The sequence below is a fragment of the Dyella sp. 2YAF14 genome (assembly GCF_052114725.1).
Lineage (GTDB): Bacteria > Pseudomonadota > Gammaproteobacteria > Xanthomonadales > Rhodanobacteraceae > Dyella.
This window is the reverse complement of record NZ_JBFRFH010000005.1, coordinates 1-56,255: the sequence shown is the minus strand read 5'-3', so window position 1 is coordinate 56,255 and position 56,255 is coordinate 1. Positions and strand designations below refer to the sequence as shown.

The 56,255-nt window shown below is 65.4% G+C and carries 55 protein-coding genes (1 of these 55 running past the window's edge); 32 read left to right on the top strand and 23 right to left on the bottom strand.

Annotation, left to right across the window (positions count from 1 at the left end; all coding sequences use genetic code 11):
- From flhA to AB4Y82_RS10060, 12 genes are all read left to right on the top strand, one after another.
- Positions 1-118, top strand: the final stretch of a protein-coding gene (gene flhA, locus AB4Y82_RS10115) for a flagellar biosynthesis protein FlhA (protein WP_441602969.1). 1,973 nt of this gene lie to the left of the window's left edge; the window shows 118 of its 2,091 coding nt (coding positions 1,974-2,091); its start codon lies beyond the left edge, outside the window; the stop codon is at positions 116-118.
- Positions 119-261: 143 nt separating this feature from the next.
- On the top strand, positions 262-1,686 hold the full coding sequence (gene flhF, locus AB4Y82_RS10110; protein WP_441611260.1) for a flagellar biosynthesis protein FlhF: 1,425 nt from the start codon (positions 262-264) through the stop codon (positions 1,684-1,686).
- Positions 1,683-2,624: a nucleotide-binding protein gene (locus AB4Y82_RS10105; RefSeq protein ID WP_441602967.1), complete on the top strand. Its 942-nt coding sequence runs from the start codon at positions 1,683-1,685 to the stop codon at positions 2,622-2,624. The genes flhF and AB4Y82_RS10105 overlap by 4 nt, the downstream gene beginning before the upstream one ends.
- 1 nt (position 2,625) lies before the next feature.
- Positions 2,626-3,399, top strand: coding sequence for an RNA polymerase sigma factor FliA (locus AB4Y82_RS10100; RefSeq protein WP_441602966.1), 774 nt, complete (start codon positions 2,626-2,628; stop codon positions 3,397-3,399).
- A 128-nt stretch (positions 3,400-3,527) separates the two neighbouring features.
- Positions 3,528-3,935 carry a chemotaxis response regulator CheY gene (gene cheY, locus AB4Y82_RS10095; RefSeq protein ID WP_121882234.1) on the top strand — a complete coding sequence of 136 codons (408 nt, stop codon included), beginning with the start codon at positions 3,528-3,530 and terminating at the stop codon, positions 3,933-3,935.
- The gene (locus AB4Y82_RS10090; RefSeq protein WP_441602965.1) at positions 3,932-4,573 is read left to right on the top strand and encodes a protein phosphatase CheZ; all 642 of its coding nucleotides are present in this window, start codon (positions 3,932-3,934) and stop codon (positions 4,571-4,573) included. Before cheY ends, AB4Y82_RS10090 begins: the two co-directional genes overlap by 4 nt.
- Before the next feature lie 3 nt (positions 4,574-4,576).
- Positions 4,577-6,532, top strand: coding sequence for a chemotaxis protein CheA (locus AB4Y82_RS10085; RefSeq protein WP_441602964.1), 1,956 nt, complete (start codon positions 4,577-4,579; stop codon positions 6,530-6,532).
- 1 nt (position 6,533) lies between these two features.
- Positions 6,534-7,274 carry a flagellar motor protein gene (locus tag AB4Y82_RS10080; protein WP_441602963.1) on the top strand — a complete coding sequence of 247 codons (741 nt, stop codon included), beginning with the start codon at positions 6,534-6,536 and terminating at the stop codon, positions 7,272-7,274.
- A gap of 15 nt (positions 7,275-7,289) precedes the next feature.
- Entirely contained in the window at positions 7,290-8,441 is a 1,152-nt protein-coding gene (gene motD / locus AB4Y82_RS10075) for a flagellar motor protein MotD (protein WP_441602962.1), read from the top strand.
- A gap of 52 nt (positions 8,442-8,493) precedes the next feature.
- Entirely contained in the window at positions 8,494-8,955 is a 462-nt protein-coding gene (locus AB4Y82_RS10070) for a chemotaxis protein CheW (RefSeq protein ID WP_441602961.1), read from the top strand.
- A gap of 86 nt (positions 8,956-9,041) precedes the next feature.
- Positions 9,042-10,979, top strand: a complete 1,938-nt coding sequence (locus AB4Y82_RS10065) for an AI-2E family transporter (RefSeq protein WP_441602960.1) — start codon at positions 9,042-9,044, stop codon at positions 10,977-10,979.
- A gap of 204 nt (positions 10,980-11,183) precedes the next feature.
- Positions 11,184-12,128, top strand: coding sequence for a SphA family protein (locus AB4Y82_RS10060; protein ID WP_441602959.1), 945 nt, complete (start codon positions 11,184-11,186; stop codon positions 12,126-12,128).
- Positions 12,129-12,146: 18 nt separating this feature from the next.
- On the opposite strand, the gene AB4Y82_RS10055 is transcribed toward AB4Y82_RS10060, so the two are convergent.
- From AB4Y82_RS10055 to fliK, 3 genes are all read right to left on the bottom strand, one after another.
- Complete coding sequence (locus AB4Y82_RS10055; RefSeq protein ID WP_441602958.1) at positions 12,147-13,355, bottom strand: DUF2252 family protein; 1,209 nt, start codon at positions 13,353-13,355, stop codon at positions 12,147-12,149.
- A gap of 95 nt (positions 13,356-13,450) precedes the next feature.
- Positions 13,451-13,726 (bottom strand): EscU/YscU/HrcU family type III secretion system export apparatus switch protein, encoded by a 276-nt coding sequence (locus AB4Y82_RS10050; protein ID WP_441602957.1) that lies wholly within the window; start codon positions 13,724-13,726, stop codon positions 13,451-13,453.
- Entirely contained in the window at positions 13,723-14,865 is a 1,143-nt protein-coding gene (fliK, locus tag AB4Y82_RS10045; RefSeq protein WP_441602956.1) for a flagellar hook-length control protein FliK, read from the bottom strand. The genes AB4Y82_RS10050 and fliK overlap by 4 nt, the downstream gene beginning before the upstream one ends.
- 193 nt (positions 14,866-15,058) lie before the next feature.
- On the opposite strand from fliK, the gene AB4Y82_RS10040 reads away from it, so the two are divergent.
- The 12 genes from AB4Y82_RS10040 to AB4Y82_RS09985 all read left to right on the top strand — a co-directional run bounded on the left by AB4Y82_RS10040 (position 15,059) and on the right by AB4Y82_RS09985 (position 28,226).
- On the top strand, positions 15,059-15,370 hold the full coding sequence (locus AB4Y82_RS10040) for an STAS domain-containing protein (RefSeq protein WP_441602955.1): 312 nt from the start codon (positions 15,059-15,061) through the stop codon (positions 15,368-15,370).
- A gap of 14 nt (positions 15,371-15,384) precedes the next feature.
- Positions 15,385-15,747: a response regulator gene (locus AB4Y82_RS10035; RefSeq protein WP_046973083.1), complete on the top strand. Its 363-nt coding sequence runs from the start codon at positions 15,385-15,387 to the stop codon at positions 15,745-15,747.
- 78 nt (positions 15,748-15,825) lie between these two features.
- A complete protein-coding gene (locus AB4Y82_RS10030; protein ID WP_441611259.1) occupies positions 15,826-17,811 on the top strand; it encodes a chemotaxis protein CheA in 1,986 nt (661 codons plus the stop codon).
- Between the two features lie 183 nt (positions 17,812-17,994).
- Entirely contained in the window at positions 17,995-19,668 is a 1,674-nt protein-coding gene (locus AB4Y82_RS10025) for a methyl-accepting chemotaxis protein (RefSeq protein WP_441602953.1), read from the top strand.
- 205 nt (positions 19,669-19,873) lie between these two features.
- A complete protein-coding gene (locus AB4Y82_RS10020) occupies positions 19,874-21,511 on the top strand; it encodes a methyl-accepting chemotaxis protein (RefSeq protein WP_441602952.1) in 1,638 nt (545 codons plus the stop codon).
- 206 nt (positions 21,512-21,717) lie between these two features.
- Positions 21,718-22,224 carry a chemotaxis protein CheW gene (locus tag AB4Y82_RS10015; protein WP_441602951.1) on the top strand — a complete coding sequence of 169 codons (507 nt, stop codon included), beginning with the start codon at positions 21,718-21,720 and terminating at the stop codon, positions 22,222-22,224.
- A gap of 26 nt (positions 22,225-22,250) precedes the next feature.
- Positions 22,251-23,966, top strand: a complete 1,716-nt coding sequence (locus AB4Y82_RS10010) for a methyl-accepting chemotaxis protein (protein WP_441602950.1) — start codon at positions 22,251-22,253, stop codon at positions 23,964-23,966.
- Positions 23,967-23,968: 2 nt separating this feature from the next.
- Positions 23,969-24,850: a CheR family methyltransferase gene (locus AB4Y82_RS10005; protein WP_441602949.1), complete on the top strand. Its 882-nt coding sequence runs from the start codon at positions 23,969-23,971 to the stop codon at positions 24,848-24,850.
- Positions 24,847-25,506 (top strand): chemoreceptor glutamine deamidase CheD, encoded by a 660-nt coding sequence (gene cheD, locus AB4Y82_RS10000; protein ID WP_441602948.1) that lies wholly within the window; start codon positions 24,847-24,849, stop codon positions 25,504-25,506. The genes AB4Y82_RS10005 and cheD overlap by 4 nt, the downstream gene beginning before the upstream one ends.
- 109 nt (positions 25,507-25,615) lie before the next feature.
- Positions 25,616-26,713, top strand: coding sequence for a protein-glutamate methylesterase/protein-glutamine glutaminase (locus AB4Y82_RS09995; protein ID WP_441602947.1), 1,098 nt, complete (start codon positions 25,616-25,618; stop codon positions 26,711-26,713).
- Between the two features lie 14 nt (positions 26,714-26,727).
- Complete coding sequence (locus AB4Y82_RS09990; RefSeq protein ID WP_441602946.1) at positions 26,728-27,912, top strand: methyl-accepting chemotaxis protein; 1,185 nt, start codon at positions 26,728-26,730, stop codon at positions 27,910-27,912.
- A gap of 11 nt (positions 27,913-27,923) precedes the next feature.
- Positions 27,924-28,226, top strand: a complete 303-nt coding sequence (locus tag AB4Y82_RS09985) for an STAS domain-containing protein (RefSeq protein WP_199728084.1) — start codon at positions 27,924-27,926, stop codon at positions 28,224-28,226.
- Between the two features lie 7 nt (positions 28,227-28,233).
- On the opposite strand, the gene AB4Y82_RS09980 is transcribed toward AB4Y82_RS09985, so the two are convergent.
- Complete coding sequence (locus tag AB4Y82_RS09980) at positions 28,234-29,301, bottom strand: M48 family metallopeptidase (protein ID WP_441602945.1); 1,068 nt, start codon at positions 29,299-29,301, stop codon at positions 28,234-28,236.
- A gap of 5 nt (positions 29,302-29,306) precedes the next feature.
- Entirely contained in the window at positions 29,307-30,485 is a 1,179-nt protein-coding gene (locus tag AB4Y82_RS09975) for a YjgN family protein (protein ID WP_441611258.1), read from the bottom strand.
- Positions 30,486-30,953: 468 nt separating this feature from the next.
- On the opposite strand from AB4Y82_RS09975, the gene AB4Y82_RS09970 reads away from it, so the two are divergent.
- A complete protein-coding gene (locus tag AB4Y82_RS09970) occupies positions 30,954-31,331 on the top strand; it encodes a cupin domain-containing protein (RefSeq protein WP_441602943.1) in 378 nt (125 codons plus the stop codon).
- A gap of 87 nt (positions 31,332-31,418) precedes the next feature.
- Here AB4Y82_RS09970 and AB4Y82_RS09965 read toward each other — a convergent pair whose 3' ends face one another.
- The 8 genes from AB4Y82_RS09965 to cdd all read right to left on the bottom strand — a co-directional run bounded on the left by AB4Y82_RS09965 (position 31,419) and on the right by cdd (position 37,985).
- Positions 31,419-32,615: a GGDEF domain-containing protein gene (locus AB4Y82_RS09965; RefSeq protein WP_441602942.1), complete on the bottom strand. Its 1,197-nt coding sequence runs from the start codon at positions 32,613-32,615 to the stop codon at positions 31,419-31,421.
- 207 nt (positions 32,616-32,822) lie between these two features.
- On the bottom strand, positions 32,823-33,188 hold the full coding sequence (locus AB4Y82_RS09960) for a hypothetical protein (RefSeq protein ID WP_121882187.1): 366 nt from the start codon (positions 33,186-33,188) through the stop codon (positions 32,823-32,825).
- Positions 33,189-33,287: 99 nt separating this feature from the next.
- The gene (locus AB4Y82_RS09955) at positions 33,288-33,857 is read right to left on the bottom strand and encodes an NUDIX hydrolase (protein WP_441602941.1); all 570 of its coding nucleotides are present in this window, start codon (positions 33,855-33,857) and stop codon (positions 33,288-33,290) included.
- A gap of 70 nt (positions 33,858-33,927) precedes the next feature.
- Positions 33,928-34,890, bottom strand: coding sequence for a DMT family transporter (locus tag AB4Y82_RS09950; RefSeq protein ID WP_441611257.1), 963 nt, complete (start codon positions 34,888-34,890; stop codon positions 33,928-33,930).
- 177 nt (positions 34,891-35,067) lie between these two features.
- Positions 35,068-35,892 carry an AraC family ligand binding domain-containing protein gene (locus tag AB4Y82_RS09945; protein WP_441602939.1) on the bottom strand — a complete coding sequence of 275 codons (825 nt, stop codon included), beginning with the start codon at positions 35,890-35,892 and terminating at the stop codon, positions 35,068-35,070.
- 127 nt (positions 35,893-36,019) lie between these two features.
- Positions 36,020-36,919: a 5'-3' exonuclease gene (locus AB4Y82_RS09940; protein ID WP_441611256.1), complete on the bottom strand. Its 900-nt coding sequence runs from the start codon at positions 36,917-36,919 to the stop codon at positions 36,020-36,022.
- Positions 36,907-37,476 (bottom strand): nitroreductase family protein, encoded by a 570-nt coding sequence (locus tag AB4Y82_RS09935; protein WP_441602937.1) that lies wholly within the window; start codon positions 37,474-37,476, stop codon positions 36,907-36,909. The genes AB4Y82_RS09940 and AB4Y82_RS09935 overlap by 13 nt, the downstream gene beginning before the upstream one ends.
- A 101-nt stretch (positions 37,477-37,577) precedes the next feature.
- The gene (cdd, locus tag AB4Y82_RS09930) at positions 37,578-37,985 is read right to left on the bottom strand and encodes a cytidine deaminase (protein WP_441602936.1); all 408 of its coding nucleotides are present in this window, start codon (positions 37,983-37,985) and stop codon (positions 37,578-37,580) included.
- Positions 37,986-38,155: 170 nt separating this feature from the next.
- On the opposite strand from cdd, the gene AB4Y82_RS09925 reads away from it, so the two are divergent.
- Positions 38,156-39,256, top strand: coding sequence for an NAD(P) transhydrogenase subunit alpha (locus AB4Y82_RS09925; protein ID WP_441602935.1), 1,101 nt, complete (start codon positions 38,156-38,158; stop codon positions 39,254-39,256).
- A 43-nt stretch (positions 39,257-39,299) separates the two neighbouring features.
- Here AB4Y82_RS09925 and AB4Y82_RS09920 read toward each other — a convergent pair whose 3' ends face one another.
- Genes AB4Y82_RS09920 through AB4Y82_RS09910 form a run of 3 tightly spaced genes read right to left on the bottom strand, consistent with a single transcriptional unit; the run spans position 39,300 to position 40,881 of the window.
- Positions 39,300-39,914 carry a DUF3106 domain-containing protein gene (locus AB4Y82_RS09920; RefSeq protein WP_441602934.1) on the bottom strand — a complete coding sequence of 205 codons (615 nt, stop codon included), beginning with the start codon at positions 39,912-39,914 and terminating at the stop codon, positions 39,300-39,302.
- Between the two features lie 2 nt (positions 39,915-39,916).
- Entirely contained in the window at positions 39,917-40,300 is a 384-nt protein-coding gene (locus tag AB4Y82_RS09915) for a hypothetical protein (RefSeq protein WP_441602933.1), read from the bottom strand.
- Entirely contained in the window at positions 40,297-40,881 is a 585-nt protein-coding gene (locus tag AB4Y82_RS09910) for an RNA polymerase sigma factor (RefSeq protein ID WP_441603153.1), read from the bottom strand. Before AB4Y82_RS09910 ends, AB4Y82_RS09915 begins: the two co-directional genes overlap by 4 nt.
- Before the next feature lie 138 nt (positions 40,882-41,019).
- On the opposite strand from AB4Y82_RS09910, the gene AB4Y82_RS09905 reads away from it, so the two are divergent.
- Together AB4Y82_RS09905 and AB4Y82_RS09900 are read left to right on the top strand one after the other, a co-directional pair.
- Positions 41,020-41,325: an NAD(P) transhydrogenase subunit alpha gene (locus tag AB4Y82_RS09905; protein WP_441602932.1), complete on the top strand. Its 306-nt coding sequence runs from the start codon at positions 41,020-41,022 to the stop codon at positions 41,323-41,325.
- Positions 41,325-42,755, top strand: coding sequence for an NAD(P)(+) transhydrogenase (Re/Si-specific) subunit beta (locus AB4Y82_RS09900; RefSeq protein WP_441602931.1), 1,431 nt, complete (start codon positions 41,325-41,327; stop codon positions 42,753-42,755). The genes AB4Y82_RS09905 and AB4Y82_RS09900 overlap by 1 nt, the downstream gene beginning before the upstream one ends.
- Positions 42,756-42,762: 7 nt before the next feature.
- On the opposite strand, the gene AB4Y82_RS09895 is transcribed toward AB4Y82_RS09900, so the two are convergent.
- Positions 42,763-43,203, bottom strand: a complete 441-nt coding sequence (locus AB4Y82_RS09895; RefSeq protein ID WP_441602930.1) for a hypothetical protein — start codon at positions 43,201-43,203, stop codon at positions 42,763-42,765.
- 234 nt (positions 43,204-43,437) lie between these two features.
- On the opposite strand from AB4Y82_RS09895, the gene sufT reads away from it, so the two are divergent.
- Positions 43,438-43,995, top strand: a complete 558-nt coding sequence (gene sufT, locus AB4Y82_RS09890; protein ID WP_046973058.1) for a putative Fe-S cluster assembly protein SufT — start codon at positions 43,438-43,440, stop codon at positions 43,993-43,995.
- A gap of 178 nt (positions 43,996-44,173) precedes the next feature.
- Here sufT and AB4Y82_RS09885 read toward each other — a convergent pair whose 3' ends face one another.
- Positions 44,174-44,332 (bottom strand): hypothetical protein, encoded by a 159-nt coding sequence (locus AB4Y82_RS09885; RefSeq protein WP_441602929.1) that lies wholly within the window; start codon positions 44,330-44,332, stop codon positions 44,174-44,176.
- Between the two features lie 462 nt (positions 44,333-44,794).
- Here AB4Y82_RS09885 and AB4Y82_RS09880 point away from each other — a divergent pair, with 462 nt between their 5' ends.
- On the top strand, positions 44,795-47,449 hold the full coding sequence (locus AB4Y82_RS09880; RefSeq protein WP_441602928.1) for a protease pro-enzyme activation domain-containing protein: 2,655 nt from the start codon (positions 44,795-44,797) through the stop codon (positions 47,447-47,449).
- A 73-nt stretch (positions 47,450-47,522) separates the two neighbouring features.
- Here AB4Y82_RS09880 and AB4Y82_RS09875 read toward each other — a convergent pair whose 3' ends face one another.
- The 3 genes from AB4Y82_RS09875 to AB4Y82_RS09865 form a co-directional block, all read right to left on the bottom strand.
- On the bottom strand, positions 47,523-48,014 hold the full coding sequence (locus AB4Y82_RS09875; RefSeq protein WP_441602926.1) for an asparaginase domain-containing protein: 492 nt from the start codon (positions 48,012-48,014) through the stop codon (positions 47,523-47,525).
- 181 nt (positions 48,015-48,195) lie between these two features.
- On the bottom strand, positions 48,196-49,842 hold the full coding sequence (locus AB4Y82_RS09870; RefSeq protein ID WP_441602925.1) for an acyl-CoA dehydrogenase family protein: 1,647 nt from the start codon (positions 49,840-49,842) through the stop codon (positions 48,196-48,198).
- A 391-nt stretch (positions 49,843-50,233) separates the two neighbouring features.
- Entirely contained in the window at positions 50,234-51,232 is a 999-nt protein-coding gene (locus tag AB4Y82_RS09865) for an aldo/keto reductase (protein ID WP_441602924.1), read from the bottom strand.
- 144 nt (positions 51,233-51,376) lie between these two features.
- Between AB4Y82_RS09865 and AB4Y82_RS09860 the strand changes: the two genes are divergently transcribed.
- Positions 51,377-52,282, top strand: a complete 906-nt coding sequence (locus AB4Y82_RS09860; protein WP_441603152.1) for a LysR family transcriptional regulator — start codon at positions 51,377-51,379, stop codon at positions 52,280-52,282.
- Here AB4Y82_RS09860 and AB4Y82_RS09855 read toward each other — a convergent pair whose 3' ends face one another.
- On the bottom strand, positions 52,283-53,044 hold the full coding sequence (locus AB4Y82_RS09855; RefSeq protein ID WP_441602923.1) for a class I SAM-dependent methyltransferase: 762 nt from the start codon (positions 53,042-53,044) through the stop codon (positions 52,283-52,285). It lies immediately after the preceding gene.
- A gap of 11 nt (positions 53,045-53,055) precedes the next feature.
- Positions 53,056-54,054 carry a transporter gene (locus AB4Y82_RS09850; protein WP_441602922.1) on the bottom strand — a complete coding sequence of 333 codons (999 nt, stop codon included), beginning with the start codon at positions 54,052-54,054 and terminating at the stop codon, positions 53,056-53,058.
- Positions 54,055-54,155: 101 nt separating this feature from the next.
- On the opposite strand from AB4Y82_RS09850, the gene pdxR reads away from it, so the two are divergent.
- A complete protein-coding gene (gene pdxR / locus AB4Y82_RS09845) occupies positions 54,156-55,631 on the top strand; it encodes a MocR-like pyridoxine biosynthesis transcription factor PdxR (protein WP_441602921.1) in 1,476 nt (491 codons plus the stop codon).
- Positions 55,632-56,255: the final 624 nt, after the last annotated feature.

The following is a 56,255-nucleotide window of genomic DNA, read 5'->3' as shown; positions in this document are numbered from 1 at the left end:
GCTGCGTCCGTGGCTCGCACGCTTCACTCGCCATGTGGCACAGAACCTGCACGTACTGGCTTACAACGAGGTGCCGGACAACCGCCGAGTGCGTTTGGTGCAGGCATTGGGTCGCTGAATCAAGCAGACGAGAGAGGGAATAGGGATGAGTAGCGAGGGCGCAAACATCGAGTCGTTGGCGAATGGGCAGTACGTGCCACGAGGCACGGCCGCGCAGGTTCGCCGCTCGTCCCTCGTCCCTGTTTCGCGGAGCAGCAAGGCATGAAGATCAAGCGTTTCGTGGCCCCGGATATGCGCCAGGCCATGCGTGAAGTGCGCGAAGACCAGGGACCGGATGCGGTGATCCTGTCCACGCGCCGGATGGACGACGGCATCGAGATCATCGCTGCCGTGGATTTCGACGAAGCCCTGGTGCGCGAAGCCGCGCGCCACGGTGCGCCGCTGGAAGTGGAAAACCGCGCACCGGCTGCCGCCGCGTCGCACCGCGATGTGGAAGCCTCCGTTGCACGCCGTGCCGACGTCATGCCGCCGCCGCTGCCGACGGCGAACCGTCACGAGGACGATGGCGTGACCGTGTCGCTCTCGCGTCGCGCCACCGCCTCGCCGCGCATGGAGCCGACGATCGAAACGCTGGGGGCCCGCAAGCCGGCCGCATCGCAGGCCAAGGCGCTGGAAGAAAAATCCGCATCGGTGGAATCTGCGCAGGCCAATGTGGCTGGCGAGGTCACCGCCTCGATTCACCCCTTGCTCGAACGCGCCATGCAGGACACCGCACGCGTACGCGCCGAACTGGGCAGCCTGCGCGACCTGCTGGAAACGCAGCTGTCCAGCCTGATCTGGAACGACCTGGAACGCCGTCAGCCGATGCGCGCCCGCGTGCTGCGCGAAATGACGCGGCTCGGCATCGAACCGGATGTGGCCCGTCAGCTGGTCGGCGAGTTGCCGGTCGAGATCAACGCCGAGCAGGCGCGCTATCTGCCGCTGGGCGTGCTCAGCCGCAGCCTGTCGATCAGCCCGCGCGACCATTCGGAGCGTCGTGGCGTGACTGCGCTGGTCGGTCCCACCGGCGTGGGCAAGACCACCACCATCGCGAAACTCGCCGCGCGTGCGGTGATGCGCAACGGCGCATCGCAGGTCGCGCTGGTCAGCACCGATCACTACCGCATTGGCGCCGCGGCGCAGCTGGAACATTACGGCCGCCTGCTCGGCGTGCGCGTGTATCCCGCCTACGACGCCGACAGCCTGCGCCATGTACTGGAATTGCTGCGCGGCCACCACACCGTGCTGGTGGATACCGCCGGCCTGGCCGGCGGCGATCCGCGCCTGGCCGAACAGCTGGAAGTGCTGGGCAACGGCGGCGATCTGCGCGCCTGCCTGGTGATGGCGGCGAATGCACATGCCTCGTCGCTGGACGAAGCGGTGCGCGCCTACCTGCCGGTCAAGCCGCACGCCTGCATTCTCACCAAACTCGACGAGGCTCCCAGCCTCGGCGGCGCGCTGTCGGTGCTGATCCGTCACCGACTCGCGCTCGACTACGTCACCGATGGACAGCGCGTGCCCGAAGACATCGCCACAGCCGATGCGCGGGTGCTGGTGTGCCGTGCCGCGCAAGTGCTCAAGGGCACGGCGCCGGCCGATGACGTGGTGATGGCGGATCGCTTCGGACTAGCGGTGGCAAGTGCATGAGCGGTGTCTTTGCAATGAACCAGGCGATGGGGTTGGAAAGCATGCTGCGTGCGCTGACCGAACGACATAGCCGACAGGCGCCGGTCCAGGACCAGGCGTATGGATTGAGCGGCTCTGCGCCGCGCAAGCGTTGCCGCGCCATCGCGGTGGCCGGCGGCAAGGGCGGCGTGGGCAAGACCACGGTATCGGTGAACCTGGGCATGGCGCTCGCCGTGCAGGGTCACCAGGTGATCCTGCTCGATGCGGACATGAGCCTGGCCAATATCGACGTGCTGCTCGGCCTCACGCCCACGCGTCATATCGGCCACCTGCTCGACGGCGTCTGCTCGATCGAGGATCTGCTGATGACCGCGCCGCACGGCCTCAAGGTGGTACCGGCCGGTTCGGGCACGCGTCGACTGGCGCAGCTGGGGGCGGGCGAGCACGCGGCGGTGATCCGCGCGTTTGACGATCTGGTGACACCGCCGGACTACCTGGTGGTGGATACCGCCGCAGGACTTTCCGACAACGTGGCGATGTTCGCCGCCGCTGCCGATGACGTGGTGGTGGTGGTGTGCGACGAACCAGCTTCGCTCACCGATGCGTATGCCTTGCTCAAGGTACTCAGCCGCGATTTTGGCGTGCGCCGCTTCCGCATGGTGGCGAACATGGTGCGCAACCTGGGCGAAGCCAGGCAGCTGCATCAGAAACTCGCACGAGTTTGCGATCGCTTCCTCGATGTGGCGCTGGAATTCATGGGCCATGTCCCGCATGACGAACGACTCAAGCAGGCCATCCGTCGCCAGAGCGCGGTGGTGGACCTGTGGCCGTCGAGCCGGTCGGGATTGGCATTCAAGCAATTGGCGGGTGCGGTCGATACATGGGGTGAACCCGAGCGACTGGGCCTGGATCGCATCGCCTTTTTCAGCAGGCAGGCCGCAGTAGCAACGGGGTGGTGACATGAGTGTGGCTTCCGAATATCTGCAGCTGACGCGGCAGAGTGCCGACGAACTGGTTCGCCAGCACGCTCCCTTGGTGCGAAGGATCGCCTATCACCTGATGGGTCGATTGCCGCCCAGCGTGGACGTGAGCGACCTGATTCAGGCCGGCATGATCGGTTTGCTGGAGGCCGCGCGCAATTTCACCACCGGCAAGAATGCGAGCTTCGAGACGTTTGCGGGTATCCGCATCCGTGGCGCGATGCTCGACGAATTGCGGCGCACCGACTGGACCCCACGGTCGGTGCATCGAAAAGTGCGCGAAATGGCGGAGGTTGTTCGTCAGATTGAAATCGAAACCGGTTCTGATGCCGATGACGCCGAAGTGATGCGGCGACTGGGCATGGGCGCCGAGGAATATCACCAGGTGCTGGCCGACGCGGCGAGTGCACGCCTGCTCAGCCTTTCCGCACCGGACGATGCGGATGGTGGCGCAGCGTTCGACGTGGCCGACGGCGACAGCCTGAGCCCGGCGGACAGTGTCGAGCACGAAGGCATGCGCGAGGCCCTGGTGGAAGCCATCGGCGGCCTGCCCGAACGCGAGCAGCTGGTGATGTCCCTGTACTACGAGGAAGAACTGAACCTCAAGGAGATTGGTGCGGTGCTCGGCGTGACTGAATCGCGCGTGTGCCAGATCCACGGCCAGGCCATCGTGCGCTTGCGAGCGCGGATGAGCGGTTGGCATGAGGGGCAGGAGAGGAAGGCTGGAAAACGTAAAGGGGCGAGGGGCGAGTAACAAGGGCGCGAGCCCGGACGGTCGCTGCGCCGATCAGGGTCGAACCGACGTTCGGTCGTTGCGTCCGCGCAATTCGTCCCTCGTCCCTGTTCAACACAAGTCATATCTACGCGCAGCGGAGAAAGCGTTTGGACAAGAATATGAAGATCCTCGTGGTGGACGACTTCTCCACCATGCGGCGCATCGTTCGCAACCTGCTGGTCGAGCTGGGTTTCAGCAACGGCCTGATCCAGGAGGCCGACGATGGCGAGAACGCCCTGACCATGTTGCGCAACAACGCCTTCGACATGGTCGTGACCGACTGGAACATGCCCAACATGACGGGCATCGACCTGTTGCGCGCGATCCGCGCCGAGCCCTCGCTGAAGGGCATGCCGGTACTCATGGTGACCGCCGAGAACAACCGCGACCAGATCATTGCCGCCGCCCAGGCCGGCGTGAACGGCTACATCGTCAAGCCGTTCACCGCCGCGACCCTGCAGGAAAAGCTGAGCAAGATCTTCGAACGTCTGGCCGCCAGCGGAGCCACCGCATGAACGCACAAGTTTCCCTGATGGCCGGCGAAGCGATGCCGCCTGAACTGCATGACCTGCTCAACAGCGCTGATGGTGCTGCCTTTGAAAAGGCCCTCGACGCGCTGGTGCGCGAGCGCGAACAGCGCGTGTTCCGCGCACTCGGCCTGCTTGCGCGCGATCTGCACGATGCGGTGCGCCGCCTCGGCGGCGACCTCGCCCAGGAAGGCGTGCCGGGCAGCGTCGCCGATGCACGCAAGCACCTGGAAGACGTGCTGGAAATGAGCTCGCAGGCCGCGCATCGCTCGCTCGATTTCGTCGAGCGCATGCGTCCGCAGGCCGACGCGCTGGCCGAGAACGCCGGTGCCGTGATCGATGGCACCACTGAAGGCGAAGTTGCGCATGTGCTGGCGACGCAGTCGCAGGCGTTCGCCCATGCTTGCCGCGATGGCCTCGCCGATTTCGTGGTCGCGCAGTCGTGGCAGGACCTTTCGGGTCAGCGCATCAAGAAGGTGGTGAATTTCATCGGCAGCGTGGAGAACTCGCTGCTGGAACTGGTGAGCCTCACCGGCGCGCTGGCGTCGGGCGAAGCCGCCGCCGGCCCGGTCAAAGTCACCAGCCAGGATGAGGCGGATCGTCTGTTGAGCGAATTCGGTTTCTGATCGATGGATCCCTCGTTCGACAACGAGTTGCGCGACGATTTCCTGGTGGAAGCCGGGGAACTGGTGCAGCGCCTGGGCGATCAGCTGATCGGGCTGGAGGCCTCGCCGCGCGACGCCGAACTGTTGAACGCGGTGTTCCGCGCGTTCCACACGGTGAAGGGCGGCGCGGGCTTTCTTGCGATCGAGCCGATGGTGCAGCTGTGCCATCACGCCGAGGATCTGCTCAACGTGGCGCGCAACGGGCAGTTGCTGCTCGATGCCAGCCGCATGGATGCGCTGCTGGAAGCGTTGGATCTGCTCAACGACATGATGGCGGCGCTGGCCGGCGGCACGGCGATGGCGATGCCGCCCGCTGGCCTGCTGCAACGCCTGACGCCGGGCAAGGCCGCTGCACCGGCGCCCAAGCCGGTGGCCGCGCCGGTAGCGCCGCCGCCGAGCGACGGCACGATCGACGATTCCGAATTCGAGGCCCTGCTCGACAGCCTCTACGGGAACAGCGGCGCACCGGGTGCGCCCGCGGCGGTGGCCGAATCGGGCAGCATTTCCGACGACGAATTCGAAGCCTTGCTGGACAACCTGCATGGCAAGGGCGGCCAGCCTGGCGCGACGACGAACGCGGCCGTCGCATCGTCAACCGCAGGCACGATCTCGGACGACGAGTTCGAATCGCTGCTCGACAATCTTCACGGCAAGGGCGGACTACCGGGCGCGAGCGCGCCGGCATCCGCTCCTGCCCCCGCACCTGCTCCCGCCGCCGCACCGGCTAAGCAGGCGGCGCCGGCGCCCGAAAACACCGTGCGCGTGGACACCGCCCGCCTCGACGCCCTGGTGCACCGCGCCGGTGAGCTGGTGCTGGTGCGCAACCGACTGCTGAGCCTGGCGGCCAAGACCGGCGATGAAACGCTCGAGCTGGCCGCCACCGAACTCGATCGCGTGGCCGATGCCTTGCAGAACGCCGTGCTCGGCATGCGCATGCAGCCGGTGGGCCGCTTGTTCCAGCGCTTTCCGCGCATCGTGCGCGATCTTTCGCGCCAGCTCGGCAAGGAAGTGGAACTGATCCAGGAAGGCGAGGGCACCGATCTCGATCGCAGCCTGGTCGAAGCGCTCGCCGATCCGATGGTGCACCTGATCCGCAACGCGCTCGATCACGGCGTGGAAATGCCGGACGAACGCGAACGCGCCGGCAAGCCGCGCAAGGGCAAGGTCACGCTGGGCGCGAGCCAGCGCGGTGAGCGCATCGTGATCACCGTGTCCGACGACGGGCGCGGCATGAATCCCGAGATCCTGCGCCGCAAGGCGGTGGAGAAGGGGGTGATGGATGAGGCGCAGGCTTCGCGCCTCACCGAGAACGAATGCTACGAAATTATTTTCCGCCCTGGCTTCAGCACGGCCGCCACCGTCTCCGACATCTCCGGTCGCGGCGTGGGCATGGACGTGGTGAAGACGCGCGTGGTGGAGCTGGGCGGCACCTTGTCGGTGCGCTCGCAGCTGGGCAAAGGCAGCACGCTGGAGCTGGCCGTGCCGCTGACGCTGGCGATCCAGCGCGTACTGATGGTGCGCGTGGGCTCGCGTCTGCTTGCGCTGCCGCTGAGCAATGTCGATGAAGTGTTCGAACTGGCCTCGGGGCAGCAACAGCAACTGGACGGGCGTGCGGTGGCTTCGCATCGCGGCCGCGCGCTCGCGCTGGCCAACCTTGGCGGCTGGATCGGTGTGGACGCTGCGCCGGGTCGCCACGTAGTGGTGCTGCACATCGGCCATATGCGCCTGGGCTGCCTGGTGCATGAAGTGCTTGGCCGCGAAGACGTGATGGTGAAACCGCTCGGCCCCCTGTTCGAAGGCGTGCCCGCCGTGGCGGGCGCCACCGTTACCGGCGACGGCCGTCTTGCGCTGGTGATGGATCTTGCCGGCTTGTCCGGCAGCGACGGTCAACTCCTCCCATCCCTCCGAGTGAATACCTGACATGGATCTGGTAAGTCTCATCGGGACGATCCTGGCCTTCGTGGTCGTGATCGTCGGCACCATCCTCAAGGGTTCCAGCGTGGAAGCGCTGTGGAATCCGGCGGCGTTCGTGATCGTGTTCATGGGCACCATCGCGGCACTGCTCGTGCAGAACTCCGGCAAGGTGCTCAAGCACGCGATGTCGATGTTCCCGCTGGTGTACAAGCCGCCGCAGCACCAGCCATCGGATCTGATCAGCCGCATCGTGGGCTGGAGCGAAATTTCGCGTCGCCAGGGCCTGCTGGGCCTGGAGCCGCAGATCGACGCGGAAAACGACACCTTCGTGCGCAAAGGCCTGCAGCTGCTGGTCGACGGCAGCGAGCCCGAGGCCATCCGCGGCGTGCTCGAAGTCGAAGTGGGCGCGCGCGAACACCATGATCTGGCCGGCGCGAAAGTGTTCGAGCAGGCAGGCATCTTCTCGCCGACCATGGGCATCATCGGCGCGGTGATGGGCCTGATGGCGGTGATGCAGAATCTGGCCGATCCGAGCAAGCTGGGCCACGGCATTGCCGCCGCGTTCGTGGCGACGATCTACGGCGTGGCGCTGGCCAACTTGTGGATGCTGCCGATGTCGGCGCGCCTGAAGGCGCTGATCCACAAGCAGACGCAGATGCGCGAAATCCTCATCGAAGGCCTCGTCTCCATCGCCGAGGGCGCCAACCCTCGCCAGATCGAAGCGAAGCTCCAGGGTTACCTGGCGTAACGGAGGCGCAGCGTTGTGGCCAGGAAGAAGAAACACCACGAAGACCACGTCAATCACGAGGCCTGGGCCATTCCCTACGCCGACCTGATGACGCTGCTGCTCGCCTTCTTCGTGGTGATGTACGCGGTCTCGGTGGTGAACGAAGGCAAGTACCGCGTGATGTCCAACTCCATCATCGAGGCGTTCAATGGCTCCAGCCACGTGATCGCGCCGATGCCGCAGACGCGTGCGCAGCCGCACAATGTCGATCCGGCGATTGCCTCGCCGGGGAGCCAGCCGGGCGCGGCGACCATCCCGGTAAGCGTGCCCATTCCGGGACGTCCGCAGATGGTGCGCGCCGTGGATACCCGTGCCGCCTCGCCGGTGGAGGAGAAGCGCAATCTCGAAGTGATCCGCGACCAGGTGGTGCGCGCGCTGCAGCCCTTGATCGACAAGCAGATGGTGATCGTGCGCAAGACCACCTCGTGGCTGGAAGTGGAGCTGCGTACCGACATCCTGTTCCCCAGCGGCGTGGCGAAACTGTCGCCGGAAGCCAACGAAGTGCTCAACAGCATGGCCTCGATCCTCAAGCCATTCCCCAATACGGTGCGCATCGAGGGCTATACCGACGACAGGCCGATCAACACCGCGATGTATCCGTCCAACTGGGAGCTGTCCGCCGCCCGCGCGGCGAGCGTGGCGCGCCTGTTCACGGAGCAGGGCGTGGATCCGACCCGCCTGGGCATCATGGGCTGGGGCGAATACCACCCCAATGCCGACAACGCGACGGAAGACGGTCGCAATCGCAATCGCCGCGTGCTGATCGTGGTGCTCAGCGAAGAAGGCGAGCCCAAGCGATTGGAAAACAATGCACCAGGCGCAGGCCAGCTCACCGCCGACAGGCAGGGCGCCCCGGCTCCCGCAGCCTCTGTCGCGTCCCCGGCCAGCGCCGCCGTGGTCGCCAACACCAAGCCCGCCACAGCCGTGCCCACGGTGGAAGTGGTGGCGCCACGGTTGATCGACGAAGTTCCGGTGAACCAGGTAATCCTCGCCAAGCCCCAGCGCAGCGTGCCGGAGGACGTCGACTCCGGTCCGGAAGTGACGCCACGCGCCAGTCTGCCCAACGTCGCGGCGGGCGCGATCACCGTGGGATCGGCCCACGTGGCCGCGCCGGAGCATGGCCCGTGATTTGCAAGCCGGTAGTACCCAACACCCATTCCACCGTCGGGGAGCCATCGCCATGAAACATGTACAGAACGCCCAGCACTGGCTGTCCTTCCGCATCGGCGGGCAGTTGTATGCCGCGCCGCTGACGCAGGTGAGCGAAGTGTTGCGCGATGGCGAGCTGACCCCGGTGCCGGGTTCGGCGCACGACGTGCTGGGCATCCGTCACCTGCGCGGCCGCATTGTGCCCGTGCTCGATGGACGCCGGCGCCTGGGGCTGCCCGACGAAATGCGTGTCGACCCATTCCAGGTGCGTCAGGTGATGCTCTCGCACGGTCCGCATCTGGTCGGCATTCGCGTGGACGCGGTTGGCGACCTGCTGGACGCCGCAGCCGCCGATATCGCACCGCCGCTGCCGGGCGCCATGGCGCGTGAAGACGATCCCGTGCACGGCGTATTGCCATCACAGGGCGGCTTCGTAGCCTTGCTGGATGTGCGCCGCCTGTGCCGCTTGCCGCTGGAACAAGAAGCGGCCTGACCCAACCGACATCGGGCAAGGCTATCCTTGCGCTATCCGGGACGACGTCGTCGTCCCGGACACGCCGCGGTGTAGAGGAGATGCCCATGTCGTCGCAAGACCCCACTTTGCCCGCCGTGACGGCGAGCCAGCGCGCCGTGGTCATCATCGCCGCGGCATCGGTGCTGGCGTTGCTGTACTTCGGGCGTGAGGTGCTGGTGCCGATCATCCTGGCGCTCTTTCTCAGCCTGCTGATGGCGCCATGGGTGCGCTTGTATCGCCGCATCGGCCTGGGCCACGGCATGTCGGTGATGATTGCGGTGCTGGCGCTGGTGGTCATCGTCACCGGCACGACGGCGATGATGGGCACGCAGGTGGTGCATGTGGCGCGCAGCCTGCCGCAATACGAGGCGACCATTCACACCAAGGTGCAGTCGCTGCGCGAACAAACGGTGGGACGCCTGGATCTCCTCAGTGGCGAACTGGGCAAGGTGATCGACGAATCCGGCCAAGGGTCGGCACCTGTCACGGGTGCGGCCGCGCCCCCTTATCTGACCAACGCGCCTGCCGTGCCCAAGCCGGCATCAACCGCGACCAAGCTGCCTAGTGCGCCGGTGTCGGTGATCACCCGGGTGCTGTCCACCGCGTGGGTCCCGGTGGAAACGGCGGGCATCGTGCTGGTGGTCCTGATTTTTGTGCTGCTGGAACACGAAGCCCTGCGCGACCGCTTCATCCGTCTCGCCGGCGGTGCGGACCTGCGCGCCACCACGGCCGCGATCAACGATGCAGGCGAGCGGCTCTCGCGCTTTTTCATCTCCACTTTCTCGGTCAACTTTGGCGTAGGCGTGGCGATCTGGCTGGGCCTGGCCGTCATCGGCGTGCCCAGCGCCCTGCTGTGGGGCCTGCTCACGGCGGTGATGCGCTTCGTGCCTTACATCGGTGTGTGGCTGGTGGCTGCCGTGGTGAGCTTGTTCGCGGCCGCCGTGGCGCCGGGCTGGTCGCTGCTGCTGATGACAGTGATGTTGTACCTGGTGGTCGAGATCATCGTGTCGCAGCTGATCGAGCCGTTTCTGTACGGGCACACCACGGGCCTGTCGCCACTCGCCGTCGTAGTGGCCGCGATTTTCTGGAGCTGGTTGTGGGGTCCGGTGGGCCTGCTGATGTCCACGCCGCTGACGCTTTGCCTGGTGGTGGCGGGCCGTCACGTGCAGGCGTTGAACCTGCTCAATATCCTGCTCGGGGACACGCCGGCGCTGACCATGCCGCAACGCGTGTATCAGCGCGCCTTGTCGGGCGATGCGAGCGAGATCTTGAGCGAGGCGCGCGAATTCCTGAAACGCAAAAGCTTCGCCGCATATTGCGACGCGGTGCTGCTGCCCGCGTTGCAGCTGGCGCGCATCGACCTTGCGGCTGGCGCGATCAGCACCGAACAGCAGACCGCGGTCAAGCGCGCCATCGTGACCGTGGTGGAGACGCTCGACAGCCATGAAAGCAAATGGGCGCGCTGGCGCCGCCGCAGCTCGGTGCTCGAGAGCGTGAGCATCGGCCGCAGCCTGCGCCAGCATCGCGAAGATGCGTTCGGCCGCTGGCAGGGGCCGCTCGCCGTAGCGCCGCGCTCGGTGGTGCTTTGCCTGGGCCTGGGTTCGGTGGCCAGCGACTTTGCCACTGAACTGCTCACCCGCATCCTGCGCGACCTGAATATCGATGCGCGCCATCTTTCCGTCGAGGATTTCGCGGCCTTCGACGCCGAGCCGCATCCGGAAGCCACCCCCAATGCCGTGTCGATGGTCTACATCGTCAGCACCCACCCGACCAAGGAGCGCGAGAGCTTCGATGAGGCGGTTGCGTTGACTCACCGCGGGATTCCGGATGCCTGCCTGGTCGGTGTGTTCTTTCCCGAGCCCCTGGCGGCGACGGAAGTGGAGCCGCCGGTCAATGCCGAGCTCAACGAAGTCGTCACGTCGCTGGAACAGGCGGCGCAGCAGGCGATTGCGCGCTTTCCGGAAGGTGGCGTGGAGCGCGAGCAGCGCAGTGCTGCGATCTGAAACGGCGCTGACGCCGCACAATGGACCCGCCGCGACGCAGCTTTTTTGACACGCGGCCCGGGTGCCGTTCTGCGTATTTCTACGTAGATCCAGTAGGTGGATTTTCGCTTGTCCGGCTCCTTTGATCCGTAGAGGCTGAGGCCGTGCGGGCAGTGCTGCTGCCGCACGAAACGCGCATGCCGTCGCGCCACGCCCGGAGCTGTCATGAAACGAATCGCGCTGTATTGCGCCCTGTTGGCTGCGCTATTGGCCCTGCCACTGCATGCCACGGAAACCGGCGTCGGGCGCTCCATCACGGGTATGCAGGCAACGTCGTATTCGGGCCTGATTCCCCCGGCCCCCGGGCTGACCTGGCAATACGGCTACGCGTATTACGACGGATCGATCAGCGCATCCAAGCAGGTGCCTATCGCCGGCGGCGGCTCAGCGCTTGGCCTCAAGGCGGAATTCCAGCTGGCCACGATCACCGGCCTGTACATCTGGAAGACGGCGCCTTCGTCGTGGAATTTCGCCTCGATGATGACCATGCCGTTTGCCTACGTCGACGCCAACGTCAACGCACGGCTCGGCGGCTTCAGCGCGAGCAAGTCGTCCCACGTGCTGGGGCCGTACGACTTGTTCTTCGCGCCGGTCATCGCCAGCCATCATTTCAGCCAGACGCAGCACATGTCGTTCTCGCTGTACTTCTATGCGCCCACCGGCGACTACAAGGATGGCCGCCTGGCCAATGCCAGCCTCAACACCTGGACTTTCTCGCCCACCATTGGCTATACCGGGTTGTTCGACCAGGGCTCGCTGGAATGGAGCGCCACCACGGCGGTGGATTTCTACACCAAGGACAAGGCGACCAATTACCAGAACGGGTCGGTGTATCGCCTCGATACGCTGCTGGTAAAGCGCTTTCCGACGGGTTGGGGCATCGGCGCCGTCGGCGGCTGGATTTATCAGCTGGAAAACGACACGGGACCGACGGCCGATCTCCTTGGCGGCTTCAAGGGACACGCACTGGCGGTCGGTCCGATGGTCAACTACCTCAAGAAGTGGCAGGGCGGCCAGGTCGAATTCTCGCTGCGCTGGCTGCACGAATTCGATGTCACCAATCGACTGCAGGGCAACCCGGCGATGTTGTCGGCCACGGTCACGCTCTGACTGTTCTGTGCGAACGATTCAGGCCTGGCCGCCCACGTAACGGCGGCAGTGGTCCAGATAATCGCGCTCATGCATCGACAGCAGGCCGGTCACGGCCTGCCATAGCCACGACGGTGCATCGAGGGTGCGCGAATGATTGCGTTGCAGTTCCTGGCACCACGACTTGCGCGTCGCCGCATCCATCTGGCGCGAATGGGCATGTCCCACCACGTGGGCCAGAAACGCCGCCACGCGGCGCGCCTGTTTGCGATGCAGGCGGGCGATGTCGATCTTCAGATCCTGCGGCAGCAGTTCGCGCACAAACACCGGCTTGTCCAGCAGATGCGCGGGACGCATGCGATTGCCCAGCGCCGGCGACAGATGTTGTGCGGCGAGCACGACGCGCTCGGCGTGATCGCGCGGCATGCGCACGTGTTTGGCGCGCGGCGCGATGGATGCGGCCGCTTCCTTGATGTCGATCAGGCACAGATCATCGCCCTCCACGGCATTGCCATCCACATCGAGCAAGGCGGCATAGCGCAACTTGCCCAGTGAGCTGCAGCCCTTGCGCCAGTACGCGGCATCGAGCACGTTCACCTCGCCAGTGGGATCGCGCTGCCGCCACTGCTTGGCGAGCGCATCCAGCTCAGGCTGCTGGAAGATGGCCTGGATGGCTTTGCGCTCTTTGGCGACGATCGGCCAGAACTCGCTGCCAAGCGGCAACTCAAGTCCGGCCCCGTTGGTGCGTTCGTTGGCGAGCGACTTCCAGCTGCGCTTTGCCGCTTGCTTCATCACCAGCTTGATGGTGCCGGGCATGCCCGGTTCGGAATCGTCGGTTTCCGGAAACGCCGCTTCGTAGCCGTCGAGCATCGCCTCCATCATGTTGGCGGTGGTGATGCCGGGCAGGTCCGAGCCTCGTGCCGCCATGGCGAGCGAGAGCGCGAGCCGCACTAGGTCATGCGCGGGATTGCCGATCACGCTCTGGTCGAAATCGCGTATCTGGATGTGCAGTTTGCCCTGGTCGTCCGCCACCGGGCCGATGTTGCCGATATGGCAATCGCCACAGATCCAGATCGCCGGCCCCACCGGCAGGCGCGGTGCCGCGCGCGAGTCCAGCCATGCGTAGAACTGTGCCGTGTTGCCGCGCACATAGGCATGCGCCGAGCGGGCCATCTTGGTGTTGCGTCGTTTGGTCAGTGCGTCCTGGCGCTGCGCCGGCGGCACGTTGGAGTTGCGGGTACGGGACATGGGCGATCCTGTGAGTACAGAATCACTGTTGCGGACCAAACATGAAGGACGTGTCGTGTTTTTACGCGTCGCGCATCGTTCGCAAAAACGTGCGTTCAGTGCGGCGCGTCGGCCGCGTCGTAGATGCACGACAACACCGCTGCCGCTGCGGCATACAGCGTGGCAGGCACTTCCTTGCGCAAGCGCAGCGAGGCGAGCAGCGCCGCCATCTGCGGATCCTGATGCAGCGGAATGCCCAGTGCGCGCGCACGCGCCAGCAAGGTCTCCAGCGATTCCGGCGGAAGGCTCACCGGGCTGGCATGCGCGTCGTTGGGACCGCCGGAAAGACGCAGGGTGACGCGGCGACGTGCGGGCGGCAGTGCGTTGCTCATGCCATCGTCCTCAGCAGAATCGCACTGTGTTGATGCGTGGATTGCGGCAGCCCCTGCTGGCAGGAGAGCTGGTCGAGGATCAGGCCGGTCGCCGACAAGGCCTGGCGCAACGGGCCGAACTGTTGCTCGAGTCGATGCACCGCGTCCGCGCGCTCAGCCCACAGGCGCACCGATAGGCGCACGTCGCGCAATTGCAGTTCGCCCTGCAGCGGACCCAGCCCGGGCAGATCGATGGCGAAACCGAACGTCCACGACGAACCCGTGCCGCCCTCGGCGTTCTGCTGCAATTGAACCTGCAGGATGTCGCGACCGTCTTCGCCCTGCAGCGGGATTTCAATCATCCACGCGGAGGCGGTGGTGGCTTCGAGCTGGGCCACTTCCACGCGCGCCAGCGCCGCGTGCACTTCGCCATGCAGGCGGCTGAGCAAGGCGTCGACATCGTCGTCCAGCAGCGACAACGGCAGCATCGCGCGCGGTTGCGCCTGCAGGCCGCGCTGTTGCAGCGGAGGTGGAGTTTCGCTGGACGTGCTGCTCGCGCGTCGTGCCGGCAGGTAGTCGTCGAGCAGGCTGGCCAGGCGCAGCAGCGCACCCTTCCAGTCTTCCTGGCTAAGCCCGGCCATATCCAGGTTGGGCTCGGCCAGCTGCGATTCCAGGAACAGGCCGCTACGCTTGATCGCTTCTTCCAGCCCTTCGCCGCGGGTGATTTCGGTGGGCGTGCGCACCACGTGTTCCAGCGCCGCGAGTGCCGGCCGCAGGTAGGCGGGCAGCTGGCGCAGCGCCGGGCGCTGGGCCAGCGCGTCGAGCGTGGCGAGCAAAGGCGCGTAGCCATTCTGCTGGGGCAGGCGTTCGCGCATCGCCAGCTGCGCTGCCGGTGGAGCGCTCTGCGGCAGCATCAGCTCAAGCTGCGGCTGCGCGCCCAGGGTGAGCACGCGGACCTGGAACTGGGCCGGCAGCTGTTGGCCGCTTGGCGCTTCGGTTTCCACGGCCACGGCGCCGATCTGCAGCACCATCATGCCGTCCGGATTGATCCCCAGCGGACGCGCGGACAGCACCGTGCCGATGCGCCAGCTCTCGGCGGCACTGCCGGAGGCAGCGCCGGCCCAGGCGAGGGCTGCGAGACTGGTGGGTTGGATGATCAAGCGTAGCTCCTTGCGAACGAAGCGGCATGCGCGCCCGTCCGTGCCCTAGGCATCGGCGGCCTTCGAGAAAACTTGAGGGCCCATTTTGAGCGCATCGGCGGTGCCCGACCGGGACAAAGATCGCTAAAGCGAACAACGGCATGGCCGATAAACCACCCGTAGACGCCCAACAGGGCAGGCACAGGATCACACCATGGGCAAGACGACGGGTGAGGCAAAGGCGAAGGCGCGCGTGATCGCGCTGCCCGCCGATTTCCGCCTCGGCAGCGTGGCGCAGGTAAAGGCCGAACTGATCGAAGCGTTCGATGCCGCCGCGCAGCTGGACGGCGCGGGCGTGGAGCGCGTGGATACCGCGGCGCTGCAGCTGCTGGTGGCGTTTCGCCGCGAGGCGACGGCGCGGGGCCAGTCGCCCACGTGGCTGGGTGTGAGCGAAGTGATGCGTGACGCGGCCGGCGTGCTCGGCCTCGCACAGGCTTTGGAACTGCCGGCACCGATGCCGGCCTGAAACTGAGGTGGAAGATGGCGAAGATTCTTGCGGTTGACGATTCGGCTTCGATGCGCGGCATGGTGGCCTTCACCCTGCGCAATGCCGGCCATGATGTGAGCGAGGCGGAAAACGGCCAGCTCGCGCTCGATGCGGCCAAGGGCAGCAGCTTCGACCTGGTGCTGGCGGACGTGAACATGCCGGTGATGGATGGCCTGAGCATGGTGCGCGAGCTGCGCACGATGCCGGCCTACAAGGGCGTGCCGATCCTGATGCTGACCACCGAGTCGCACACGGACAAGAAGATGGAAGGCAAGGCCGCCGGCGCGACCGGTTGGCTGGTCAAGCCGTTCGATCCCGAGCAGCTGCTGGCCACCGTCAAGCGCGTGCTTGGTTGAAAACAGCTGCGTTGTGCCGGCGAACGCCGGCATGACGGCAGTGAACGTGCGTCCGCAATCCCTTAGAGAAGTGTCCCCATGAGCAAGGCCGGTCTGGCGCAGTTCCAACAGGTGTTCATCGAAGAGAGTCTGGAAGGACTCGACACGATGGAGTCGTCGCTGCTTGCGCTGGACGAGGGCGGTGACGGCGAGCTGGTGCACACCATCTTCCGCGCCGCACATTCGATCAAGGGCGGCGCGGCCACCTTCGGTTTTCCGGAGATGTCCTCGTTCACCCACGAGGCCGAGTCGTTGCTGGACGAAGTGCGCAGCGGCAAGCGCGCCATCGACGGTTCCATCATCGAACTGCTGTTGCGCACGGTGGATTGCCTGCGCGGCATGTTTGCCCGCGCCCAGGCCGGCGAGCCGCTCAATGACGCGGTGGCCGAAGGGCTGCGCAATGAATTGGCCGCTGCGATGGGGCGCGGCGTGCCGGCTGCTGCGCTGCAGGCGCGGCGTGATGTGGACCAGGCCGATGCCTGGACCATCCGCTTCCGCCCGCACGCCGGCATGCTCGCCAGCGGCAACGAGCCGCTGCGCCTGATCCGCGAACTGGCCGGACTCGGCAAGCTGCAGGTCACGCCCGAGTTCGACAAGTTGCCGGCATTCGCTGCACTGGAACCGACCGAGTGTCATATCGGCTGGACCATCGAGCTCACCGGCCCGGTGAAGCGCGCCGATATCACCGGCGTGTTCGATTGGGTCGAGGACGAATGCGACCTCGCCATCGAGGCCAAACACGTAGTGGCCGAGGTCGTCGCCGCACCGTCGGCGCCCGCTGCTGCACCGGCGGCACCGGTGGCCGATGCCGGGGCCGCGCGTGCGCAACGTGAAACCAGCGCCGAATCCAGCTCGGTGCGCGTCTCGATCGACAAGATCGATGGACTGATCAACCTGGTGGGCGAGCTGGTGATTACCCAGTCCATGCTCGACACCTTCCGCGAAGGCGACATCGACGCCGCGCGACTGGCCGTGCTCGAACAAGGCCTGGCCCAGCTGGCGCGCCACACGCGCGAGCTGCAGGAAAGCGTGATGGGCATCCGCATGCTGCCCATCGCCTCCGTGTTCAACCGCTTCCCGCGCATGGTGCGCGACATCAGCCAGAAGCTTGGCAAACAGGTGAAGCTGGAGCTGATCGGCGAACAGACCGAGCTGGACAAGACGGTGCTGGAGAAGATCGGCGACCCGATGGTGCACCTGGTGCGCAACGCCATCGACCACGGCCTGGAAACGCCGGACAAGCGTCGCGCGGCAGGCAAGGGCGACACCGGCACGCTCACGCTGAAAGCCTCGCATCGCGGCGGCAATATCGTGGTGGAAGTGTCCGACGACGGCGCCGGCCTCAATCGCGACGCCATCGTGGCCAAGGCGATCCAGCGCGGCATCATCAGCAGCAGCGAGGGCATGAGCGACGACGCCGTGGCCGAGCTGATCTTCCAGCCGGGTTTCTCCACCGCCGCCGTCACCACCGATCTTTCCGGACGTGGCGTGGGCATGGACGTGGTCCGCCGCAACGTGTCCGACCTTGGCGGCACCGTGGCCATCCGCAGCACGCCGGGCAACGGCAGCGTGTTCACCATCACCTTGCCGCTGACCCTGGCGATCATCGACGGCCTCACCGCCGCGGTGGGCGAGGAGCGCTACATCGTGCCGCTGGTCTCCATCGTGGAGTCGGTGCAGCTGAAGGCCGAAGCGGTGCGCAGCGTGGTGGGCGGCGGCGAATTGTTCCGCTTCCGCGGCGAATACCTGCCGGTGATCCGCCTGCACGACGCCTTCGCTTGCGAGGGCGCGATTCACACCATCGACGACGGCCTGATGGTGGTGGTGGAAGGCGATGGCTCGCGCGTGGGCTTGTTCGTCGACGGCCTGATCGGCCAGCAACAGGCGGTGGTGAAGTCGCTGGAAGCCAACTATCGGCGTGTCCAGGGCGTATCCGGCGCGACCATTCTGGCCGACGGCTCGGTGGCGCTGATTGTCGACATCGCCGGACTGGTTCGCATGCAGGGTCGCCGGAAAGCGGCCTGACCACATAGCGCAGCGTTCAGCGCTGATCACGCCGTCCTTCGCAAGAACGACGGCGGCAACACCCAACCTCATTCAAGCGGCGACAGGAAGCCGCGGCGCGCTGGCCTGCGGCCCGCGTCAGAGCAATGCAGGGCATCACTTCGGGCCATCGCCATCGGCCCATCCGTTCTGAAGGTCGCCTCCATGAAGTCACCACTGAAAGCTATCGATCGACTGAGCCTGGCCGCCAAGGTGTGGCTGGTGATCGCCTTCGTGGTGGCGGGTCTGGCCACCTTGACCCTGGTGTCCGCGCTGGACAGTCGCCGCCTGCAGATGGCCTCGCGCGTGAGTGCGCTCGGCGATGAAGTCAATACCGCCATCTCGCTGATCGACAGCTATCACGCGCGTGCGGTGGCCGGCCAGCTCAGCGACGAAGAGGCGAAGAAACAGGCGCTCGCCGCGGTGTCCGCGCTGCGCTGGAACAAGGGCGCGGGTTATGTGTTCGCGTTCGACTCCCACTTCGTGATGCGGATGCATCCGATCATGCCCAAGCGCGTGGGCATGAGCATCAAGGACGAAGCGGACAGCCAGGGCACCTTCATGTATCGCCACATGATGGAATCCGATCAGCGCGATGGTTTCGGCGCCACCGAATACATGTGGCCGATGCCCGGCGGCAAGCAGGACGAACACAAGATCACCTACACCAGCTGGTACAAGCCGTGGGACCTGCACGTGGCGTCGGGTGCCTATTTCGTGGATATCAACGAACAGTTCCGCCACGCCTTGATGGTGAGCCTGCTGGAAGCCGCTCTGGTCGGCCTGCTGGTGATCGGCGTGGTCTGGCAGTCGATGCGCAGCATCCGCCGGAGCATCGGCGGCGAGCCCGCGTTTGCGCTGGCCATGGCGGCGCGCATCGCCGACGGCGATCTGGCCGGTCACGGTGAACTTCGCTTCTCCCCCGATAGCATGCTCGAAGCACTGGAGCGCATGCGTACCAAGCTGGTGGGCATCGTGCGCGAGGTGCAGCAAGGCTCGCAGGTCGTGTCGACCGCTGCGCAGCAGATCTCGCGTGGCAACGACGACCTGTCGCATCGCACGCAGGAACAGGCGTCGAGCCTGGAAGAAACCGCCGCCTCGATGGAGGAGATGACCTCCATCGTGCGCCAGAGCGCGGACAACGCCGGCCATGCCGACCAGCTGGCGCGCAGCGCCCGCATGCAGGCAGAGCGTGGTGGCGAAGTGGCGACGCGCACCAGCCATGCCATGCGCGAAATCGAAGGTGCCAGCCGCCAGATCACCGACATCGTGCAGTTGATCGACGAGATCGCCTTCCAGACCAATCTGCTTGCACTCAATGCTGCCGTTGAAGCCGCGCGTGCGGGCGAGCAAGGCCGTGGTTTCGCGGTCGTGGCCGGCGAGGTACGCAACCTCGCACAGCGCAGTGCGTCGGCAGCTAAGCAGATCAAGCTGTTGATCGGCGACACGGTGGAGAAGGTGCAGGCCGGCTCCAGCCTGGTGGCCGAATCCGGCCAGGTGCTCTCGGGCATCGTGGACAGCGTCAAGCGCGTCACCGACATCGTGGCCGAGATCGCCGCCGCATCGCAGGAGCAGTCCTCGGGCATCGATCAGGTAAACCGGGCCGTGATGCAGATGGACGAAGTCACCCAGCAAAACGCGGCCTTGGTGGAAGAAGCAGCGGCCGCCGCGCGCGCCATGCAAGAGCAGGCCGATGAGCTGGAGCGCCAGATTCGCTACTTCCGTCTGCAGGGCGAAACACGTGTCGTGACGCGCCCCGCAGTACCTGCGCGACAGGCTGCACCGGCCATGCCCAAGCCGCAGCTTGCGGCGGCCAGCGCGGGCTGGACCGAGTTCTGACGAAACCATACATACCCGGCGATGAAGTCCGTCGCCGGCACGGAGTTCTTGCGGCGAGGGAATCCAGGGGCGCCGTTCGCAACATCAAAGACAGCTGCGACAGGAAGCCGCGGCGCGCGGGCCGCTGGCCTGCGTAAGAGCAGTGCAGGGAATGAATCTAGGCAATCGCAGAACCGTCCTTTTCATTCTGAAGGTTTTTGAAGTCATGAAGTCTCCTTTGAAGTTCATCGATCGCCTGAGCCTGGCGGCCAAGGTGTGGTTGGTCATCGCCTTTGTGGTGGCCGGCCTGATGACGCTCACCGTGGTATCCGCCATCGACAGCCGCCGCCTGCAGATGGCGGCGCGCGTGCATGCGTTGAAGGACCACGTCGCCAGCGCCACCGCTGTCGCGCAGAGCTTCCACGATCGCGCCAAGGCGGGCCAGTTCAGCGAGGAAGAGGCTCAGCGCCGGGCGTTCGAGGTCATCCGCACGATGCGCTGGGGCCAGGGCTCCGGCTACGTCTTCGCGTTCGATTCCAACTTTGTCATGCACCTGCATCCCATCTTCCCGGAGAAGGAGGGCAAGAATGTGCGCGAGGACAAGGACCCGGATGGCAAGCCGTTGTGGCAGATGATCGCGGCCGTGGATCGCGCTCAGGGCTCGGGCATCACGGAATATACGTGGCCCATGCCGCCGGACAAGAAGGTCGAGCCCAAGATCACCTATAGCGCGTGGTTCCAGCCGTGGGACATGCATTTTGGTACGGGCGCTTACTTCGTCGACATCAACGAGCAGTTCCGCCATGCGCTGCTGGTGAGTCTGCTCGAAGCGGGTCTGGTCGGCCTGCTGGTCATCGGCGTGGTCTGGCAGTCGATGCGCAGCATCCGCCAGAGCATCGGCGGCGAACCGGCCTTTGCGCTGGCCATGGCGGCACGCATCGCCGACGGCGACCTGGCCGCAGGCGACGGCGCCCAGGCATTTCCCCCGGGCAGCCTGCTCGCTGCCTTGCAGCGCATGCGCTGCAAGCTGGTGGAGATCGTGCGCGACGTGCAGCAGGGCTCGCAGGTGGTGTCGACCGCGGCGCAGCAGATCTCGCGCGGCAACGATGACTTGTCGCATCGCACGCAGGAACAGGCCTCGAGCCTTGAGGAAACCGCCGCATCGATGGAAGAAATGACTTCCATTGTGCGCCAGAGCGCCGACAACGCCGGCCATGCCGATCAGCTTGCCCGCAGCGCACGCGCCCAGGCCGAACGCGGCGGCCAGGTCGCCACGCGCACCCGTCACGCCATGGGCGAGATCGAAGGCGCCAGCCGCCAGATCACCGACATCGTGCAGTTGATCGACGAGATCGCCTTCCAGACCAACCTGCTTGCGCTCAATGCCGCCGTGGAAGCGGCGCGTGCGGGCGAACAGGGCCGTGGCTTCGCCGTCGTCGCGGGCGAGGTGCGCAACCTCGCCCAACGCAGCGCCTTGGCCGCCCGCGAGATCAAGGCGCTGATTGGCGGCACGGTCGAGAAGGTGCAGGCCGGTTCGGCCCTGGTCAGCGAATCGGGCGAGGTGCTCGCCGGCATCGTGGACAGCGTGAAGCAGGTGACCGACCTCGTGGCCGAGATCGCCGCTGCCGCGCAGGAGCAATCCTCGGGCATCGACCAGGTGAACCGCGCCGTGATGCAGATGGACGAAGTCACCCAGCAGAACGCGGCCCTGGTCGAGGAGGCCGCCGCCGCGGCGCGCGCGATGCAGGAGCAGGCCGATGAGCTGGAGGTGCGGGTGCGGTACTTCCGGTTGCAGTCGGAGGCGTCGGTGCCGATGCGTGACGCGCGGCCTGCCATGTGCCGACCGGTGGCCGTCGCGACCTGACCTGTAGGAACCCTGTGGGAGCGCACCCTGTGCGCGACGTCCTGGCTATGCCTCGCGGCAAACGGATGCCGTCGCGCACAGGGTGCGCTCCCACAGGACACGGCCAGCCCGGCCCCAAAACCCGCTTCCCGCTCAAGTTTCCCCCATCACCGCCGATCCAGAACCCGATAGGGGGCCTCGCACGCGGCCCCGACCACGAGGCGAACATGTCCGACAACACCCGGAGCGAGGCGCTCCAGTCACAGTACCTCACCGTCAACCTCGCCCACGAGGAATACGGCATCGACATCCTGGCCGTGCGGGAAATCCGCGGCTGGACGCCGGTCACGCGCATTCCGCAGGCGCCGCACTACGTGCTGGGCGTGCTCAACCTGCGCGGCGCGATCGTGCCGGTGATCGACATGCGCCTGCGTTTTGGACTCGAACGCGAAGCTTATGGGACCACCACCGTCACCGTGATCATCACCGTGGCCGGCCGCAATTTCGGCGTGGTGGTCGACGCCGTGTCCGACGTGCTGGATGTCACGCCGGACGCCATCCGCCCGGTGCCCGACATGGGCACCACGGTGGATACGCAATACCTCAAGGGGTTGACCGCCGCCGGCGAGCGCATGGTGCTGCTGCTGGATGTGGACAAGCTGTTGCAGCCCCAGGACGCACAGATGCTTGAGGCGGCGCTGCCAGCTGTCTCCGATGTCAAAGCCGTGGCCTGACCGACTTACGCAGGATTGGAACCAACATGAAGAAGTTCGCACTGAAAGCCCCGGAACTCAACGTCAGGAACCGCATGCGCGCGGTGCTTGGCCTGCTTGGCCTGATGCTGATCGCCGGCGCCGTGATCGGCATCGGTTCGATGCAGCAGCAGAACGACGGCATGGGCAAGATCTATGAAGAAGAGATCGTGCCTGCCCAGTTGATCTCGCAGATCTCCACCCGCTCGCTGATGTCGTTCATTCTGATGGGCGAAGCAAGCTCGCTGGTCAGCAAGCCCGAGCAGGTCAAGGCCAAGCTCGCCGAGTACGAGAAGATGCAGGCGGAAATGGAGGCGCTGAAGAAGCAGTTCGACGCGATCCCCATGAGCGACGCGGTGAAGAAGCAGTTCAACGACTGGCGCTCCACCGACGCCGACTACAAGGACGCCAAGGATTCGCTGGTCGATGCCCTCAAGCAGGGTGACACCGGCGCGTCCGAACTGCTGGAAATGCAGGTGCGCCCGCTGATGATGCAGCGCCAGGATGCCTTGACCAAGCTGGTCGACGCACAACGCGCCGATGCCAAGCAGATCTACGACGCGCAGGTGACCCGCTACCACCTCGTGCGCACGGTCAGCATCGTCGCCCTGATCGTCGGCTTGCTGGTGGCCGGTCTGATGGCCGTGCTGCTGATGCGCTCCATCCTCAACACCCTGGGTCAGGCCGTGAAGGTCGCCCATGCCATCGCCGGCGGCAAGCTCGGTCACAAGATCGCCGTCACCCGCAAGGACGAACTGGGCGAACTGCTCGACGCCCTGCGCACGATGGACGAGCGCCTCTCCACCATCGTCGGCGAAGTGCGTCACGGCGCAGGCTCGGTGAGCTCGGCCGCGCAGCAGATCGCCCGCGGCAACGACGACCTCAGCCAGCGCACGCAGGAACAGGCTTCCAGCCTCGAGGAAACCGCCTCGTCGATGGAGGAAATGACCTCCACCGTGAAGCAGAACGCCGAGAACGCCAGCCACGCCAACCAGCTTGCCAGCGCCACGCGCCGTCAGGCCGAGCACGGCGGTGAAGTGGCGGCGCAGGCCAGCTCCGCGATGCGCGAGATCAACGATTCCAGCCGCAAGATCTCCGACATCGTCAGCCTGATCGACGAAATCGCCTTCCAGACCAACCTGCTCGCACTCAACGCCGCGGTGGAAGCCGCACGTGCCGGCGAACAGGGCCGCGGCTTCGCCGTGGTGGCCACTGAAGTGCGCAACCTGGCGCAGCGCAGCGCGGGTGCGGCAAAGGAAATCAAGGGTCTCATCAACGACAGCGCGGAGAAGGTGCGCGTGGGTTCGTCGCTGGTGGACCAGTCCGGCAAGGCGCTGGCCGATATCGTCGACAGCGTGAAAAAGGTCACCGACATCGTGGCCGAAATCGCCGCCGCATCGCAGGAACAGTCGGCCGGCATCGACCAGGTCAACCACGCCGTGCTGCAGATGGACGAGATGACCCAGCAGAACGCCGCGCTGGTGGAAGAAGCCGCTGCCGCTGCTCGTGCGATGCAGGAGCAGGCCGGTGAGCTGGCTCGCCAGGTCGGCTTCTTCCAGCTGGGCGAGGGCGGCACCGAAGTGGCGACCGAGAAAGCGCGCTCGCAGTCGGTGATGGCCGAAGCCGAGGCCGTGTTCGCCGCGGTGCGCAGCTCGAACGTCCCCGCGCCGCGCGCAGCCGTCCGCGCTGAGGCTTCCGACGCTGGTTCCTGGAAGGAGTTCTGAGCATGAACACGGCTGCCGCGATGGACAATCAAGCCGGCGTGGCGGCCGTGGGCGGCCCGTCGCTGGGCAATGCCGAGTTCGAATTCCTGCGCACGTTCGTCTACGAGCAATGCGGCATCTCGCTGGGTGAACACAAGCGCCAGCTGGTGCAGGGTCGTTTGCTGCGTCGCCTGCGTGCCCTGAAGCTGCGTGATTTCCAGGCCTACTGCGAGCTGCTGCGGCGCGATCCGCAGCAGGAGCTCGGCGAGCTGGCGAGCGCGATCAGCACCAATGTGACGGCGTTCTTCCGCGAGTCGCATCACTTCGATCTGCTTACCGACGAACTGCTGCCGCGCTGGATCAGCGAGAAGAAAAACGGTGGCCGCCTGCGTATCTGGTCGGCCGGCTGCGCCACCGGCGAGGAGCCGTACACGCTCGCCATGGTGCTGGCCGAGGCGCTGGAGAAACACGGCGCGCAGCAGATGGACGCGAAGATTCTCGCTACCGATCTGTCGCCGCAGGCGCTGGAAACGGCGCGCAAGGGCGTGTATGCGCTTGAACGCCTCGAAGGCGTGAGCGTGGAGCGTCGTCGCCGCTGGTTCCTGCGCGGCGAAGGCGAGTACGCCGATTACGTCTGCGTGAATCCGCGCCTGCGCGAACTGGTCAGCATCCTGCCGCTGAACCTGCTGCACGACTGGCCGATGCAAGGGCCGTTCGACGCGATTTTCTGCCGCAACGTGGTGATCTATTTCGACAAGCCCACCAAGCAGCGTTTGTTCCAGCGCTATGCCGGCCTCTTGCCGGACGGCGGCTACCTGTTCCTCGGACACTCTGAGTCCATGTACGGACTCAATGACAGCTTCGACCTGATTGGACGGACGGTCTACCGGAAACGCAGTACATGAATGTCGTAGCTGCCCAGCTCCCCGCGGGCACAGGGTATGACCCGGCCCGCGTGCTGCCGGGCTTTGAACACTTGCGCCGCTTCTGGGACCCGACGCAGTCGTGCATGACGGTCAAGGTGTTGCCGGGCGAGTTCTATGTGAGCGCCCAGCAGGAAATGATCTCCACCGTGCTCGGTTCCTGCGTGTCCGCCTGCATTTACGACCGCGTGCGCGGCCTGGGCGGCATGAATCATTTCATGTTGCCCGAGCCGATCGGCGGCGAGCGCGGCGGCTGGGCCGACACGATCGGCCGCGCGGCGCGCTACGGCAACGACGCGATGGAACAGCTGATCAACGCCATCCTCAAGGCGGGCGGTCAGCGCGCGAACCTGGTGGTGAAGGTGTTCGGTGGCGGCCGCGTGCTGGCCACCATGACTGACATCGGCCAGCGCAACATCGCCTTCGTGCGGCGCTACCTCGAAGCGGAGCGGCTTGAAGTGGCCGCGGAAGACCTGGGCGACGTGCATCCGCGCCATGTGCAGTTTTTCCCGACCAGCGGCAAGGCGCGCGTGCGCCAGCTGCGTGGCCGCACCGACGCCGTGCTGGTGGATGGCGAGCGCCAGTATCTCAAGCGTTTGGCAAACGATCCGATAAAGGGAGAGGTGGAACTGTTCTGACGCCATGCGCGTCAGCACGGTGGGCCTCTGCAAGCATCTGGCGCCGACACGGGCCGGCGGACGCGGGTGATGCACCCGCGCCGCACCACGAAGGCGAGACGAATACGCGATGGAAAGAGTACGTGTCCTGGTGGTCGATGATTCCGCACTCGTGCGGAAGCTGCTGTCGACCATGCTTTCGTGCGATCCGGGCATCGAGGTGGTGGGTACCGCCGCCGATCCGTTGATTGCGCGCGAGAAGATCAAGCAGCTCAATCCCGACGTACTCACGCTGGATGTGGAAATGCCGCGGATGGACGGCATCACCTTCCTCGAGAATCTGATGCGCCTGCGTCCGATGCCGGTGGTGATGGTGTCTTCGCTCACCCAGGAAGGCGCGGAAGTGACGCTGCGCGCGCTGGAGCTGGGCGCGGTCGACTTCTTCACCAAGCCGGGCAACGACCTGGCCAGCACGTTTGCCGAAGGCGCACAGGAAATCTGCGCCAAGGTGAAACTCGCCGCGCTGGCTCGTCCGCGTCAGCGCACCGCCGTGCGCAAACTCGATGTGCCGCCGCGCCTCAGTGCCGATGCCGTGTTGCCGCGCGCCCAGAGCGCCGGTACGCGCGGTGGCATGCCGATCATCGCCATCGGTGCCTCCACCGGCGGCACCGAAGCGATTCGCGTAGTGCTTGAAGCAATGCCGCCGGATGCGCCGCCGATCGTCATAACGCAGCACATTCCCGCCGCCTTCAGTGGCCCGTTTGCCGCACGCATGGACACGTGTTCCGCGATGCGCGTATGCGAAGCGCGCGACGGCCAGCCGATCCAGGCCGGCCATGCGTATATCGCACCGGGCAGCCAGCATCTGCTGGTGATGTGGGATGGCGCCAAGTATGTGTGCCGCCTGCACAACGGCCCGCCGGTGAATCGTCATAAGCCGAGCGTGGACGTGTTGTTCCGCTCCATGGCCGCCAGCGTGGGCCAGTCGGCGATCGCCGCACTGCTCACCGGTATGGGCGACGACGGCGCGCGCGGCCTGCTCGAACTTCAACAGGGCGGTGCACGCACCCTGGTGCAGGACGAAGAAACATCGGTGGTGTGGGGCATGCCCGGCGCCGCCTGGAAGCTGGGCGCCAGCAGCGAAAAGCTTCCGCTCGAACACATTGCCGCGCGCTTGCTCGCGATGGCGCATCAACCCGTTTCCCGCGCCGCTGTGTCGGCCACCTGATCGGCAGATACCTTATGGATACTTTCTACTCCTTTGTGCACAAGCGCCCGGTGGCCGGCCTCGCCGCAAGCGCGGTCGCGCTGGCGCTGACCATGCTGTGGCCGTCGGCCTGGCTGGGCCCGTTGGTGATCGTGCTGCTGACTGCCGCCTGGATCATCGAGACGCGTCGCGCCGCACCGGCGCTGGAGCCCGTCATCGACGTTTCGCTGGCCCACCACGAACCCGTGCGCGAAGCGCTGGAAGAAGTGCGCAGCTCGCTGGTCGACGAACTGGGCCACGCCACGCGCGAACTGCACCAGGCGCTGGACCTGCTGCGCGACGCGGTGTCGGAACTGGGTGGCGGCTTCGACGGCCTGTCGCGCAAGACCGGCATGCAGCAGTCGCTGCTGCGCCAGATCATCGACGGCCAGAGCGAAGGCGTCTCCGTGCAGGATTTCGCCGCGCGCACCAGCGACCTGCTCGCGCACTTCGTCGACATGATCGTGCAGATGTCGCGCGAAAGTCTGCGCATCGTCTACCGCATCGACGGCATGGCCAAGGAAATGGACGCGGTGTTCGGCCTGCTGAAGAACGTCAACACCATCGCCGAAGAAACCAACCTGCTCGCGCTCAACGCGGCCATTGAAGCGGCGCGTGCCGGCGAGTCCGGCCGCGGCTTCGCGGTGGTGGCCGGCGAGATCCGCAACCTGGCCAGCCATTCCAACCAGTTCAACGAGCAGATCGGCAGCCACGTGGAGCGCGCCCGTACCGCGATGGAGCAGTTGCGCGGCCTGGTCGGCACCATGGCCTCGCAGGATCTGAACGTGGCGCTGTCGGCCAAGGGCGGCATCGACGCCATGATGGCGCACGTCACCGAAAGCGACGCGCGCACCAGCAAGGTCGCCGACCAGGTGGTCGAGATCAACCGCGGCCTGGGCACCGACGTGGCCACCACGGTGCGCTCGCTGCAGTTCGAAGACATCCTGAGCCAGCTGATCAACCAGACCCGCCAGCGCCTGGTCGAGCTGCAGGACATCACCACCGAATGCACCCGCGATATCCAGGAGCTCGCCTGCAGCCCGATCGATGCCGAATCGCTGGCGCAGCGCGCCGAGCGCGTGCGCAACCGCCTGGCCATCCAGCGCGAGAAGGCACGCCTGCGTTCGCGCGGCCCGGCGCTGCAGAACTCGATGGATGCCGGCGAGATCGAATTGTTTTGAGGACCTGAGCCATGAGCCTGACCGTTCACCACGACCCCGACCTGGACTGCGTGACCCTGCAGCTGGGCGAGCGCTTCGACTTCACCGTGCATCGCGCCTTCCACGACGCCTGCCTCGGCGGCCGCGCCGCCCGCAGCTACGTTATCGACCTGGGCGAGGTGTCCAGCATGGACAGCTCCGCGCTCGGCATGCTGCTCCTGCTGCGCGAGCACGCCGGCGCCGATCGCGCGGAGATCCGCATCGTCAACGCGGATACCGGCCTGCGCGGCACCTTGCGCGTCGCCGGCTTCGACAAGCTGTTCGTACTGCACTGACGTTCGCTCAGTGCACGCCTTTCGCCTGCGATGCCGGTCGACGCGCCTGAAACGCGCGTGACGCCGCATCGGCATGGGCGATGCGTTCGGCCGTCATCGGATGGCTGGCGGCATAGCGCATGCTCTTGTCCTCGCCCTTGATCTCCGGATGCGCGCGTTCCAGCGCTTGCATGGCGTGTACGAAAGCGACCGGATCGATGTCCTGCTGTGCGAGTGCGTCGAAGGCGTAGCTATCGGCATCCGCCTCGAATCCGCGCGAATAGTGCGCATTGATGAGGAACATGGGCACGCCCGCCGTCACGCCGCCGAGCGAGGTGACATCACCCATCAGCATGCCGGCGACGATGAACACGCCTGAGCTGCGCAACACCTCGCGCAACAGGTGGTGGTGCGCCTGATGGCCCAGCTCATGCGCAAGGACGGCCGTGAAGGCCTGATCATCCGGCAGCTCCTTGATCAGCGCATCGGTGAACACCACGCTGCCATCGGGCATGGCAAATGCGTTCGCGCCGATGGCCGGCGCCGTGTAAAAACGCAGGCGCACCTCGGGCAGGCCGTGAATACCCTGCACAAAGTGCTGGAACACGGCCTGATAGTGCGCTTGCTGCTCGGGCTTGAGCGTGGTGGGCATCAACAGACGGCCCTCCAGCGCGGCCAACGACTGCTTGCCCATGCTGTGTTCAAGCGTGGCCGGGAGATGTGAGGCAATGCGATCAGCCGCCCACGGCACGCCGAACTCGAACAAGCCGGCCAAAGCCGCCACGATGATCACGATACCGGCCATCGCCGCGGGCCACTTGCGCTCCAGCCAGTCGACCACGCGCTCAAGCCGGTGGTGACGGGGAAACCAGTCGTCGGGCAGCACGTCGTGATCGACCTGCAAGTACGCACCATCGGCCAGGCGCAACGCGTAGGGCAGGCCGATCACCCGTGCGCTGGGTTCGAAGGCATCCAGCGACGCCTGCCAGCTCTGCGTGCGACCCCGGGTGTGCCAATGCAACAGCGAGTCTTCGCGCCATACCGTCACCGGTATGGCGCGTGTGGATCGTCCATCGAAATAGACTGCCGGGATCATCGCGCTTACAGGCCGATGTCGATGCCCAGCAGGCTATCCATTTCGGTCGCCGCAGCGCCGATCTCGCCGTGGGCAAACGCATCGCGCACGAAATCATCGAGCTCGCCCGCGCCGACGATGTCCAGGTGGTCTGCACGGTAGCGCGCCAGGCGTATGCGCGCCCACGGCATCGCCAGGCCGATCGTGCAAAGCACGGCCAGGCCATTGGTGAGGTAGATACCCAACATCTCCCAGTAGCCCAGCGTTGAGCGGAAGCGGTACGAACCCAGATGCGCGTTGTTGTAGAGCAGATTGGTCATCTGCGTGTGGATGAAGGTCCAGGCACCGAGATAGAACGGCGCCATGCAGGCGTAGACCATGGCGCCAACAAGCAGCGGCGGTGCCTTGGGGTGGAGCGCAAGCTGGCTCTTGAAGGCGAAGAACATGCCCGTCATCAGCGCCATCGTGGGCAGCAGCCATGCGAGCGCCACGCCGGCGGTCTTGACGTAAACGCGGTAGTAGTCGCTGACCTCGGCCGAGAACTTGAACGACTTGCCGCCGAAGTGATGGTTCTCGACCATCCATTCCTGCTGGTGGCCCTTGATCCAGGGCGCGATCACCGCCACGCCGCCAAACGCCAGCGCGATGCCAAAGCCGGAGTGACCGGCCAGCGACGCGAGGAAAAAGCCCAGGAACGGGATGCCCATCAGAAAGTACACGCCCAGGTACCACTTGTAGGCGCCACCGTAATCGTCGGTGAAGTAGAAACGCAGGCCGCGCCACGAGGAGTAGCGCGCGCGGAACATCAGGCTCTTGACGATCATCCACGGCATGAAGACGGCGATGACCAGCGCGGCGGCGACCTGCGCGGGTTTGTAGAACTGGCCGCCCAGCACATAGGCCGCGAAGATCAACGCGGTGAGCAGGCGTCCCTTGAGGATCGGGATGGGCCGCGCCAGGTATTCGAACGGCGTGCCGGCAAGCACGGTGTTGGCATACATGTACCGGCGGGTGCGCACGGTGGCCCAGGCCGAATAAATGCCTAACGTGACCAGGCTCAGGACCACGTTGACGATCCAGATGCGGAAATAGTCCCTGGCGTTGCCGCGGAACTCCAGGCGGCGGGTCTTGCCTACGGGTAAGGCCGGTGGTGCGACGTCAATCTCGGGCAAGTACACGCCCGAGGCCATGGTCTCGTCATGCATAGCTTGGATTCCCCTGCTTTGCCTCCCCCCCCGGGAAGCGAGAGGAGCATAGCCGAGAAACTTGCCCATCGATGCCAGGAATGCGTGTAAGGGTTGCCTGAACCTTACGTCGGCTACGCGGCAGTCCGGTGCCGGGCGGAGGCTGGTTGGCGCATTGCTCGCTCGGCCGTCCGCTCAATTGACGCTGCCACGGACGGGGCGTAGGTTTCTGCGGACATCGGGAGCATCCTTCCCGAGCTTGTCGTTTCCGGCATTTTCAAGGCACACGTCGTCGCTTCCGCCCCCTCGACTTGCGCATGCACACGATCGTGACGCGTTGCGACAGCGCGCGTCGCCTTGCCAGTATTCGGATCCATGCAGGGGCATGAGGTGGGCGTTCCGCCCACCACGGAAAAGGACGTCCAAACGCAGGTTTCCGCGCATTCGCGGAAGCCTTACCGACGTCGTCGAACTGCTGGAGGACGTGTGATGAAGACTTCCGTTTCGTGCAGCATGAAGTGTGCGTTGCTGGCGCTGGCCTGCGTTTTTGCAGGATCGGTATGCGCCCAGGACATGGTCAAGGTGGCACCCAAAAACACCAAAGTGCTGATCGACAACGATCAGGTACGGGTCATTGAAGTCTGGTTGAAACCAGGGGAATCGTTGCCGATGCATTCGCACCCGGCCAACGTCGTCTATTTCGAGACGGGCGGCAAGGCGAAGAGCACCAGCGCCGACGGCAAGGTGACCGAGATGGAACGCAAGGCCGGCGAGGCGATCTATAGCGAGCCGATCACGCACAGCAATCAGAACACCGGCACTACGCCGACCAAGGCCTTGGTGGTCGAGCTCAAGACCGCGAAGTAAGTTCGACTGGCGATACGGTGAGGGCGGTCGGCTTCGCTTGCAGCAGGAAGCCGGCCGATCCGTTTTCACCGATCGCGCGACGGCCGGTCAGCAGCGCGAATCGCCCGCTTCGGCCAGCCGCGCATCGTGGTCGCCCGCGAAACTGACGCCGTTGCGGCCATCGAACTTGGTGCGATACATCGCCTGGTCGGCCTGGCGCACCAGATGCTCGAAACGCGTGCCCTGCCGCGCCACCGCGACGCCGATGCTGGCGGTGACCGGGATGGTCTGCTCGCCCATGTGCGCATGCGAATGCGTCAGTGCGAGCCGCAGGCGCTCGGCCGTCTCCAGTCCCTGCACCAGGGTGGCCCCGGGCAGCGCCACCACGAACTCCTCGCCGCCGTAGCGACTGGCCAGGTAATCGGGCCGCTGCACCGCCTTGCGCAGCATCTGTGCCACGTGGCGCAGCACCGCATCGCCGGCGTCATGGCCCCAGCGGTCGTTGATCTGCTTGAAGTGATCCAGATCGAAAATGAGCAGTGCAAACGGCTGCCCGCGTTCCAGGCAGCGCTCGAGCGACGCACGGCCCTCCGCCACGATGGCGCTGCGATTGAGCAGGCCGGTGAGGCCGTCGGTGCGCGCCGCGCGGCGCAGGTCCACCACCAGCCGTTCGGTGATGAGCTGCAGCAAGGCGAAGTACGAAGCCAGCGTGGTGAGGATGCCGACCACGTAGGTCGCTGCCACGGGCATGCCGGCGGTCATCAGGTTCTGGCTGGCGCCAGGGTCCAGCGGAGCGAATACGCGGGCCAGGTAGAACAGGCCATTGGTCACCAGCACGGCGCCGGCAATGCGGCAGCTCTTGCGGATGTCCGGCTCGCTGTAACGGAGCAACAGGTACGCATAGGCGAAATTGAACGCCATCGCCTGCAGGCTGCCGGCCAGCAAACGTGCGCCCAGGTTGGGCGTGACAAAGGCGAACCAAGCGATGGCGCCGGTATAGACCACGGCGAAACTGCCCGGCCAGCGCCAGCGCATCGGCAAGCCCAGGTGCTGGGCAATGCCCTTGAGCGTGAGGATGTTGCCGGTGACCAGCAGGCCGTTGCCGACGACGATCGAAATGACGTCGGGGATGTGGTTGCGCAATCCGATCAGCGTGACGCCGAGGGTATTGATCCAGATGCTGGCCACCCAGATGCGCAGCACCTTCTGTGTGTTCAAGACCGCCATCAACGACGTAAAGCCAACCGCCGCACCGATACCCATCAGCAGGCAGGCGAGAGTCAGGGTTGGGATGTCGAGATGCATGGCTCTCCCTGGTGCCAGGTCCCTCCCGGCCGAGAGGGCGCCCTGGGCCTCCGATGAGGCGGTGTCTGGGTCTTCCCAGCATATCGGACAAACGCTCGAAAACTTGAACTGCGTCACACTTGTTCAAGCCCGGCGCAAAAAAAGAGGCCCCGGGAGGAGCCTCGAAGAAAAGCAAATAAAGCGTAGGGGCTTACACCAACGCGAGGTTTACCAGGTGCGCACGTCGGCCACGCCGACGGTGTACTGCTGCATCTCGGGGTCGAAGCGGAACAGACGGCCCAGATCGAACTCCACCGACTGGCCCGGGCCGATGTTGGTGGTGCCGGCCGGCCAGCCCTTCTTGCTCTGGATGACCTTGCCCGAGGTGTCCTTGGCGTCGATGCTGATCTGCGCGGCGGCAGCTTCGGCGCAGTGGTTCACCAGCGAGCCGCTCAGGCTCAGGCGGGCGGCGGCGCCGGCGCCGACGAGCTTCATCTTGAAGTCCTGCACGGCGAAATCGGTCGGGGCGCAAGCGGCGTGGGCGGCCAGCGGAGCGGCCAGGAACAGAGCGGCGGCGATCAGGGTCTTCTTCATAAGGGGATCCATGATGTGGTCAGGTTGGGATGGGTCGACATGACTCACATCGGCGTCCCCGCCGAAATCTTTAGCCCCCGCTGGTGCTTGCGTTCAGCTTCACGCCCTCGGCTGGGTGTGCTCGATAAACCACAGGCCGGCGAACAGCTTCGGGTCGATCGAGTAGCCCTCGGCGGCACGCGCAAACAGCCACTGGCCGGCCTGCGCCCGCGGCACCTCGTGGACGATGATGTTCTCGCTCTCGTCGCCGCCGCCGTGGCCGACCTTCTCAAGATCCCAGGCCCGCACGAAGGCGATCATCTCGGTGCTCATGCCCGAGGACGACGGCCCCTCGTGGATGAACTCCAGGCGTGCGCAGCGATAGCCGGTTTCTTCTTCCAGTTCGCGGCCCGCCGCCAGCAGCACATCTTCATCGCCATGCTCATGCAGGTCGCCGACCAGGCCGGCGGGCATCTCGATGGTGTGCTTGCGGATGGCCACGCGGTACTGCTCCACGAACAGCAGCTTGTCTTCCGGCGTCACCGCCAGAATGATCACCGCGCCGCCGGGGTTGTTGCGCTCGGCAAACTCCCAGCGCCCGCGCTTGCGCAGGCTGAGCCACTTGCCGACGTACAGGGTTTCCACCGGTGCGTCGGCATCGGCGGGAATGCGGGAGTCTGGCTGATTCATCGGCTTGGCCGCGTGGCAGGAGGGGAGTCATGCATGTTGCCGCGCGCTCCGGTTGGCCACAACCACGCGATCACTCCACCGCCAGTTCGACCGGCAACGGTTTGATGCGCACGGCCCACATCACGCCGGCAATGAGAAGGGCCACGCCTGCCAGAGTGAGCGCGCCGGGCGGATGGCCACGCAGGATGAAAGCGTAGGCAAGCGCGGCGAGCGTCTCGAACACGATCAACTGCCCGGCGATCGCCGTGGGCAGACGTTGGCTCGCGGCGTTCCAGCACAGCGCGCCCAGCCACGAGGCGAACAAGCCTATCGCCACCATCAGGCCGATGAAGCGCCAGGGATGCGGACCGAACGGCATGGCGAAGGGTTGGTCGGCGATCTTCATCCCAGCCCACAGCAAGGCATAGCCGCACACCGCCAGCGGCAAGGTAGCCAGGCCCAGCGCCGTGGCCCACGCGCGCGGGCTGCGATCCGGATGCCGGCGCAACCAGGCGGCATTGCGCAGCGGATACCAGGTCCAGCACACCACCGCGCCCACCGCGAGCAAACCGCCGCGCGCATAGCGCCACAGGTCCGCACCGGACGGTTGGCCAAGCATGGCGATCTCCGCCCGGTTCACGCAGGCGATGCCGATGGCGATCAGCCCCAGCGATGGCGCCAGCGAAAGCCATGGCAGGTGCCCATCGCGATGGCCATAGCGCAGATTGGCGGTGATCGCGATGACCACCGGCAGGCAGCCAATGATCATGCTCGGCAGCGGCGCGCCGGCCAGCTGGATCGCGCTGGCCAGGCACAGGTAATAGAGCAGGTTGCCGATGGCCGCGAGCTTGAGCGCTTCGATCCAGTCGGCACGGCTGAGCACGCGCAGCGCGCGCCGATCCATCCAGCCCAGCGGCAAGGCGATCAGCCCGAAGGCGAGGTAGCGGCCAACCGATTGCAATGCCGCCGGATACTCCGGCAGCAGCAGGGGGCTAACGAAGACCAGCCCCCACATCAGGCCGGCGGCGAGCGCGTAGAGAGTGCCTTTCAACATGCGGGCAGCGTGGCACTAAGAGCGGCCGCCGTCTTGTACGAGATTGCGCCCGCCGAGCGTTCCCGCTTTTCTGTGGGAGCGCACCCTGTGCGCGACTGGGCCTCGCGAAAGCCGACACTCGTGGCGAGATTCGTCGCGCACAGAGTGCGCTCCCACAAAAAAGCGGCGGATTGCTGGTTACGCGCGCACAGCCCGCTGGTACCGCGCCGGCGTCACCCCATAACGACGCGCAAACGCCCGCGTCAGATGCGCCTGGTCGGTCAACCCGACGGCCGCAGCTATCTGCGCAGGCGATTCACCACGCGACAACAACCGCTTCGCTTCGGCAAGCCGAAAGGCCATCAGCATCTGCTGCGGCGTGGCGTGATGCTGAGCCTGGAATTGCCTCAAAAAATGGAACGGACTCAGGCCTGCCACGCCAGCGAGTTCATCAAGCGTGAGCCGGTGCGCAAGATGCTCATGCAGATAATCCACCACCGGTGCAAAACGCGCCGCACGTCCATCCGTCGCCTTGAGTGGCACCCGCGCATGCCGGCGAAACTGACTCAGCAGTTGGTACAACAGACTGTCGAATGCCAAGGGTTCACGAGCCCGCCACAACGCATCAAGCAACTCGGTCACACGTCGTGCGCTCGGCAAATCCTCGCGCACCACATCGCTGAACCACCATGCGGACTCTCCCATCACCTCGGCCACCACGGATGGCTCGATATACGCCATGCGGTAATGCCAACCGCCGTGCGTTTCCGCGCGGCCGGTGTGCAACTCATCCGGGTTCATCATCACCACCGAATCGGCGGGAGCGAGATGATCGGCGCCGCGATAGCGAAACCGTTCCACCCCCGATTCGATCGCACCCAGGCCGAAGCCATCGTGGGTATGCGGATCGAATGCGTGACGCACGATGTGCGCGCGATAAAGCTCCACGCCCGGTCGATGCGCCACCAGCCGAAACTCGGCTTCGTCGCGCTGCGATGAAAAAGTGGAAGGCACGCCTTGCATGCCCTCATGCTACTGCGATTCGATCCCCTTGTAGGAGCGCACTTGTGCGCGACCGCGGACCGAAGGGCCGCCCTTCGCAGGTCGGTCGCGCACAAGTGCGCTCCTACAGCGATAGGCCAGGCCGCCTCTAGCTCAACAACGCCCTCAACCGCGTCCGCGTCAGCGGCCCAAAACGCAGCCGCTCACATAACGCATCCATCGCCTCCATTTCCCCACGCAAGCGCCGCAGGGCATCCGCTTCCGTCGGCACCGGCGCATCCAGCGCAATCCGCGTGAGACGCCGATACAGCCGAGCCGCCTCCGCATGCTCACGCAGCTTCGCCGCGCAACTGGCGGCGCCACGTATGCGCAAAAACTGCACCTCGTCCACGCGATCGAGCAGCGCATCGAGACTGCCGAAATGGGCGAGCAAGGCCGCCGCCGTCTTGGCGCCCACGCCGGGCACGCCGGGGATGTTGTCGACCGCATCGCCGCACAGCGCCAGATAGTCGGCCACCTGGTGCGGATGCACGCCCATGCGCTCGTGCACGCCGGCAGGGCCCCAGCGCAGGTTGCGCGCGTAATCCCATTGCTCGTCGAACTCGCCCAGCAGCTGGCCGAAATCCTTGTCGGCCGACACGATCACGCTGCGCATGCCGTGCGCCCGCAACGTCCACAAGGCGCTGCCGATCAGATCGTCCGCTTCGAAGGTATGGTCGATCAGCACCGGTATGCCCAAGGCCTGGGTCACTTCGCGGCACAGCACGAACTGGCGCTCCACATCCGGCGGCGGCAGCTCGCGATTGGCCTTGTAGGCCGGATAAATCGCGTTGCGAAACGAGGTGGTCAGCGAGGCATCGAAAGCCACCGCCAGGTGCTCGGGTTTGACCTTTTCCAGCAGTTCGCAAAGAAAGCGGGTGAAGCCGTGCACCGCGTTGACCGGATGTCCATCGGCGTCGTGGAACTCATCCGGCATGGAATGCCAGGCGCGGAACACATAGAGACTGCCATCCACCAGATGGACGGCTGGACGGCTCATGGCGTCCATGTGCTGACCACCTCGGCGAGTACCGGCCGCTCGCGATCGGGCACGTCGATCTGCGGCGTGCCGATATGCACGAAGCCGATGACGCTTTCGTTGTCCTTCAGGCCAAGCACGGCCGCCGCATCGCGATGATAAGCGGCCCAGCCGGTGAGCCACTGCGCACCAAAGCCCAGCGCTTGTGCAGCCAACAACAGGTTGTAAGCCACGCAGCCGGCGGACAGTTGTTGCTCGATCACCGGCACCTTGCTCTGCGCATCCAGCCGCGCGACCACCACCGCCACCAGCGGCGCAAAGTCGTAGCGCGTGCGGTCTTTCTCGCGCTTGGAATCGGCCATGTCGGGATTGACCTGCAGCGACAGCGTGGCCATCCGCTCACCGAAGGCGAGCTTGGCGTCGCCTTGCAGCAGGATGATGCGAAACGGCTCGAGCTTGCCATGGTCGGGCACGCGGATGGCCGCTTCGAGCAGCGTCTGCAGCGTGGCCGCATCGGGGCCCGGTTCGCCCAGCTGACGGGACGGAACCGAATGGCGCTGCTGCAGCAGGGAAAGATCGTGGGACATGGGGAGGTCCGGGGAGGCCAAACCCTGATGCTAAAGCCCCGAGGGGAGCGAGAGAAGCGGCGTGGACCGCTCACGTCTCGCTCACCGTCCTTTGCAACGCCTCAGCTGGCCAATCGGAACGACCCCGGCAGCAGCGCCTGCACCGTGGTTTCCTGCACGGCGCCGGCCAGATTGCCCAGCCACACCGGCGTGGCCTCGTCGCACAGCTCGGACATCACCTGGCGGCAGGCACCGCAGGGGCTGATCGGCGTCGGCGTATCGCCAATCACGGCCATGGCGGCGAAATCGCCCGGTCGGCAGCCGGCGGCCACGGCGGAGAACAATGCCGTGCGCTCGGCGCAATTGCACAGGCCGTACGAGGCGTTTTCCACATTGCAGCCGCTGAAATAACGGCCGTCGTGGGTCACCAGCGCAGCACCAACAAGGAAGCGGGAGTAGGGCGCGTATGCGTTTTCACGCGCCTGGCGCGCCAGGTTCAGCAGGATATCGGGAACAACGACAGCAGTCATCGGGATCTCCATAGCACGATCCCCACCGGAACTGCTTGCCTACGCGGTTTGCGTACCGGTGGCGGGCCAGTTAACTCCCTTGGCCGAATGACTGCAAGAGGGCGGTGGTCGGTCTGACGGGCCTTCAGATAGGATGCCTGCAGGTTCACCACTCTCGCAGAGGATGCACGATGCCGATCACCGTGGCTGCATTGCGCGAAACCGCCGCTGGCGAACGCCGCGTCGCGATCACACCGGAAGTGGCCAGGAAGCTGCGTGGCAAGGACGTGCGCGTGCTGCTGGAACGCGGTGCCGGCGCAGCCGCCGGTTTCCCGGACAGCACCTATGCCGATGTCGAATTCGCCGATGCCGACAGCGTGCTGGCGCAGGCCGACGTGTTCACCTGCGTGCTCCCTCCCGACGACAGCGTGTGGGCGCGTTTGCGCGAAGGCGCGGTGGTGGTGGGCCAGTTGCGTCCCTACGGCGCGGCGGCACGTATCGTGGCCATGGGCAAGCAGCGCCTGACGGCTTTCGCGCTGGAATTGCTGCCGCGCACGACGCGTGCGCAAGCGATGGACGTGCTCAGCTCACAGGCGGCGGTGGCTGGTTATCGCGCCATGCTGATCGCGGCGGAAGCCTCGCCCAAATTCTTTCCCATGCTCACCACTGCCGCCGGCACCATCCGCCCCTCGCGCGTGCTGGTGATCGGCGCCGGCGTGGCCGGCCTGCAAGCCATCGCCACCGCACGCCGGCTCGGCGCGCAGACGGAAGGCTATGACGTGCGGCCCGAAACGCGCGAGCAAGTGGAATCGCTCGGCGCGAAATTCATCGAGCTGGGCGTGAGCGCCGCCGGCAGCGGCGGCTATGCGCGCGAACTCACCGCCGAAGAACGCGCGGCGCAGCAGCAAGCCCTGGCCGAACATCTGAAGAGCGTCGATGTGATCGTGACGACCGCGGCCGTGCCCGGTCGTCCGTCGCCCAAGATCGTCACCCGTGCGATGGTCGATGGCATGAAGCCCGGCGCGTTGATCGTGGATCTGGCGGCGGAGGGCGGCGGCAATTGCGAGCTGACCCAGCCGGGCGAGCGGGTGGAGCACAACGGCGTGGTGATCCTGGGCCCGCTCAACCTGCCGGCCGGCGCACCGCTGCATGCCTCGGAGATGATCGCGCGCAACGTGTACAACTTCGTCGAACTGATGTTGCAAGGCGGCGCGCTGACGCCCGACTTCAACGATGAGCTGATCGCCAAGAGTTGCGTCACGCGCAACGGCGAGCCCCACTTTCAGGGTTGACGCAACGCAGGTAAAAAAGCCCCGCATCGCGGGGCTTTTCGATTCAGTGCCTGGGACCGCCGCCAGGGGGTCCCTTGGGCGGCGGACCCATCGGGCGATCGCGCATTTCGCTATGCCACTGGCGCAGCAATTGCTCGCGCTGATCGGGCGACAGCTGCTGGAAGCGCTGGAAGGCGGCGTGCAGTTGCTCACGCTCCTGCGGCGGCAATTGCTGGAAGCGCTTGCTGTTCTCGCGGGCCTGTTCGCGCTGCTCCGGCGTCATCTTCTGCCACTGGTCGATGCGCTGGCGGATCGCCTCGCGCTGGTCGGGCGGCAACGACCGCCACTGCTGGGCACGCTGCAGCATGTGCGCCTGGCGCTCCGGCGGGAACGTATTCCACTTGTCAGCCAACGGAGCCAGGATCGTGCGCTCGTCCGGCGACAGGCTCTGCCACGGGCGCGGTTGCGGCGGCGGCCCCGGCGGTGTGCCAGGCGGTGGGCCGGGAGGCATATCGCCCCGCGGCAAGTCGGGCGGAAAAGCCCCGCCACCTGGCGGCCCATGCGGAAAACTATCCTGCGCGCCCGGCGGCGGCGGATTCTGCTGGGCCATCGTGGTAGTGGCGATGCCGCTGAGTCCAAGGACTAACAACAGCGACATGAAAACACGGCATCGACGCATGGTTACCTGCTCGCCTCGCTATCGCTGTTCTTGGCCAACCAGCCGTAGAAATCCAGGTTCTGGTACAGCGTCGGATCGGCAGCAGCGGCATCGGGCGGCAGTTCGCCGTCGACATCCACGACCTGGCTGGCGCCGGCGGGCTTGACGGTGGTGGGGCGCTGCACCGGCGAAGACATGAACAAAGCGACGAACGCGATGGCGGCAAACGCCCCTGCCGGCAGCAGCAGCTGCAGCAGTCGGTGCGCCAGCGAGGACTTGTCGGCTTTGGCTAGCGCGTCGCGTCGGGCTGCACGCAGGCGGGCGGCCACGGCCGGGTCGAGCTGGCGCGAAGCCTCGCGATACAGCTCACGGGCGCGACGTTCGAAGTGGTTGTCAGGCGCATTCATCGCCATGCCTCCAGTTGGTCGCGCAGACGTTGCAGCGCGCGCGACAGGTGTGTTTTAACGCTCCCTTCCGAACATCCCATGGCCTGGGCGGTTTCCGCCACATCCAGGCCTTCCAGCACGCGCAGCATGAAAGCTTCGCGTTGACGCTGGGGCAGCAGTTTCACGGCTGCCGCCATATCCGCGTACGACTGTGCATCGTTCAGGCGCTCCAGCGGGCCGGGGCCGGTGTCAGCCGGTTCCCAGGCGGGCAGATCTTCGCCGTCATCATCCTTCCCGCCCAGCCAGCCCACCATGATCGAGCGCACTTTGCGGCGACGCTGTAGATCCACGATGCGCCGGCGCAGGATGCCCCAGAACAGGGGGGTCCATTCCTGCGCGGGTTTTTCGCTGTAATGCTTGACCAGCCTCAACATGGCGTCCTGGACGGCGTCCATGGCATCTTCGCGGTGCCCCAGGTTCAGCTCGGCCATGCGAAAGGCGCGGCGTTCCACCTGGGCCAGGAAGGCGTTCATCGACGCGGGGGCCGCCCGAACGTCCTCCGCCAACAACTCGGTATCGAGCGTGGAGACGGCGCTGTTCATGCCGTCCTCATCCGGTTCGTCGGCTCGGCCATCGTGAGACTCCATCGGTACGTCCTCTGCTATCAACGTCCGACGCTCGCACGCGTTGACCCGCAACCGTATAGTGCGGCTACACCGATGTCCTGGCGGGGAGGGGTCATGCTCGACGGTTTCCTGGCGCTTTATGTCTTTATGCTGGCCGCTTTCACGGGATACGAGATCATCGCCCGGGTACCGGTCATTCTGCACACGCCGTTGATGTCCGGCTCCAACTTCATCCACGGCATTGTGCTGGTGGGCGCCATGATAGCGCTAGGCCACGCCCAGACCCCGTTCGAGATGACGATCGGATTTATCGGGGTACTACTGGGTGCCGGCAATGCCGCCGGCGGTTATGTGGTGACCGAACGCATGCTGGAGATGTTCAAGTCCAGCAAGCCCAGCGCCGGCAAGGAGGCGAAGTAATGGCCTGGCTGCCGGTTCTGATCAAGGCCTGTTACTTCCTCGCTGCCCTGCTGTTCATCCTCGGTCTCAAGCGCATGAGCTCCCCGCGTTCGGCGCGGGGCGGCATCGTGTGGGCCGGGGTGGGCATGCTGGTGGCGGTGCTGGCCACCTTCGCCCTGCCGGACCTGCACAACCGGGGGCTGATCCTGGCTGCCGTGCTGATCGGCGTCTCCGCGGCCTGGTGGTCGGGACGGCGCGTGGCCATGACGGACATGCCGCAGATGGTCGCCCTCTACAACGGCATGGGCGGCGGCGCGGCGGCAGCGATCGGCGCCGCCGAGCTGTTCAGTTATGCCGGCAACGCCGTGACCCTGCTGGATGGCGGGCAGTTCACGGCCAGCGGGGCCGATACCCCCGGCACGGCGCAACTGGTGCTGGCCGTACTCGGTGCGCTGATCGGTTCGGTCAGCTTTTCCGGCTCCCTGATCGCGTTTGCCAAGCTGCAGGGCTGGCTGGACCGCCGCTTCGTCTTCCCGGGACAGCGGGTGGTGAACCTGCTGGTGCTGGGTGCCGCCGTGGTGTTGGGCGGGATGATCGCCAGCGGCCACTTGAGCATGCCGCTGATCGTCACCTTCTTCGGGCTGGCCCTGCTGTTCGGCCTGATGATGACCCTGCCGATCGGCGGCGCGGACATGCCGGTGGTGATTTCGCTCTACAACGCCTTTACCGGCCTGGCCGTGGCGTTCGAGGGTTTTGTGCTGCAGAACGAGGCGATGATCATCGCCGGCACCGTGGTGGGCGCCGCCGGTACCTTGCTCACCCAGCTGATGGCCAAGGCGATGAATCGCTCGATCGGCAACGTGCTGTTCGGCAGCTTTGGCGCAGCCGGCGGTGCGGCTCAGGAGATTGCCGGCAGCCAGAAACCCATCGAGGCCAGCGATGCGGCGGTGATGATGGCCTACGCCGAGCGCGTGGTGATCGTGCCCGGTTACGGCATGGCCGTGGCCCAGGCGCAGCACAAGGTGTGGGAATTCGCCAAGCTGCTGATCGAGCGCGGCGTGAAGGTGAAATTCGCCATCCATCCGGTGGCCGGCCGCATGCCTGGTCACATGAATGTGCTGCTGGCGGAAGCGGGTGTGCCCTATGACCTGATCGCCGACATGGACGACATCAATCCCGAATTCCCGCAGACCGACGTGGCCCTGGTGATCGGCGCCAACGACGTGGTCAATCCGCTGGCCAAGACCGATCCGTCCTCGCCGATCTACGGCATGCCCATCCTCGATGTGGCCGACGCCAGGCAGGTGATCGTGGTCAAGCGCGGCAAGGGCACCGGCTTTGCCGGCATCGAGAATGCGCTGTTCTACGCGGACAACGCACGCATGCTCTACGGCGATGGCCAGGCGGCTGCCAGTGAACTGGTCGCCGCGCTGAAGACGCTGGAGAGTTGAGGCCCGATCAGCCGCCGGTCTTCGGGGGCTGGTCGTGGCGGAATGCGACGAAGGCAGCGATGCCCATGCCGGCAAGGAACCAGACGTCGTCGACGGGCGTGCAACCCAGTTCGGCGAGCTGGAGCAGCAGGCCCAGACCGGCCGTGCGCATCGAATCGATCAGGCCCAGGCCCATGAGTCCGGAAATGCGGGCCGCGGCCGTCAGCACGTTGACGTAGAGCACCGCGACGAAGGTCGCCGTGGCGGCCAGAAGGGCGGCATGACCGCCGGCCGGGCGAACCCAATGGCGCACGGCCTTGCCCAGCAGCCAGCCCGCCGGCAGCGCCAGCCAGGGCAGGGGGTGGCGCGAGTAGAGCGTCGGAACCATCCAGACCGCCCCGGCAGCCAGCCCCAGCATCAGGGCGCTCACCAGCGCGAACAACAGGGAAAAGGTGGCCCGCACCTTCATGAGCGGCAAGCGACAAACTGGACGGCGGACACGGTATTTCCCGGGCGTAAAACTCTCATGATAGCGCGCGGCGGCACGTCGCTGTCCCCGGCCTGAAGTCCCGTGACGCCGCGTCCCCCTTGAGATTGAGGCGGCGCGACCTGATTTCGTCGGCATGACCGGTCGTCAACCGGCATAATAGACAGCTTGGCGTGGCGAAGGCCGCGCCCAACGATGAGAGTTGGCAGGATCGGCATGAGCGGTTTCAGTCTAAGCAGCGAACCTTTCACCCTGGAGCGCGACTGCCAGGCAGTCATGGTGCCCCAGGGCGAAACGGTCAGCCTGCCGGCCGGCCAGATCGGTTACATCACCCAGGCGCTGGGCGGCAGCTTCACCGTCTATGTGGAAGGCAACCTGTTCCGCATCGCCGGCAACGATGCCGACGCGCTGGGCAAGGAACCGCCGCCGCCGATCGAACTGGCCAGCGATGCCAGCGACTCGGACGTCGAAGCGCTCGTGTGGCAGCAGCTGCGCACCGTGTTCGATCCGGAAATCCCGATCAACGTGGTCGAGCTCGGCCTGGTCTATGACGTGAGCGTGGAGCATCCGGCTCCCGACCAGCGCAAGGTCTACGTGAAAATGACCTTGACCGCACCGGGCTGCGGCATGGGCGACATCCTTGTCGACGACGTGCGCACCAAGCTCGAACTCATCCCCACCGTCGCCGAAGCCGACGTGGACCTGGTGTTCGATCCGCCGTGGAATCATTCCATGATGTCGGATGCGGCCAAGCTCGAAACGGGCATGCTCTGACGCCGCAACGCCGGCGTGTTTCCTGTTGAATCGATGATGTGCACGGCATCGCGCCGTGCGCCGATCGTTTGCGTTCGATACGTTTGATACAGATCGCTGCGCCCACTCGCGGCGACGACAGGCTGCACTCCGCAGTCTGTTTTGTCGTGTTCGGCAAGCTCGTCGGCAGGGTCCGGATTTAGCCGGGAGTTAGCTTCGTCAGCATGGCGTGTAGAGCTTGCTGCGGCGCTTGCGCAATAACTTTCGCGCCTTCGCTTTCGAGCTGAAAGACGCCGGGTTGAAGGCCAAAATTTTCGAATCGATATAACTCGCGCCAGAGCGCCAATGTGATGTTCATCCTGATATTGAGAACGGCATCACCACTTTTTATAAGTGTTTAATCAGTCGGGAAATTAATTGCGTTCCTGTGGCTGTCCGCTTGGTGCAAGAAAACGCATGAAAAAACGAATCAACGCAATCGATCGCAGCTAATTGCTGTTTATCGCGGATTTTCAGGCATGCGTTGCTGTCATTGACGCATCGAATTTTCTTGATTAGCGTCAATTAATCCGTCAGCGGGAGGGTTGACGGATGGTCCTTTGGCGACGAGGGCACCGGCATTCGCGCGGTGGGCGTCGTTTAGCGAGTCTTCGTTCGGGCGTGCCGTTCCATGGAATGGCAGGGGGAAAGCAGGCCCGGACGTCTATCGGATCGCAGCACAGTCACGAGACCCGAGGCCGCGCACAGCGGCGCCTTCATGCATGTGGTGCATCGCACCGCATCGGGTCGGTTCGTCCTCAAAAACGTCAAGGAGACAAGAATGACTGTTCGTATCGATTTGCGGGGAAAGGCGATTCGCAAGGCACTGCTGCCGATGGCGATGTCGATGGCCATGGCAGGGTCGCTGCATGCGGCGACCAACGATGCCTGGGTAGGCGTCCGCACCCAGGCGGCCATCAGCCGCTCGTCTGGGCTAAGCACCGCAGCCACCACGGCGGCGGCAGGCAATAGCACCTGGACACTGAGCATGCACGGCTCGCCCACCGTCGACGCGGCCACGGTGTCGCCGCTGGAAGCGAGCAAGCCGGTGCATGTGGCGCTCAGCCTCAACCTGCGCAACGTGGATGAACTGGAGAGGTTCCTGCACGCAGTGAACGATCCCGCCAGCGCGCAGTTCCATCAGTTCCTCACGCCTGCGCAGTTCAAGGCACGCTATGCGCCCACCGACGATCAGGTGGCGCAAGTGCTGGCGCATCTGCGCCAATCAGGCTTCAACCATGTGCAGGTGTCGCCCAACAACATGTTGATCGAGGCCGATGGCAACGCCACCTCGGTCAACGCGGCCTTCCGCACCACCATGCGCACCTTCGCCTTTGGCGGCAAGCAGCGCATCGCCAACGACTCGGCCGTGCAGGTGCCGGCTGCGCTCGGTGGCATCGTCAACGCCGTGCTCGGCCTGCAGAACCTCAACGTGCCGCACACCATGCATCACATCGTGGGGCCGGTGCATGCGAACGCGAACAACGTCGGCATCCAGGCCGCGGCGGTGCAGACCTCGCACAGCCCCAAGGATTTCCCCGCGATCTACGACGCAGGCAGCACGCCGACGGCATCGTCCACCAAGGTCGGCATCATCACCTGGGGTGACATGACCCAGACCATTGCCGATCTGAAAACTTTCACTACCGGCGCCGGCATGAGCACGGTGAACACGCAAGTGGTGAAGACCGGCAGCCAGGCCTATGCGGACGATCCCGATGGCGACGGCGAATGGAACCTGGATAGCCAGACCATCACCGGTACCTCTGGCGGCGTGAACACGCTGATCTTCTACTCCGCGCCCAACTGCGCCAACGACAGCTGCCTCACCGATGCGGCCATCACCGCGGCGTACAACCGCGCGGTGACCGACAACACGGCGAAGGTGATCAACGTGTCGCTGGGCGAGGACGAATCGGCGGCCAATAGCTCAGGCACGCAGTCGGCCGACGATGCGATCTTCGCGCAGGCGGTGGCGCAGGGTCAGACCTTCTCCATCGCTTCGGGCGATGCCGGTGTGTACCAGTGGTCCAGCGATCCGACCGAAGGTGCCCCGGGCTACGTCGCGAACTCCGCGGGCACGGTGAAAATCTCGCTCACCCATTACTCCGTGAGCGAGCCCGCCAGTTCGCCGAACGTGGTGGCGGTCGGCGGCACCACGCTCAGCACCACGGGCACCACGTGGTCGGGCGAGACGGTGTGGAACGAAGGCCTGGCTGCCGTCGATCCGAACAATGGCGACAACAACAAGCGCCTGTGGGCCACCGGTGGCGGCGTGAGTCTGTTCGAAGCCGCACCCAGCTGGCAGACCTCTGCGCTGGGTTCGTCAGTGACCAAGCGTCAGGTGCCCGACGTGGCGTTCGATGCAGCGCAATCCACTGGCGCCAACATCGTGATCCAGGGCCAGACCTACCAGATCGGCGGCACCAGCCTTGCCTCGCCGATTTTCGTCGGCATCTGGGCGCGCATTCTCTCGGCCAACAACAACACACTGGGCTTGCCGACCCAGAACATGTACGCGCATTTCCCCACCGACGCCACGCCGCTGCATGACGTCACCTCGGGCAACAATGGCTACAGCGGCAACGGCTACACGGCCAAGGCCGGCTACGACAACGCCACCGGCTGGGGCTCGCTCGACATCGCCAAGTTCAACAGCTACGTCACTCAGTACTGGGGCGGTGGCGGCGGCGGCACGGGCGGCACGCCGACGGCGAACTTCAGCTTTGTCACCAATGGCCTCACCGCCAACTTCACCGACAGCTCGACCGATACGGGCGGCAGCATCTCCTCGTACTCGTGGACCTTCGGCGATGGCGGCAGCGCTACAACCGCGAGCCCGAGCCACACCTATGCCGCGGCCGGCACGTATAGCGTCACCGAGACGGTGACCGATGGCGTCAGCGCCAAGACCTCGAGCAAGACCTCGTCGGTGACGGTGACGGGCGGCGGTACGCCGTCGCAGCTGATCGTGAACCCGGGCTTTGAAACCGGCGCGGCCACCCCGTGGACGATCAGCTCCGGCGCGCTCTGCAGCAACAGCACCTGCAGCGGCGAGACGGCGCATGCCGGCACCTGGTTCGTGTGGCTGGACGGTTACGGCAGCGCGCACACCGACACGGCGTCGCAGAAGGTGACCATTCCCAGCGGCAAGAGCTCGGCTACGTTGACCTACTACCTGCACATCGATACCGCCGAGACCACCAGGACCACGGCGTACGACAAACTCACCGTGCAAGTGCTCAACAGCAGCGGCACCTTGCTGAAGACGCTGGTCACGTACTCGAATCTCAACGCAGCGGCGGGTTACTCGCTCGCGACTTTCGATCTCAGCGCGTACATCGGACAGACGGTGACGATCAAGTTCACCGGCACGGAGGATTCGTCCGAGCAGACCTCGTTCGTCCTCGATGATGTAAATCTCAACGTGCAGTAATCACGGTGTTGTAAAAGCAAAAGGCCCGGTCAGTGATGGCCGGGCCTTTCTCTTTGCAGCGATAGCGTGGCAATCAGCCGTTGTTCTCTTCAAAGCGATTGGCGTCGCGGTTCTTGCGCACCTTGGACGGGTCCCACACGCGGCCGTTCATGGTGATGTACACGCCATCGGGCAGGGTCTGCACGGCGGCCACGGCGCAGCCGATATTGAACACCGCATCGGAACCCTGGAAGCGCGCCGGATTGAGCGCACCGGTGAGCACGATCACCTTGCCCTTGATGCTGGCCAGTTCGCGTGCGGTTTCGACCATGGTGTCGGTGCCGTGCGTGACCAGCACGTGGCGATGCGGCTGCGCTTCGATGGTGGAACGCACCAGGGCGCGATCCTCGTCGCCCATGTGCAGGCTGTCCTTGCGCAGGATCGGGATCACGTCGAACTGGAACGCCACGCCCAGCTGGCTGAGGATGTCGCCGATCTGGGGCGAGCCGATCTTGTAGTCCGACTTGTCGTCGAAATAGATCTTGTCGATGGTGCCGCCTGTGGTGACGATGGTCAGATGCTGCATGGTCGGGAGTCGCCAGGGTGGGGGAGGCCGGTATTTTAGGGCCAACGACCGATCTCCGCATGCCCAGGCTCAGCCTGAGGCCCCTCACGCCCTTGTGGGAGCGCACCCTGTGCGCGAACGGCCCGCCTCAGTCCAGGCACGGCCAGTCGCGCACAGGGTGCGCTCCCACAAGGGCAGCGATTCAGTGCGGGCCGAGTAACAAAGCGGTATCGGTAGCGTCGGCGGTGGAGAAACGTGCCAATCCATGCGCCACGAAACGCCGCAGCGTAGCCCCCATACGCGCATGCCCATGCGGGGCCGACCACGTGTCATGACGCGCCAGCAGGGCCGCCGCGGTGCAGCGGGCGAGGGAGATCGCCAGTCCACGGGCGCCGGCTTCCAGCGACGCCCGCTCGTCGGCCCGCGAGTGCAGGTAGGCACCGGCACCATCCAGTGCCCGATGGATTTCCTGCCGCGCGTGCGCATCGATGCTGTCGGCCAGCCAGCCTTCGATCGCCGTGCGCAAGGCGCCGAGATTCTCCCCAGCCAGCGCGCGCAGACTGTCCAGCGACAATACGTTGGTGGTGCCTTCCCAGATCGCATAGACCTGCGCATCGCGCAGCAGCTGGGGCAGGCCGGTGTCTTCGATATAGCCGGCGCCGCCGAAACACTCGAGTGCTTCGGAGCACAGTTTCACTGCCAGCTTGCCGGTCCACAGCTTGGCCAAGGGCGTGAGCAGTCGCAGCAGGGCGATTTCATGCGGCTGCGCCACGCCGTGTTCCACTCGTCCGAGCAGATGCGCCACTTCGAAGGTGAGCGCAAACGCGCCTTCGAATTCGGCCTGCATGTCCGCGAGAGTCTGCGCATGCAGCGGCTGATCGATCAGTCGCTTGCCGAACGCCTGGCGGCGCGTGGCGTAATCGCGAGCCAGCGAAAGCGCCCGTGCCATGCTGGCGGTGGCGCCCACTGCATTCCACGTGCGCGTGATGTTAAGCATCGGCGCCACCTGGCGCACGCCGTTCGCCAGCTCGCCCAGCGGCCACGCCGGCAGACCGTCGAGATGGATCTCCGCCGTCGGCAACTCATGCGTGCCGAGCTTGTCTTTCAGGCGATCGATGATGAGTTCCGGCTTGCGGCGCTCGCCATCCATCGTTTCGACGTAGAACAGGGCAAGTGCGCCGGGGCCATTGCCTGCGTCCTCGGGGCGTGCGAGTCCCAGCGCCATTTCGCCGACCACCGCTGAACTGAACCACTTGCGTCCGTAGAGACGCCACTGTCCAGAGGCGTCCTGGCGGGCCATGGTCTCCGTATTGCCGACGTCCGAGCCGCCCGCGTTCTCGGTCATCCACTGTCCGCTCAACCAGAACGTGGACGGATCGCGACTGAGCAAGCGCGGCAGTGCGCGTTCGATGAGCGCCTTATTGCCTGAGGCCTTGAGCGCGGTGGCGGCGCCGTCGGTCATCGCCAACGGGCAGCTATAGAACTCGCTGGCCACGTGATACAGGTAGACGCGCGCGAATTCTTCCAGCCGTGCGTGCTCATGCGCCTCATGGCCCGATGCGAGCACCGCATATTTGGTGGTGATGTGCGGGCCTTCTTGCCAGGCTTGGGTGAGCTCGATGCGATCGACGCGGTTGCCCCAGGCGTCCCATTGCGTAAGCACGGGCTTGTGGCGCGTGCTGCGGCAGGCGCGCTCCCATTCCATCACGGCGTAATCGCCCAGCGCCTGCAGGTCGGGCTCGATGGCGGCGAGTCGTGCCGGTGGCAGCGCGCGCCGCAGCGTGGCGTGCAGCAGGGGATCGGCGCGATAGGGGTGAGCGAGCTGCGGTGGGGCTTGCAGGAATCCCATGGGCGGGGTCTCGGCGGAGCGGTGTGGTCGAGTATAGGTCTGGGGCGTGGCGGTGATGCAGGGCATCCGCCCGCCGCGTTATACCGGGGGCCCGAGGGTCAAGAGCCCGACCATGCCAGGCGTTGCCGGGAAGCTGTTTGTTTGTTGTAGGAGCGCACTTGTGCGCGACCGCAGCGCGTGGGTGTATCGCTCCGTCAGGTGGTCGCGCACAAGTGCGCTCCTACAAGGGAGCCGAGGCCTTGTTGGCGGATCAAGTCTGCGGCTGGCTATTTGTGGGAGCGCACCCTGTGCGCGACGAACCTACGGAGCGGTACACCCAGCGTGGCTGTCGCGCACAGGGTGCGCTCCCACAGACAAGCAGTTCCACTACCCACAAGGAGAGGAAGCTAACTCAATGCGCCCGCTCACTATCCAAATGCGCCATCTGCGCCGCGGCGTAACGCTCTCCGGCCGCCGAATTCTTCGGCACTGCAGCCTCAATGGTGGCCAAATCCTGCGCGCTCAGCGAAACCTCCAGCGATCCCAGCGCCTCCTGCAGTCGATCGCGGCGACGCGCGCCGACCAGCGGCACGATGTCCTTGCCTTGAGCTGCCACCCACGCAATGGCCAGTTGGGCGACGGAGATGTTTTTCTCTTCTGCGATGCTGCGTAGCGCGTCCACGAGCGCAAGATTGTGGTCGACATTGCCCGCCTGGAAGCGCGGGCTGATCGCACGAAAATCGCCCTTGCCGGCGTTGTTCTTATCCCAATGCCCGCTGATCAGGCCGCGCGACAGCACGCCGTACGCAGTGATGCCGATACCCAGCTCGCGACAGGTCTGCAGAATGCCGTCCTCGATGCCGCGCGAGATCAGCGAGTACTCGATCTGCAGATCGGCGATCGGATGCACGGCAGCTGCACGACGAATGGTTTCCGGGCCCACTTCGGACAGGCCGATGTGGCGCACGTAGCCTGCCTTGACCATATCGGCGATGGCGCCAATGGTCTCTTCGATCGGTACGTTAGGGTCCAGACGCGCGGGGCGATAGACGTCGATGTAATCCACGCCCAGGCGCTGCAGGGTGTAGGCGAGGAAATTTTTCATTGCGGCGGGGCGCGTGTCATTGCCGCCCCAGCCATTGGCCGGATCGCGCAACGCGCCGAACTTCACGCTGATCAGGGCTTTTTCTCGCGGCACGTTCTTCAGCGCCTCACCGATCAGCATTTCGTTGTGGCCCATGCCGTAGAAGTCGCCGGTGTCGAGCAGGTCGATGCCGGCGTCCAGCGCCGCGTGGATGGTGGCGATGCTTTCGGCGCGGTCGGACGGTCCGTACATGCCCGACATGCCCATGCAGCCCAGGCCAAGGGCGGAAACGCGGGGACCGGTGGCGCCAAGTTGACGATGTTGCATCGTGGGTTCTCCTGAAGGTGGCCGCGTAGGCGGTGAGGATGGCTCGGAGGGAAGTATGGCGGCGCGCTCGGTGTACGATAATCCGGTCCTATCCGTACGACCTGTGCCGGAATCCGCACAATGGAAGAGCTTGGCCTAGCCGATATCGAAGCCTTCATCGCGGTGGCGCGTGCCCGTGGTTTTCGCGGCGCGGCCCTGCAGGGCAATGTTTCCGCCTCGGCGTTGAGCGCGGCCTTGCGGCGGTTGGAAGCACGTCTTGGCGTGCGCCTGCTCAACCGCACCACACGCAGCGTCACGCCCACAGAAGCCGGGCAGCGCCTGCTTGATCGCCTGGCGCCACTGGTGGGAGAGATTGGCGGCGCGCTCGACAGCATCAATGCCTATCGCGACAGCCCTGCCGGCACGTTGCGCCTCAACGTGCCGTCCATCGTGGCGCGCCATGTGCTGCCGCCGATTGCGACGCGGTTCCTCAAGGCGCAGCCCGGCATCACGCTCGATGTGATCACCGACGATGCCTTCGTCGACATGCTGGCGGCGGGTTGCGACGCAGGCATCCGCTACGAAGAGCGCGTCGAGCGCGACATGATCGCGATGCCCATCGGTCCGCGCACGCAGCGCTTCGTCGCTGCAGCGTCGCCGGCCTATCTCGCCGAGCATGGACGTCCCGCCAAGCCGCAGGACCTGGTGAATCACGCCTGCATCCGCCATCGCTTTCCCAGCGGCGTGATCGCGGCCTGGGAGTTCGAGCGGCGCGGCAAGGTCGTGCGCATACGACCGGATGGCCGCCTGCTCGCCTCCACCATCGAGATGGAAGTGGAGGCTGCCGTCGCAGGCCTCGGCATCATCCACACCTTCGAGGAGTTCCTGCAGCCTGCGCTCGCCGACGGCGCCTTGCTGCCCGTGCTGGAAGAGTGGTGCCAGCCCTTCACCGGGCCGTTGCTGTATTACCCCAGCCGTGCACATATGCCGGCGCCACTGCGTGCCTTCGTCGATTTCATCAAGGGCGAAGGCACGCAGCAGGGGGACGGTGAAGTGCGCCGGACAAAGTGATCAGGGTTTGCGGAATTTGTAGATGAAGCGATCCGTGTTGCCTTTGACCGACGGGTCACGGATGCCCTTGGTGTGATCGTCGGCAGGATTGCGCAGCGCGTCGCTTTCGCTATCGAACTGGAAACCCACCGCCGTCAGTTCGCTCTTCACCGCGGCGGGATCGATGCGGTGCAGATCGTTGGTCTTGGTGATGCCCGTGCCGTCGGCCGCCGCATGATCGAGCACGATCAGGATGCCGCCGGGTTTCAGGGCGTCGAACAGGCTCTTGTCGAGTTTGGCCATGTCCGGCGTACCCATGAAGGGATCGTGCAGGTCGTGGTAGTTCTGCGAGGTCCAGATCACATCCACCGGTTCGGGCAACTTCAGTTCATTGACCGGTTCCACCAGCACGGTGACGTTGGCGTAACCCTCCTTGCCGGCAAAGCTGCGCACGCTTTCCAGGCCCTTGGGCGCGATCTTGTCCATCTCGGCGGGCTGCAGCGCGTAGACCTTGCCCTTGCTGCCGACCATGCGACTGAACAGGCGCGTGTAATAGCCCTTGCCCGGCATCAGATCCACGACGATGTCGCCGGGCTTGATGCCGGTATAGCCAAGTACGACGGCAGGCTTGCGCTGTGCATCCAGCGCGCGGTCTTGCTCAGGGCGGTTCTTGTCGGCGATGGCGAGCCCGACGAAGCTGGGCAGTGGATGCGTAGGCGCAGCCGCCATGGCCGCAGAAACAGTGAGCAACGCAGACACTACGATCAGGCAAACACGTTTCATGTCGTCAATCCTCAGTGCACGTAGTTGAGAGCGATCGCAGGCGTGACGGACGACGATGTGCGGTTGCCCGAAGGGATGACGCGCACGCCCAGCAAGAGGCCGATGTTCGGCGACCAATTGTATTCGACGGCCGGAGCGAAACCGATGTAACGGTTTGAACGCGCACCCAGTGGCGTGTCGGGTGGAAAGGGATCGTTGCTGGCGAACTCCTGACCGCCTACATGCGTGTTGCTGTTGTGGTTGTAGATCACATCGAGCGCCAGCACCCAGCGTCGCGTGAGGCTGTACTCGAACGAGGCATTGGCGAAGGCATTGTTGCCGGGGCGCGCATGGCCACGAAAACTTGCGTCGGTGCCGTAGACGCTTACGCCTTCCACATCCGCGCTGGAGGAAAACGAGAAAGAGATGTTGAAGCGCACGCGCAGGATGCGGCCATTGGGCATCCATAAATACGTTTGCGTATTCAGGCCGATGGTCGTGGTGTACGCGCCGGTGCCGAGGCCGTCGGCGGGGCGATCGCCAAGACGATCGTATTTCCCGGACGGAAACGTCTCCTGCAACTGGATCGCCACGGTAGGCAGCCAACTGCCTTCGTGGAACTGCCGCAACCGATATTGCGCCTGCAAGGTGATGTCGCCCACCTGGATGCCGCTGCTGTTCGGCGCGCCGCTGACGCGGTTGTAGCCGAACACCGGAATGATGCCCATGGTGAATTTGTTGGCCACGCCATAGTTGATGTACGTGCGTGAGCCAAAACTGTCCACACCACGACTGGTGACGTCGTAGAGGTAGGGCTCCAGAAGCATGTGCCCAGGCGGCAGGGTCTCGGCCGAGTTGGCCATCATCGGACCGGTCCACCAGGCGTTCTCGCGGGTTTGCGGCACTTCGGTTGCCGAGGACTCATCCTGCGCATACGCACGCTGGCACGTGCCCGGCAGGCACAGCAGCAGTGCCAGGCACAACACCAAAAAGCGTGTGTCGATCAGCGATGAGGGCAATGGGCTCTTCATGGTTGATGGCCAGGGCGGACGGGTGCAAGCTATGCCCGCAAGTGGTTGGCTTAAATAGCCACTTTGTGCCGGATCGACATGACCACTATGGAGTCGGCCCCATGCAGCGCATCCCCGCCGGATTTTTGCCCCCCGTTGCCATGGACGTCGGCAGCGATACGCCCATGTACCAGCAGTTGTCGGACTGGTTCCGCCGGGCCATCAGCAGTGGACAGTTGCGGCCGGGGCAGCGCGTGCCATCGACCCGCAGCCTCGCCAATGAACTGGGCATTTCGCGCATTCCCGTGCTGGGCGCCTACGAACAGCTGCAAGCGGAAGGCTTCCTCGAAACCTTTACCGGCGCCGGTACCTGCGTGGCGCGCGCCATTCCTTCGGACCTGACGGTGCAGCGGGTGAAGGCGGCGCGCCCGGAGCCGGCGGCGACGGGCGGAGGCTCGCGGCGCACCTCTCTGCGCGCCGCCCAGATGCGTACGCCGGATGCCACCTGGCTGGCCAATATGGGCGCATTCCGCGTTGGCCTGCCGGCGCTGGATGCGTTTCCTTCGGCGCTATGGTCGAAGCTGGTGAGCCGCCACGCGCGTCATCTGTCGGCGGAGGCGATGGGTTACGGCGACCCGATGGGCCATCTGCCATTGCGCGAGGCCATCGCCGAATATCTGGGCGTGGCGCGCGCCGTGCGCTGCGATGCCTCGCAGATCCTGATCACCACCGGCTCGCAGCAAGCGCTGCAGATCTGCGCCCACGTGCTGCTGGACCCCGGTGAGCGCGTGTGGATGGAGGATCCCGGTTATCCCGGTGCGCACCAGGCGCTGCGCACCGCTGGCGCGGAACTGGTGCCCGTGCCGGTGGATGCAGAGGGCATCGATGTGGCGCACGGCGCGCGTGCCGGTGCGGGCGCCCGCGCGATCTACATCTCGCCGTCGCACCAGTTCCCGCTGGGCATGGCGATGAGCGCATCGCGACGCATGCAGCTGTTGCATTGGGCGGCGAGCAACGACGCCTGGATCATCGAAGACGATTACGACAGCGAATACCGCTTCGGCAGCCGACCGCTGTCTTCGCTGCAGGGCGCTGACACGCATGCACGGGTGATTTATCTGGGCACCTTCAGCAAGGTGATGTTTCCCGCATTGCGGCTGGGCTACATCGTGGTGCCGGATGATCTCGTCGCCGATTTCCATGCCGGGCGCGATGCGATCGATACCTTCTCCTCCATGCTCTATCAGTCCGCCATGACCGAATTCATCCGCGAAGGCCACTTCGCACGGCATATCCGCAGCATGCGCACGCTCTACATGCAGCGTCGCGAAGCCGTGCACGACGCGATCGGCAAGTATCTTGGCGAGCGACTGGAAGTGATCGGCACGGAAGCGGGCATGCAGCTTGCGGGGCTCTTGCCGCATGGGGTGGATGACGTGGCGGTGTCGCGCAAGGCAGCGAGCAAGGGCGTCTCGGTGCGGCCGCTGACGCCGTGCTATCTGGAGCCGCCATCTCGGGGCGGGCTGTTGCTGGGGTATGGCGGGGCGAATCTGGCGCAGATTGATGAGGGGGTGCGGAGGTTGGCGGAGTGTTTTTAGCTGGGGTTGGGGTGTTTGCGTCTTTTGAGATGGTGGTGAGCTTTATCGTTGCTCGTTGTTCCTGCGAATGTGGCGCAGGCATTTATCGGGAGGAGTGCCGCTGGTTGCGCGCCATTGGTTTGGCTTCCGGATGCAGCCTGCCTTCTAGCTGGTCATCAAGGCGGAGGCCGCCTCTTTGCGCGTCATCCCGGTGCAGGCCAGAGGCGCTTCTCAACAGCGAAACTGGTCATCCAGATTCGTCAGTCTTCGGTTGTCGCCTCGAGGCAAGGGTGCCGCCTACGCGGCGGGCGTTTCGAACGGCTGCCGCCGCTCGAGTCACTTTTCTCTTGCTGGCCCAAGAGAAAAGTAACCCAAAGAGAATGGCCTAAAACGCCCGCAGCATCGTGCTTGGATAAGCCCGAACGCTTGAGGCGCGCTGTTGTGGGACAACCTCCGAGGGTACACAGCGGGTACCTCAATGCGCTGCGCAACGCGCCCGAATCGCTGAGGACTTAAAGCGGGGCCTCGCTTCGCATCGGCTTTGGGCATCGCTCATTTTCTCTCCAACGCCCGCTTGTCTGTGGGAGCGCACCCTGTGCGCGACAGCCACGCTACGGTGTACCGCTCCGTAGGTTTGTCGCGCAC

Coding starts and splice junctions, on each gene's coding strand:
- AB4Y82_RS10105 (WP_441602967.1), top strand. CDS start 1,683: ATGAGCGGTGTCTTTGCAATGAACCAGGCGATGGGGTTGGAAAGCATG.
- cdd (WP_441602936.1), bottom strand. CDS start 37,985: ATGACTGCTGTCGTTGTTCCCGATATCCTGCTGAACCTGGCGCGCCAG.
- AB4Y82_RS09960 (WP_121882187.1), bottom strand. CDS start 33,188: ATGAAGAAGACCCTGATCGCCGCCGCTCTGTTCCTGGCCGCTCCGCTG.
- AB4Y82_RS09855 (WP_441602923.1), bottom strand. CDS start 53,044: ATGAAACGTGTTTGCCTGATCGTAGTGTCTGCGTTGCTCACTGTTTCT.
- AB4Y82_RS09905 (WP_441602932.1), top strand. CDS start 41,020: ATGCTCGACGGTTTCCTGGCGCTTTATGTCTTTATGCTGGCCGCTTTC.
- AB4Y82_RS09895 (WP_441602930.1), bottom strand. CDS start 43,203: ATGAAGGTGCGGGCCACCTTTTCCCTGTTGTTCGCGCTGGTGAGCGCC.
- AB4Y82_RS09915 (WP_441602933.1), bottom strand. CDS start 40,300: ATGAATGCGCCTGACAACCACTTCGAACGTCGCGCCCGTGAGCTGTAT.
- AB4Y82_RS10065 (WP_441602960.1), top strand. CDS start 9,042: ATGTCGTCGCAAGACCCCACTTTGCCCGCCGTGACGGCGAGCCAGCGC.
- flhF (WP_441611260.1), top strand. CDS start 262: ATGAAGATCAAGCGTTTCGTGGCCCCGGATATGCGCCAGGCCATGCGT.
- AB4Y82_RS10080 (WP_441602963.1), top strand. CDS start 6,534: ATGGATCTGGTAAGTCTCATCGGGACGATCCTGGCCTTCGTGGTCGTG.
- AB4Y82_RS09985 (WP_199728084.1), top strand. CDS start 27,924: ATGAGCCTGACCGTTCACCACGACCCCGACCTGGACTGCGTGACCCTG.
- AB4Y82_RS09965 (WP_441602942.1), bottom strand. CDS start 32,615: ATGCATCTCGACATCCCAACCCTGACTCTCGCCTGCCTGCTGATGGGT.
- AB4Y82_RS09875 (WP_441602926.1), bottom strand. CDS start 48,014: ATGCAGCATCTGACCATCGTCACCACAGGCGGCACCATCGACAAGATC.
- AB4Y82_RS09975 (WP_441611258.1), bottom strand. CDS start 30,485: ATGCATGACGAGACCATGGCCTCGGGCGTGTACTTGCCCGAGATTGAC.
- AB4Y82_RS09920 (WP_441602934.1), bottom strand. CDS start 39,914: ATGCGTCGATGCCGTGTTTTCATGTCGCTGTTGTTAGTCCTTGGACTC.
- sufT (WP_046973058.1), top strand. CDS start 43,438: ATGAGCGGTTTCAGTCTAAGCAGCGAACCTTTCACCCTGGAGCGCGAC.
- AB4Y82_RS10025 (WP_441602953.1), top strand. CDS start 17,995: ATGAAGTCACCACTGAAAGCTATCGATCGACTGAGCCTGGCCGCCAAG.
- AB4Y82_RS09955 (WP_441602941.1), bottom strand. CDS start 33,857: ATGAATCAGCCAGACTCCCGCATTCCCGCCGATGCCGACGCACCGGTG.
- AB4Y82_RS10015 (WP_441602951.1), top strand. CDS start 21,718: ATGTCCGACAACACCCGGAGCGAGGCGCTCCAGTCACAGTACCTCACC.
- AB4Y82_RS10060 (WP_441602959.1), top strand. CDS start 11,184: ATGAAACGAATCGCGCTGTATTGCGCCCTGTTGGCTGCGCTATTGGCC.
- AB4Y82_RS09880 (WP_441602928.1), top strand. CDS start 44,795: ATGACTGTTCGTATCGATTTGCGGGGAAAGGCGATTCGCAAGGCACTG.
- AB4Y82_RS10070 (WP_441602961.1), top strand. CDS start 8,494: ATGAAACATGTACAGAACGCCCAGCACTGGCTGTCCTTCCGCATCGGC.
- AB4Y82_RS09945 (WP_441602939.1), bottom strand. CDS start 35,892: ATGCAAGGCGTGCCTTCCACTTTTTCATCGCAGCGCGACGAAGCCGAG.
- AB4Y82_RS09850 (WP_441602922.1), bottom strand. CDS start 54,054: ATGAAGAGCCCATTGCCCTCATCGCTGATCGACACACGCTTTTTGGTG.
- AB4Y82_RS10030 (WP_441611259.1), top strand. CDS start 15,826: ATGAGCAAGGCCGGTCTGGCGCAGTTCCAACAGGTGTTCATCGAAGAG.
- AB4Y82_RS10010 (WP_441602950.1), top strand. CDS start 22,251: ATGAAGAAGTTCGCACTGAAAGCCCCGGAACTCAACGTCAGGAACCGC.
- AB4Y82_RS09885 (WP_441602929.1), bottom strand. CDS start 44,332: ATGAACATCACATTGGCGCTCTGGCGCGAGTTATATCGATTCGAAAAT.
- AB4Y82_RS10055 (WP_441602958.1), bottom strand. CDS start 13,355: ATGTCCCGTACCCGCAACTCCAACGTGCCGCCGGCGCAGCGCCAGGAC.
- AB4Y82_RS09950 (WP_441611257.1), bottom strand. CDS start 34,890: ATGTTGAAAGGCACTCTCTACGCGCTCGCCGCCGGCCTGATGTGGGGG.
- AB4Y82_RS10020 (WP_441602952.1), top strand. CDS start 19,874: ATGAAGTCTCCTTTGAAGTTCATCGATCGCCTGAGCCTGGCGGCCAAG.
- AB4Y82_RS09980 (WP_441602945.1), bottom strand. CDS start 29,301: ATGATCCCGGCAGTCTATTTCGATGGACGATCCACACGCGCCATACCG.
- AB4Y82_RS09995 (WP_441602947.1), top strand. CDS start 25,616: ATGGAAAGAGTACGTGTCCTGGTGGTCGATGATTCCGCACTCGTGCGG.
- AB4Y82_RS09925 (WP_441602935.1), top strand. CDS start 38,156: ATGCCGATCACCGTGGCTGCATTGCGCGAAACCGCCGCTGGCGAACGC.
- AB4Y82_RS10040 (WP_441602955.1), top strand. CDS start 15,059: ATGGGCAAGACGACGGGTGAGGCAAAGGCGAAGGCGCGCGTGATCGCG.
- AB4Y82_RS09870 (WP_441602925.1), bottom strand. CDS start 49,842: ATGGGATTCCTGCAAGCCCCACCGCAGCTCGCTCACCCCTATCGCGCC.
- AB4Y82_RS10050 (WP_441602957.1), bottom strand. CDS start 13,726: ATGAGCAACGCACTGCCGCCCGCACGTCGCCGCGTCACCCTGCGTCTT.
- AB4Y82_RS09935 (WP_441602937.1), bottom strand. CDS start 37,476: ATGTCCCACGATCTTTCCCTGCTGCAGCAGCGCCATTCGGTTCCGTCC.
- AB4Y82_RS10035 (WP_046973083.1), top strand. CDS start 15,385: ATGGCGAAGATTCTTGCGGTTGACGATTCGGCTTCGATGCGCGGCATG.
- AB4Y82_RS09940 (WP_441611256.1), bottom strand. CDS start 36,919: ATGGACGCCATGAGCCGTCCAGCCGTCCATCTGGTGGATGGCAGTCTC.
- cheD (WP_441602948.1), top strand. CDS start 24,847: ATGAATGTCGTAGCTGCCCAGCTCCCCGCGGGCACAGGGTATGACCCG.
- AB4Y82_RS09900 (WP_441602931.1), top strand. CDS start 41,325: ATGGCCTGGCTGCCGGTTCTGATCAAGGCCTGTTACTTCCTCGCTGCC.
- AB4Y82_RS10100 (WP_441602966.1), top strand. CDS start 2,626: ATGAGTGTGGCTTCCGAATATCTGCAGCTGACGCGGCAGAGTGCCGAC.
- AB4Y82_RS09910 (WP_441603153.1), bottom strand. CDS start 40,881: ATGAACAGCGCCGTCTCCACGCTCGATACCGAGTTGTTGGCGGAGGAC.
- AB4Y82_RS09970 (WP_441602943.1), top strand. CDS start 30,954: ATGAAGACTTCCGTTTCGTGCAGCATGAAGTGTGCGTTGCTGGCGCTG.
- AB4Y82_RS09865 (WP_441602924.1), bottom strand. CDS start 51,232: ATGCAACATCGTCAACTTGGCGCCACCGGTCCCCGCGTTTCCGCCCTT.
- AB4Y82_RS10085 (WP_441602964.1), top strand. CDS start 4,577: ATGGATCCCTCGTTCGACAACGAGTTGCGCGACGATTTCCTGGTGGAA.
- AB4Y82_RS10005 (WP_441602949.1), top strand. CDS start 23,969: ATGAACACGGCTGCCGCGATGGACAATCAAGCCGGCGTGGCGGCCGTG.
- pdxR (WP_441602921.1), top strand. CDS start 54,156: ATGCAGCGCATCCCCGCCGGATTTTTGCCCCCCGTTGCCATGGACGTC.
- AB4Y82_RS09990 (WP_441602946.1), top strand. CDS start 26,728: ATGGATACTTTCTACTCCTTTGTGCACAAGCGCCCGGTGGCCGGCCTC.
- AB4Y82_RS10090 (WP_441602965.1), top strand. CDS start 3,932: ATGAACGCACAAGTTTCCCTGATGGCCGGCGAAGCGATGCCGCCTGAA.